This window comes from Streptomyces sp. NPDC048523 (assembly GCF_043199815.1).
Taxonomy (GTDB): domain Bacteria; phylum Actinomycetota; class Actinomycetes; order Streptomycetales; family Streptomycetaceae; genus Streptomyces.
In genome coordinates, this window is sequence record NZ_JBICWQ010000008.1 from 285,246 (window position 1) to 327,463 (window position 42,218).

General features: G+C 71.6%; 33 protein-coding genes and 1 pseudogene (1 of these 34 only partly in view). 15 read left to right on the forward strand and 19 right to left on the reverse strand.

The features are described 5' to 3' along the window. The 4 genes from ACGFWE_RS35355 to ACGFWE_RS35370 all read right to left on the reverse strand — a co-directional run. Positions 1-180: the 5' portion of an RNA polymerase-binding protein RbpA gene (locus ACGFWE_RS35355; protein ID WP_009187548.1), read on the reverse strand. 195 nt of this gene lie to the left of the window's left edge; 180 of the gene's 375 nt are visible here — the first part of the coding sequence; it begins with the start codon at positions 178-180; the stop codon falls past the left edge of the window. Between the two features lie 266 nt (positions 181-446). Continuing rightward, the gene (locus ACGFWE_RS35360) at positions 447-1,793 is read right to left on the reverse strand and encodes an MFS transporter (RefSeq protein WP_393604181.1); all 1,347 of its coding nucleotides are present in this window, start codon (positions 1,791-1,793) and stop codon (positions 447-449) included. A 66-nt stretch (positions 1,794-1,859) separates the two neighbouring features. Next, on the reverse strand, positions 1,860-2,627 hold the full coding sequence (locus tag ACGFWE_RS35365) for a glycerophosphodiester phosphodiesterase (RefSeq protein WP_352389911.1): 768 nt from the start codon (positions 2,625-2,627) through the stop codon (positions 1,860-1,862). Continuing rightward, the gene (locus ACGFWE_RS35370) at positions 2,624-3,313 is read right to left on the reverse strand and encodes a hypothetical protein (RefSeq protein ID WP_352389910.1); all 690 of its coding nucleotides are present in this window, start codon (positions 3,311-3,313) and stop codon (positions 2,624-2,626) included. The genes ACGFWE_RS35365 and ACGFWE_RS35370 overlap by 4 nt, the downstream gene beginning before the upstream one ends. 64 nt (positions 3,314-3,377) lie before the next feature. Here ACGFWE_RS35370 and ACGFWE_RS35375 point away from each other — a divergent pair, with 64 nt between their 5' ends. Beyond that, entirely contained in the window at positions 3,378-4,877 is a 1,500-nt protein-coding gene (locus ACGFWE_RS35375; protein ID WP_352389909.1) for a PLP-dependent aminotransferase family protein, read from the forward strand. A 64-nt stretch (positions 4,878-4,941) separates the two neighbouring features. On the opposite strand, the gene ACGFWE_RS35380 is transcribed toward ACGFWE_RS35375, so the two are convergent. Together ACGFWE_RS35380 and ACGFWE_RS35385 are read right to left on the reverse strand one after the other, a co-directional pair. Then, the gene (locus tag ACGFWE_RS35380) at positions 4,942-6,570 is read right to left on the reverse strand and encodes a hypothetical protein (protein WP_393604184.1); all 1,629 of its coding nucleotides are present in this window, start codon (positions 6,568-6,570) and stop codon (positions 4,942-4,944) included. Positions 6,571-6,610: 40 nt separating this feature from the next. Beyond that, entirely contained in the window at positions 6,611-6,805 is a 195-nt protein-coding gene (locus ACGFWE_RS35385) for a hypothetical protein (RefSeq protein ID WP_007380617.1), read from the reverse strand. A gap of 217 nt (positions 6,806-7,022) precedes the next feature. On the opposite strand from ACGFWE_RS35385, the gene ACGFWE_RS35390 reads away from it, so the two are divergent. The 3 genes and pseudogenes from ACGFWE_RS35390 to ACGFWE_RS35400 form a co-directional block, all read left to right on the forward strand. Then, positions 7,023-7,415 (forward strand): ankyrin repeat domain-containing protein, encoded by a 393-nt coding sequence (locus tag ACGFWE_RS35390; protein ID WP_352389907.1) that lies wholly within the window; start codon positions 7,023-7,025, stop codon positions 7,413-7,415. Between the two features lie 300 nt (positions 7,416-7,715). After that, positions 7,716-9,134: a HEAT repeat domain-containing protein gene (locus tag ACGFWE_RS35395; protein ID WP_352389906.1), complete on the forward strand. Its 1,419-nt coding sequence runs from the start codon at positions 7,716-7,718 to the stop codon at positions 9,132-9,134. 78 nt (positions 9,135-9,212) lie between these two features. Continuing rightward, a pseudogene (locus ACGFWE_RS35400) lies at positions 9,213-10,171 on the forward strand (glycosyltransferase); the annotation flags it as partial. A gap of 83 nt (positions 10,172-10,254) precedes the next feature. Here ACGFWE_RS35400 and ACGFWE_RS35405 read toward each other — a convergent pair. From ACGFWE_RS35405 to ACGFWE_RS35425, 5 genes are all read right to left on the reverse strand, one after another. After that, on the reverse strand, positions 10,255-11,124 hold the full coding sequence (locus ACGFWE_RS35405; RefSeq protein ID WP_352389905.1) for a biotin-dependent carboxyltransferase family protein: 870 nt from the start codon (positions 11,122-11,124) through the stop codon (positions 10,255-10,257). Further along, positions 11,121-11,738, reverse strand: a complete 618-nt coding sequence (locus ACGFWE_RS35410; protein WP_352389904.1) for an allophanate hydrolase subunit 1 — start codon at positions 11,736-11,738, stop codon at positions 11,121-11,123. The genes ACGFWE_RS35405 and ACGFWE_RS35410 overlap by 4 nt, the downstream gene beginning before the upstream one ends. Further along, a complete protein-coding gene (locus ACGFWE_RS35415) occupies positions 11,735-12,493 on the reverse strand; it encodes a 5-oxoprolinase subunit PxpA (protein ID WP_352389903.1) in 759 nt (252 codons plus the stop codon). The genes ACGFWE_RS35410 and ACGFWE_RS35415 overlap by 4 nt, the downstream gene beginning before the upstream one ends. A 62-nt stretch (positions 12,494-12,555) precedes the next feature. Further along, positions 12,556-13,377, reverse strand: a complete 822-nt coding sequence (locus tag ACGFWE_RS35420; protein WP_352389902.1) for a putative hydro-lyase — start codon at positions 13,375-13,377, stop codon at positions 12,556-12,558. After that, positions 13,374-14,675 (reverse strand): MFS transporter, encoded by a 1,302-nt coding sequence (locus ACGFWE_RS35425; RefSeq protein ID WP_393604187.1) that lies wholly within the window; start codon positions 14,673-14,675, stop codon positions 13,374-13,376. Before ACGFWE_RS35425 ends, ACGFWE_RS35420 begins: the two co-directional genes overlap by 4 nt. 130 nt (positions 14,676-14,805) lie before the next feature. Between ACGFWE_RS35425 and ACGFWE_RS35430 the strand changes: the two genes are divergently transcribed. From ACGFWE_RS35430 to ACGFWE_RS35445, 4 genes are all read left to right on the forward strand, one after another. After that, positions 14,806-15,498 carry a GntR family transcriptional regulator gene (locus ACGFWE_RS35430; protein ID WP_352389900.1) on the forward strand — a complete coding sequence of 231 codons (693 nt, stop codon included), beginning with the start codon at positions 14,806-14,808 and terminating at the stop codon, positions 15,496-15,498. Between the two features lie 132 nt (positions 15,499-15,630). Further along, positions 15,631-17,160, forward strand: a complete 1,530-nt coding sequence (locus ACGFWE_RS35435; protein WP_352389899.1) for a hypothetical protein — start codon at positions 15,631-15,633, stop codon at positions 17,158-17,160. Between the two features lie 31 nt (positions 17,161-17,191). Next, positions 17,192-18,070, forward strand: coding sequence for a hypothetical protein (locus ACGFWE_RS35440; RefSeq protein ID WP_352389898.1), 879 nt, complete (start codon positions 17,192-17,194; stop codon positions 18,068-18,070). 37 nt (positions 18,071-18,107) lie between these two features. After that, on the forward strand, positions 18,108-22,805 hold the full coding sequence (locus ACGFWE_RS35445; RefSeq protein ID WP_393604190.1) for a hypothetical protein: 4,698 nt from the start codon (positions 18,108-18,110) through the stop codon (positions 22,803-22,805). A 59-nt stretch (positions 22,806-22,864) separates the two neighbouring features. Here ACGFWE_RS35445 and ACGFWE_RS35450 read toward each other — a convergent pair whose 3' ends face one another. Beyond that, entirely contained in the window at positions 22,865-23,404 is a 540-nt protein-coding gene (locus ACGFWE_RS35450; protein WP_352389896.1) for a hypothetical protein, read from the reverse strand. Positions 23,405-23,833: 429 nt separating this feature from the next. Here ACGFWE_RS35450 and ACGFWE_RS35455 point away from each other — a divergent pair, with 429 nt between their 5' ends. From ACGFWE_RS35455 to ACGFWE_RS35470, 4 genes are all read left to right on the forward strand, one after another. Next, positions 23,834-26,872, forward strand: a complete 3,039-nt coding sequence (locus ACGFWE_RS35455; RefSeq protein WP_393604192.1) for a nitrate- and nitrite sensing domain-containing protein — start codon at positions 23,834-23,836, stop codon at positions 26,870-26,872. Next, positions 26,869-27,291: a roadblock/LC7 domain-containing protein gene (locus tag ACGFWE_RS35460; protein ID WP_352389894.1), complete on the forward strand. Its 423-nt coding sequence runs from the start codon at positions 26,869-26,871 to the stop codon at positions 27,289-27,291. The genes ACGFWE_RS35455 and ACGFWE_RS35460 overlap by 4 nt, the downstream gene beginning before the upstream one ends. Before the next feature lie 9 nt (positions 27,292-27,300). After that, positions 27,301-27,696 (forward strand): DUF742 domain-containing protein, encoded by a 396-nt coding sequence (locus tag ACGFWE_RS35465; RefSeq protein WP_352389893.1) that lies wholly within the window; start codon positions 27,301-27,303, stop codon positions 27,694-27,696. A gap of 258 nt (positions 27,697-27,954) precedes the next feature. After that, positions 27,955-28,560, forward strand: a complete 606-nt coding sequence (locus tag ACGFWE_RS35470; protein ID WP_352389892.1) for an ATP/GTP-binding protein — start codon at positions 27,955-27,957, stop codon at positions 28,558-28,560. 82 nt (positions 28,561-28,642) lie between these two features. On the opposite strand, the gene glpK is transcribed toward ACGFWE_RS35470, so the two are convergent. The 4 genes from glpK to ACGFWE_RS35490 all read right to left on the reverse strand — a co-directional run bounded on the left by glpK (position 28,643) and on the right by ACGFWE_RS35490 (position 33,171). Further along, positions 28,643-30,154 (reverse strand): glycerol kinase GlpK, encoded by a 1,512-nt coding sequence (gene glpK, locus ACGFWE_RS35475; RefSeq protein WP_352389891.1) that lies wholly within the window; start codon positions 30,152-30,154, stop codon positions 28,643-28,645. Positions 30,155-30,235: 81 nt separating this feature from the next. Further along, complete coding sequence (locus ACGFWE_RS35480) at positions 30,236-30,961, reverse strand: MIP/aquaporin family protein (RefSeq protein WP_352389890.1); 726 nt, start codon at positions 30,959-30,961, stop codon at positions 30,236-30,238. A gap of 597 nt (positions 30,962-31,558) precedes the next feature. Continuing rightward, on the reverse strand, positions 31,559-32,749 hold the full coding sequence (locus ACGFWE_RS35485) for a lipid-transfer protein (RefSeq protein ID WP_393604196.1): 1,191 nt from the start codon (positions 32,747-32,749) through the stop codon (positions 31,559-31,561). Further along, on the reverse strand, positions 32,746-33,171 hold the full coding sequence (locus tag ACGFWE_RS35490; RefSeq protein WP_352390133.1) for a zinc ribbon domain-containing protein: 426 nt from the start codon (positions 33,169-33,171) through the stop codon (positions 32,746-32,748). Before ACGFWE_RS35490 ends, ACGFWE_RS35485 begins: the two co-directional genes overlap by 4 nt. Positions 33,172-33,306: 135 nt before the next feature. On the opposite strand from ACGFWE_RS35490, the gene ACGFWE_RS35495 reads away from it, so the two are divergent. Then, on the forward strand, positions 33,307-33,843 hold the full coding sequence (locus tag ACGFWE_RS35495; RefSeq protein WP_352389888.1) for an NUDIX domain-containing protein: 537 nt from the start codon (positions 33,307-33,309) through the stop codon (positions 33,841-33,843). 2 nt (positions 33,844-33,845) lie between these two features. On the opposite strand, the gene ACGFWE_RS35500 is transcribed toward ACGFWE_RS35495, so the two are convergent. Next, positions 33,846-36,212: a TIM-barrel domain-containing protein gene (locus ACGFWE_RS35500; RefSeq protein ID WP_352389887.1), complete on the reverse strand. Its 2,367-nt coding sequence runs from the start codon at positions 36,210-36,212 to the stop codon at positions 33,846-33,848. 212 nt (positions 36,213-36,424) lie between these two features. On the opposite strand from ACGFWE_RS35500, the gene ACGFWE_RS35505 reads away from it, so the two are divergent. Further along, positions 36,425-38,392, forward strand: a complete 1,968-nt coding sequence (locus ACGFWE_RS35505; RefSeq protein WP_393604198.1) for an acetoacetate--CoA ligase — start codon at positions 36,425-36,427, stop codon at positions 38,390-38,392. Between the two features lie 243 nt (positions 38,393-38,635). After that, positions 38,636-39,529, forward strand: coding sequence for a hypothetical protein (locus ACGFWE_RS35510; protein ID WP_393604200.1), 894 nt, complete (start codon positions 38,636-38,638; stop codon positions 39,527-39,529). Between the two features lie 71 nt (positions 39,530-39,600). On the opposite strand, the gene ptsP is transcribed toward ACGFWE_RS35510, so the two are convergent. Together ptsP and ACGFWE_RS35520 are read right to left on the reverse strand one after the other, a co-directional pair. Continuing rightward, positions 39,601-41,271 carry a phosphoenolpyruvate--protein phosphotransferase gene (gene ptsP / locus ACGFWE_RS35515; protein WP_352389884.1) on the reverse strand — a complete coding sequence of 557 codons (1,671 nt, stop codon included), beginning with the start codon at positions 41,269-41,271 and terminating at the stop codon, positions 39,601-39,603. Positions 41,272-41,353: 82 nt separating this feature from the next. Beyond that, positions 41,354-41,803 carry a PTS glucose transporter subunit IIA gene (locus ACGFWE_RS35520; protein WP_352389883.1) on the reverse strand — a complete coding sequence of 150 codons (450 nt, stop codon included), beginning with the start codon at positions 41,801-41,803 and terminating at the stop codon, positions 41,354-41,356. Positions 41,804-42,218 lie beyond the last annotated feature (415 nt).

Below are 42,218 nucleotides of genomic sequence, written 5' to 3' on the forward strand. Positions count from 1 at the left end.
CCCGCAGACCTTGCACTCCCACTCCGGCGGGATCTCCGCCTCGACCGAGAAGGGCATCTCGAAGCGATGCCCCTTCTCGCATGCGTACTCCACGGCCTGGCGCGGGGCCAGGTCGATGCCGCGGTCCGTCTCGTAGCTGGTCACCACGAGGCGCGTGCCGCGAAGAGCTCGCTCACTCATGAATCGTGCCTCCCGGGCTTGTCGCCCACAGGACAGGTGTCGCTGTCGTCGTCATCCGGTCAACGTCCGGTCGGCGGTAAAGATTCCCGTTCCGGGTCCCGTCCCGGGCATTGCGTCGCCGTCGTAGCCGCCCCTTGTTGTACCCACCAGCGCCCGGTTTGTCACATCTGCTAGCAGATGTCACACACCGTTTGGCATCTTTGACGCGCAGTAACGGTACGCCTGGCAGGCCAAACGCGTACACTACAGCGCTTTCGTGTTGAACGCTAAATCCTTTCGGGTACGGGATTGCCCGCGTCGCTGATCGCCTGCCGCACCGGGACCCGTGCGAGCAGGGCGAATCCGATGACGAAGAAGGCCACCAGCGAGATGATCGCGTCCCGATAACTTCCTGTCAGCTGGTAGGTGATCCCGAAGAGCAGCGGGCCCAGCCAGCTCATCCCGCGGTCGCTCATCTCGTACGCCGAGAAGTATTCGGCCTCCTTGCCGGGCGGGACGAGGTGGGAGAACAAGGAGCGGGACAGGGCCTGGCTGCCGCCGAGGACGAGCCCGATGCCGGCGGCCAGGACGAAGAACCACCCGGGCGCGTCGGCGGGCAGGAAGAACCCGGCCCCCAGGACCACCGCCCAGGCCACCAGCGAGCCGAGGATCGTGCGTTTGGCCCCGTAGGCCGGGGCGAGCCGGCCGAGCGCCAGCGCCCCCGCCACCGCGAGTACCTGGACCAGGAGCACGGCCGTGATGAGCGTCGACTGCCCGAGCCCCAGTTCCTCGGAGCCGTAGACCGACGCCTGGGAGATCACGGTCTGGATGCCGTCGTTGTAGATCAGGTACGCCAGCAGGAAGGCGAGCGTGAGCGGGTGGCGGCGCATGTCGCGGACGGTGGCGGTGAGCTGCCGCAGGCCCGGGGCCGTCGACTCCTTCGCCGGGGAACTCCGGTCGCGCAGCCGTCGTAGCGGAATCAGCGCGAAGGCGCCCCACCACAGCCCGGCCGAGGCCAGACAGATGCGGACCGCGGCGCTCTCGGAGAGGCCGAAGGAGTCGTGGCCCGTGTACAGAACCAGGTTCGCCACCAGCACCAGGGCGCCCGCCGCGTAACCGAAGGCCCAGCCCTTGGAGGAGACCGCGTCGCGCTCCTCGGGCGGGGCGATCTGCGGGAGGTAGGAGTTGTAGAGCATCGTCCCCACGGCCTGCGCCGCGTTCGCGACGACCAGGAGGACACCGCCGAGCAGATAGCGGTCGCCGCCGAGGAAGAACATGCCGGTCGTGGCGGCGGCACCGGTGTAGGCGGCGGCCGCCAGGAAGGGCTTCTTGCGACCGCCGCGGTCGGCGGCGGCACCCACCAAGGGCATCACCAGCACGGCCACGATCACCGACAGGGACACGGAGTACGCGAAGAAGGAACCGGCACGCACCGGGATGCCCAGCGGGTGGACGTACCCGTCCGCGTCCGCCGCGTGCTTGGCGACCGAGGTCAGATAGGGGCCCAGGAACACGGTGAGCACGCTCGTCGAGTAGACGGAGCACGCCCAGTCGTAGAAGTACCAGCCGCGTTGTTCACGCCGCCGGTCGGCGGCCTCGTCCGCCGCGCCCGCCCGCACGGTGTCGGTGCCCACCCGTGCCCTCGCTTCCCCGTGAAAGGTGCCGTGCGCGGGCCGGGGAACGGGCGGGTCGGACAGGGGTCAGACCCAGACGCCGCGGTCCTCCATGACCTTGCGCAGTGTGTCGATGTGATCGGTCATGATGCCATCGACTCCCAGGTCCAGGAGCCGGTGCATGCGCTCGGGCTCGTTGATGGTCCACACGTGCACGTGGAGCCCGCGCGCGTGGGCGGCGCGCACGAAGCGGTGGTCGACCACCTGGATGCCGGACTGGGCCTCGGGCACCTGGGCGGCGACGGCGGAGCGGCGCAGTGCCGCCGGGACGCCCCACGAGCGCAGCCGCAGGTTGAGCACACCCCGGGTGCCGTAGGACGTCGCCAGGCGGGGTCCGGCGAGCCGCTGGGCGCGCATCACCCGCGCCTCGGAGAAGGAGCCGACGCAGATCCGGTCCCAGGTACCGGTGCGCTCGATGAGGTCCAGGAGGGGCTGGAGGGCCGGCTCGTCCTTGAGGTCGACGTTCCAGCGCGCCTCGGGGAAGGTCTCCAGGAGCTCCTCGAGGAGCGGCACCGGTTCCTTGCCCGCCACACGCGCGTGCCGTACCTCGGCCCAGCGCAGGTCCGCTATCCGGCCCGCCCCGTCGGTCACCCGGTCCAGCGTCGCGTCGTGGAAGGCGACCAGCTTGCCGTCCGCGGTCGCGTGGATGTCGGTCTCCAGGTACCGGTAGCCCGCCTCGACCGCCCGCCGGAACTGGAACGCGGTGTTCTCCAGGCCGTCCGCCGCCCCGCCCCGGTGGGCGAAGGGGATGGGGCCGGGATGGTCCAGGTAGGGGTGGCGTATCCGCGGGGTCACGGACGCAGTATCGCTCCCCGCGGTTGCCCGGTGGCAACGACCGTGCTGCCGTCGGATGCCCGGGGAACGGCGAACATGCGCAGGAAGACCTGGGCGAGCGGGCCGATGGACACCGCGTAGAGGACGGTCCCGACGCCGATGGTGCCGCCGAGCACGAATCCCGTGACCACGACGGCCACTTCGACGGCGGTCCGCATCAGCCGGATGGAGCGTCCGGTCCGCCGGTGCAGTCCGGTCATCAGGCCGTCCCTCGGGCCCGGGCCGAAGCTGGCGGCGATATACAGACCGGTGGCCACACCGTTGAGCACGATCGCGACCAGCATGAGCGGGATCCGTACGGCGAGACCGTGCACGTCGGGGACCGCGGTGAGGGTCGCGTCCATGGCGATGCCGACCACGAAGACGTTGGAGACCGTGCCGAGACCCGGCCGCTGGCGCAGCGGGATCCACAGGAGCAGCACCGCCGCGCCCACGAAGATCGACACGACACCGATCGACACCCCGGTGAGTTCGGCGAGTCCCTGGTGCAGCACGCCCCAGGGCTCCAGGCCCAGGCCCGCCTCGACGAGCAGCGCGGAGCTGGCCCCGTAGAGGGCGAGTCCGACGTACAGCTGGATCAACCGTCGTACCGGACGGCTCTGCGTGGACAAGGTGGGTCCCCCTGTGGTGGTAGTGGCCTGATGCATGACACCCTGTGGCTTGGGATGACCCGTCATCCATGGCCAATTCGGGGAAGGTGGACTGATTTCAGTGGCGCAGTGGACCTCGGCGGTGGGCGCGGCGCAGCTCGCCCGGCTGCTCAACTCCCAGCAGGACCGTCCCGCGGGCCCCGGCACGCGCCGCCCGCCGGCCTACCGCGCACTCGCCGACGGTATCCGCCTGCTGGTCCTGGAGGGCCGGGTCCCGGTGGCCGCACGCCTGCCCGCGGAACGTGAGCTGGCCCTCTCCCTGTCCGTCAGCCGTACCACCGTGGCGGCGGCCTACGAGGCGCTGCGGGCCGAGGGATTCCTGGAGTCCCGGCGCGGCGCGGGCAGCTGGACGGCCGTACCGGCCGGGAACCCGCTCCCCGCCCGCGGTCTCGAACCCCTCCCGCCCGAAGCCCTCGGTTCGATGATCGACCTGGGCTGCGCGGCACTGCCGGCGCCCGAGCCGTGGCTGACCCGTGCGGTGCAGGGCGCCCTGGAGGAGCTGCCGCCGTACGCCCATACGCACGGGGACTACCCGGCGGGTCTGCCGGCTCTGCGCGCGATGATCGCCGAGCGGTACACCGCGCGCGGGATCCCCACGATGCCCGAGCAGATCATGGTCACGACCGGCGCGATGGGCGCGATCGACGCGATCTGTCATCTGTTCGGGGGCCGGGGGGAGCGGATCGCGGTCGAGTCGCCGTCGTACGCGAACATCCTTCAGCTGATGCGGGAGGCGGGCGCCCGGCTCGTCCCCGTCGCGATGGCGGAGGGGCTGACCGGCTGGGACATCGACCGCTGGCGACAGGTCCTGCGGGACGCGGCGCCGCGGATCGCCTATGTCGTGGCCGATTTCCACAACCCGACCGGTGCGCTGGCCGGCGAGGACCAGCGGCGGCAGCTGGTGGACGCGGCGCGGTCCGCGGGGACCGTGCTGGTGGCGGACGAGACGATGACCGAGCTCTGGCTGGACGACGACGTCTCGATGCCACGGCAGGTGTGCGCCTTCGACCCGGCCGGCTCCACCGTGGTCACCGTCGGCTCCGCCAGCAAGGCGTTCTGGGCGGGAATGCGGATCGGGTGGGTCCGGGGGGCACCGGACGTGATCCGCAGTCTGGTCGCCGCGCGGGCCTACGCCGACCTCGGGACGCCGGTCCTCGAACAGCTGGCCGTGAACTGGCTGTTCAGCACCGGGGGATGGGAGCAGGCGGTCGAGCTGCGGCGAGGTCAGGCCCGGGAGAACCGGGACGCGCTGGTGGCCGCGATGCGCAGGGAACTGCCGTCCTGGGAGTTCGAGGTGCCGCAGGGCGGCCTGACGCTGTGGGTGAAGGCCGGGGGGTTGTCCGGCTCCCGGCTGGCGGAGGTCGGCGAGCGGGTGGGTGTACGGGTGCCGTCCGGGCCGCGTTTCGGGGTCGACGGGGCCTTCGAGGGCTATGTGCGACTGCCGTTCACCGTCGGAGGAGCGGTGGCCGACGAGGCCGCGGCGCGGCTGGCCGCGGCGGCGCGGGTGGTGGAGAGCGGAGGGTCCGGGGGCGGGGAGGCGCCGCGTACGTTCGTGGCCTGACAGCGCTGTGCGAGCAGCCCTCGCGCACCCGCAGCCGCAGCAGCCGCACGAGCATCGCTGAGGGCTACGGCGCTTCCGCGGCCACCGCTTCCGGCTCCGCTCCCGCGGCGACTGCCTCTGTTCCCGAGGGGACCGCCTCCGCTTCCGTTTCCGTTTCCGAGGGGATCGTCTCCGCGTCCGCCGGAGTCGTCCTTGCCGGCAGCAACGCCAGCACCGCCTGCCGGTCCGCCTCGCTCGTCGCGTCGTCGTAGGGATCCGGAGTCGCCGGCACCTGGAGGCGATGGACCGGGCCCGACCCCAGGCGGGCGTACCCGCGGCCCGGCGGAACGTCGATCACCGGGGTTGTGTGCGGAGGCGCTCCGAGGAAGGCCTCCAACTGGTCCGGCGTCGCAGGGCCCAGCACGACACGCGCGCGCGTGTGCTGCCGTACCGGCTCGCTCAGCGCCTCCGCGCTGTCGAACTGGTCGGCAACCACCACCGTGACGTTCGCCGCGCGCCCGTGCCGCAGGGGGACCTGGAGCAGGGACTGCGGATCCTTGCGGCCGTCCGCGGCGGCCAGGTGGGTGAAGGCGCTCGGGCGGTCGAGGAGGATCCACAGGGGACGCTTGGTGTCCTCGGGCGGCGGATGGCCCGCCTGCCGGGCGCGGTTGGCCGCGATCAGGCGGCGCTCCGTCTCGGTCGCCGCCCACTCCAGGCTCGCCAGCGCCCCCGCGAGCCCGCACTCGACCGCGAGGACGCCGTCCCGCCCGGTCAGGCACGCGTACTCGCCGGTGGCGCCGCCCTCGATGATGACGACATCGCCGTACTGGAGGGCCTGGAGCGCGATGGAACGCAGCAGGGTGGAGGTGCCGCTGCCCGGCTGGCCCATGGCCAGCAGGTGCGGCTCCGTGGAGCGGATGCCGGTGCGCCAGACCACCGGCGGGACGTCGCGCTGCCCGTCGCCGTAGCCGAGCGGAAGTGTGCGCTGGACCTGGGTGGGGTCGGTGAAGCCGAGGACCGTCTCGCCCGGGGCGGTGACGAAACGCTGGGCGGCGATGTCGGTGGGCAGCGGGGCGAGGACGGTGACCGTGAGTTCGTTGCCCTCCTCGTCCCAGGTGAAGTGGTACTCGCGGCCGCGGCCCGACTTGGCGTGCAGCAACTGCTCGATGCGGGCCCGGGACTCGGCCTCGCCGTCGGTGAAGTACGCCGGGTAGCGGATCAGCAGGTGGGTGATGCGGCCGGTGCCGTCGAAGTCGTACGCGGGGAAGGCCTTCTCCCACTCGCCGCCGTGCGTGTAGAGCGGGGCCGGGTCCTCGGCCGCCGAGAAGTACGGGACGAGCGCTTCGTACAGCGATTGCAGCCGCTGTGTCTGCGTCTCGTCCGGCCCTTCCGGCTCCGGCGGCCTGCGGTCCCGGCCCTGCCAGGCTGCCGCCGCCATCAGGCTGATGACGGCGAGCAGCGGACCGTACGGAACGAGCGCCACGACCAGGACCACCGACGCCACCAGGAACAGCAGCGCTCCGCGCCTGTCCTTGGGGGTGTCGGCCCACCTGCGCCGCCCGGCCGAGGCCAGCCGGCGCAGCCCGCGGGTGATCGTGATCAGCGGGTGGAGGACGTCGGTGGCGCTGTCGGCCGCCGTCCGGGCCAGCTCCCGGCTCCGGGCGATCTGGGCGCTGCCTGTGCTCAGGATGCGGGGGAGGGGGCGGCGGGCCACTGCTGTCTCCTGGAGGTGCGTACGGACGGGAGGGGCGGCGTCAGAACTTGATGCCGCCGAGGAGGCTCGCCAGGCTCTCGCCGCCGGCCTTGATGCTCGGGGCGATGGCCGTGCTTGCCAGGTAGAAGCCGAACAACGCCGAGATCAGGGCGTGCGACGCCTTGAGTCCGTCCTTGCGGAAGAAGATGAAGACGACGATGCCGAGCAGTACGACACCGGAGATGGAGAGGATCATTGCGGTGCTCCTGGTTCGTGGGGACAGTCACCATGAGTACTTCCAGCATCACAGCATGTATCCATACGACAAAAGGTGCAAATGAATGAATTTTTCGCGATTTCACTGAGTTGGCGGAGCTGTGGTGATCTTTACCTCCGGCACTTCGGGTCATCTGCCGCGTGAGCCAGTACCCTTGCGATTCACCTGAACGGTTGTATGAGAGGCGGTCCGGCCGATGACTGAAGCCCCCGACCCGGAGGTCGTGGAGCTGGCGACCAAGATCTTCGATCTGGCCCGGCAGGGGCAGACCGAGGCGCTGGTGGCGTACGTCGACGCGGGTGTTCCGGTGGGCCTCACCAACGACCGCGGGGACTCGCTCGTGATGCTCGCCGCCTACCACGGTCACGCGGACGCGGTGCGCGCGCTCGTCGCCCGCGGGGCGGCGGCCGGCGGCGTCAACGACCGGGGGCAGACGCCGCTCGCCGGAGCCGTCTTCAAGGGCTCCACGGACGTCATCGAGGCCCTGCTGGAGGGCGGCGCCGATCCGGCCGAGGGCACCCCCTCGGCCCTCGACACCGCCCGGATGTTCGGCCGGACCGAACTGCTCGAACTGTTCGCCGCACACTGATCCGCATGCTCTGACCAGCGAAAACACTCACAACGGGGGAGGCGGTACAAGGCCGCCGAAATTTCGGTCGCGGCAGATGGAAGTGCCGAGTCATCATGACCTCGTGGTTCACGGACGTGATGGCCGGGCAGCTGATGCCGCACCGCGCGGACCGTGACACGGTCCGTATGGGCCACCGACGAGAGGCAGAGGAAGATGGCTTACAGCAAGCAGGAAACGGCGGGCGCCCCGACGTGTTGTCACGCGGCCAGGTAATGCACGTCCCCGGTTGCGTCGACGCTTGATGTGAGGCTGTTTCCCATGTTCGATCCGGTCATAGCGCCCAGCGGCACGCTGCTCGGCCTGCTCCAGCGGGGCCGCGGCGACGGCACACTGCACGCGCTCACCGCCCCGCGCGCCGAGGCGCTCGCGGCCCTGAACCACTGCGTGCTGCGCGATCCCCGCCACGACTGGCAGGTGGAGAACCGCTCGCTGTACTACGCCCGTCTCTTCCTCGACCTGGGCGGCGAGCTGGACGAGATCGAGGCGCACCTCTTCGAGGTGGACGACGTCTTCGACACCGAGGAGTCACGCACGGGCCTCGCCCTGGCCGTCCTCGGTCACCTCGCCTCCTACGGCAGGCGCGACGCGCTCGAACTGCTGCGCAGGTACGCCGCCTCGGGCTCCAACTGGGCCTGGGCGCTGGACGAACTCGCGCTGCGTGACGACGACGCCGGCCTGCGGGCCCTCGCCGCGCCCGTGCTCGCCCGCTTCGGGACCGATCCCGAGGGCGAGGCCGAACTGGCCGCCGCCGTCCGGGACGCCTTCGAACCGAGGCCATGGCGGCTGTGGGCCGACGATCCCCGCGCATCCGTCTCCACGCGTGTGCGTGCCGCTCAGGAGTCCGGCTGTTTCGACCGCTGGCAACGCCAGATGCGACCCGCAGGGCCCCGCCCGGGGTGGAGCGTGCAGGCCGTCTTCGAGTGGGCCCAGCAGGGCGTCGAGCGCGGGGCCGCCCTCCATGTGCCCGCCGCCCGCTGCCTGGCCGCCGTCGCCGGACCCGAGGACCGGCCCGAGATCATCGCGGTCGCCAAGGACGGCACCGACGGGGCCCGGGCCACCGCTCTGCGCTATCTCTCCGACAGCAACGACCCCGACGTCTTCGATCTGATCGAGTTGGCCGCCGTCACCGGCTCACCGGCCGTCGTGGAAGCCGCCCTCGACTCGTTCGAACGCATGCGCAGTATCGCCGCCGTCGACCGCGCGCGTGGCTGGGCTCGCAGGCCCGATCCGCTGGGCGCCGCCGCCGGACGCATGCTCGCCTGCCTGGGCGGAGCCCAGGACCGGGACCTCGTACTGGCGGCCCTCCGGGAGGCCGTACGGGGCGAGGGACCCGACGCGGCCACCCTGTGGACCCTCGTCGACGGCACCGGACGCCTCGGCATCGCCTGCGCCGCCCCCGTGCTGCGCCACATCTACCGGGAGACGGCCTCCTCCCACCTCCGCGGCCGCGCCGCCCGCGCGCTCGCCGCCACAGATCCGTCCTTCGCCACCGGCTTCGCCGTCGAATGCCTCTGGGACTGCGAGGAGACCACCCGCGAGATCGCCGCCCGGCACGCCGAGACCGGCGACGCCCGGGTCGTGGAGCGACTGCGCAGGCTGGCCGCCGATCCGGCCGAGGAGGCCGAGGTCCAGACGGCCGTCCGCAGCCGTATCGGACCGGACACCGCGGCCATGTGACACCGCCTTCGGGTGTGCGCATCAGGGCCCTGTCACACCCGTCCGGTGAACTCCGGACGACCCGTGGGTCGGGTGCGCATGGACGTCGCCCGACCTGCTCGGGTGCGCAGCGGAACGCTCATGGGACGTTCCTCGTCGGGACACGAGCCCGTGCTCATCGTGCCGGGCGACCACGCGAGCGACCGTCTGCCCGAGCAGGGACGCATCGTCACCCTGCCGGGCCCGCTTCCCGGCACCGGCGGGTGCCGCGTCCTCGTCGACAAGCGGCGCGTGACCCGGGTGGGCCCGGCGCGCCCGGGTTCCCGCCGTGGTGTCTCCCACGGGACCGCCGACGGCGTGCTGTGCACCTGGGGCCAGGCGGAGGGCGCGGCCCGGCGTGCCGCCGACGCCCCCAACGTCCGTACGGCGCACACGTACGCGCGCGTGGTGTGCACCACCGAGTTCGCCGAGCGGGAGTTCGTGCGGATCGGCGCCCGCAACGTCGTACGGGCCCCACTCGGCGTCGACCTCGTCGAGCGGCGCCCGGCGCTGCGCAACGCGGGACTGCGGGACCGCTGCGCGCGCGAGGACGAGACACTCCTCGTGACCTGCACCCGGCTGTCCGTGGAGAAACGGCCCCCGCACCGCGCTGGACACCCTGGAGGCGCTGGTACGGCGCGGGCGGCGGGTGGCGCTCGTGGTGGCCGGGGACGGGCCGCTGCGGCCGCGTCTGGAGCAGCGGGCACGGGAGCGCGGGCTGCCGATCACCTTCCTCGGGCACCTCTCCGACAGCGGGCTGCTCGGCGCCCTCCAGGCTTCCGCCGACGTGTGCCTGGCCCCTGGACCGGCCGAGATCTTCGGGGCCGACCGCGCTGGAGGCCATGGCGTGCGGCACGCGGGCAGTGGCCGCCGACAGGGGGGAGGCCTTCGCGGACGCCGTGGACATGTTGCTCGGACGGCCCGAGGCCGAGCGCCGCGAGACCGTACGCGCGCGTGCGGAGTGCTTCGGGTGGGACACGGCGGTCCGGGCGTTCCTCGCCGCGCACGACACGGAGGTCGTCGGGCTCGTTATGAGCCGGGGGTATGTCATGAGGCCCCGCGCTGCCTCACCCTGGGTCGGATATGCGTTGCTTTGGGCCGGTTACCGGCGACCTACTTTCACAAAGCGCACCGGCGTTCCCGGTACCGCCTGGGCCGCCGCCGGGAGGTCCGTCTCTCGGACCACTCCGATCACCGGGTAGCCGCCGGTGGTCGGGTGGTCGGCGAGGAAGATCACCGGCCTGCCGTTCGGCGGGACCTGGACCGCGCCCAGGACCATGCCCTCGCTGGGGAGTTCGCCCGGCCGGGCCCGCTCCAGGGCCGGCCCCTCCGTGCGCAGGCCGATGCGGTTGCTCGCCGAGGACACCTGGAAGGCGCGGGAGGTGAAGGTCTGTACCGCTTCCGGGGTGAACCAGTCGTCTCGGGGGCCCAGCGTGACGCGGAGGACGAGTTCTGCCGGGGGTGCCGGCTGGGGTGCCGTGTCCACGCGTGTGTGGAGCGGGCCAGGCGTGCCCAGTTGGAGCACCGCGCCGTCCGTGAGGGGGGTCGGGCCCAGGCCGGACAGCAGGTCCGTGGAGCGACTGCCCAGAACCGGCTCCACGGCGATTCCGCCCGAGACGGCCACGTAACTGCGCAGTCCCGAAACGGCCGTTCCGACGGTCAGCAGTGCTCCGGCCGGCACGCGCACCGGCGCGCCCCAGGCCGCAGGACGGCCGTCCACCGCGATCGGGCACGGTGCGCCCGTGACGGCCACGGTGACCGTCGAACGGGGGCGCAGCGCACAGCCGTTGAGCGTGGTCTCCAGGACGGCCGCCTCGGGGCGGTTGCCGACCAGACGGTTGGCGAGGTCGGCCGCCGGACCGTCCAGGGCGCCCGAGCGGGGGACGCCGAGGTGGGCGTGGCCCGGGCGGCCCCGGTCCTGGACGGTGGTCAGCGCTCCGGCCCGGACGACGGAGAGGGCGCGGTCGGTCATGCCGCCCCCATCGGTACGAAGCGCACCCGTGCGCCCGGCGAGAGCAGCGCGGCCGGCACGCGTGTGTGGTCCCACAGAACGGCGTCCGTGGTGCCGATGAGGTGCCAGCCGCCCGGCGACGAGCGCGGGTAGACGCCGGTGTACGGGCCCGCGAGCGCCACCGAACCCGCCGGGACGGCCGTGCGCGGGGTGGCCCGGCGCGGGACGTCGTAGCGGGCGGGCAGGCCGGTGAGGTAGCCGAAGCCGGGAGCGAATCCGCAGAAGGCGACCGTGAACTCGGTGCCGGCGTGGACGCGGGCCACCTCCTCGGGGGAGACGTTCCAGTGCGCGGCCACGTCGGTCAGGTCCGGGCCGTCGTAGCGCACCCGGAGTTCGATCACCTCACGCGCGCGTGGGGGAGCGGGCGGCACCTCCGCGTCGGTGAGTTCGGCGGTCAGACGGGCCGGGTCGGCAAGACCGTCGAGGAGGACCGTGCGGGCCGCGGGCACGATCTCGCGGACCGACAGCGAGCCCTCCGCGCGGCGACGCACCAGCTCGGCGTGGAGGGCCTGGGCCTCCTCGCCCGAGGACACCTCGACGAGCAGAGCGTCGTCCCCGACGCGCAGCGCCCTCATACGAAGGCCTCCACCCGGACGCCCGAGGACTCCAGGCGCTGTCTCACCCGTCGGGCCAGTTCCACCGCGCCCGGGGTGTCGCCGTGCAGGCACAGGGAGCGGGCCTCGACCTCGATGCGGGTCCCGGAGCGGGCGGTGACCGCGTGGTCCCGGGCCAGGCCCAGCGAGCGTTCCACGACCGCCTCGGGATCGGTGACCACGGCACCCTCCTGGCCGCGTGGCACCAGAGTGCCCTCCTCGGTGTAGGCGCGGTCCGCGAAGGCCTCGGTGACGGCCTCCAGGCCCGCCTTCCCGGCCGCCTCCAGCAGACGCGAGCCGGGCAGGCCCAGCACGGGCAGCGTGGCGTCGGCGAGGAGCACGCCGGCGACGACCGCGGCGGCCTGCTCCTCGTCGTGGACGACACGGTTGTAGAGGGCGCCGTGCGGCTTGACGTAGGACACGCGTGTGCCCGCCGCCCGGGCGAAGACCTCCAGGGCGCCGATCTGGTAGGCCACCTCGGCCGTCAGCTCGGCGGACGGCACGTCCATCGCGCGCCGCCCGAACCCCGCGAGGTCGCGGTAGGAGACCTGGGCGCCGATCCGGACCCCGCGCGCGGCGGCCAGCTCGCACACCCGGCGCATGGTGACCGCGTCACCGGCGTGGAACCCGCAGGCCACGTTGGCGCTGGTGACGACGGACAGCAGTTGCTCGTCGTCGGTCAGCTGCCAGCGGCCGAAGCCCTCGCCGAGGTCGGCGTTCAGATCGATCGAGGTCATGGAGGTCTCGTATCTCCTTCCAGGGTTCTCAACAGGTTCTCAAGGGACTCCAGTGGGGGTCTTCAGGCCACTCTGTACTGCTCGTCGCGGGCGTCCGTCAGGAACATCTGCCCAGGTGCGTGGGTGATGGCGAACGGCGGGCGCGAGGCCATCACCGCGGCCTGCGGGGTCACTCCGCAGGCCCAGAACACCGGGATGTCGTCGGGCTCGGCGTCCACCGGATCACCGAAGTCGGGGCGGCCGAGGTCGTCGATGCCGAGCCCGGAGGGATCGCCGCAGTGCACCGGGCTGCCGTGCACGGCCGGGAGCAGACTGCTCTCCCTCAGGGCGGCGGCCAGGTGCTGCGGTGGCACCGGGCGCATGGACACCACCATGGGTCCGTGCAGCCGCCCCGCGGAACGGCACTGTCGACTGGTCACGTACATGGGAACGTTCCGGCCCTGCTGGATGTGCCGGATCGGGACGCCCGCCTCCGAAAGTGCCCACTCGAAGGTGAAACTGCACCCGATCAGGAACGAAACGAGGTCGTCACGCCAGTGTGCGCGCACGTCCGTCGGCTCGTCCACCAGCCGGCCGTCCTCCCACACCCGGTAGCGCGGGAGGTCGGTGCGCAGATCGGCGCCCTCGGCGAGGACGGTGGTCGGGTCGCCGGCGTCCGTGACGTCGAGGACCGGACAGGGCTTCGGGTTGCGCTGGCAGAACAGCAGCATGTCGTACGCCCAGTCGGCGGGCACCGAGATCAGGTTGGCCTGGGTGTGGCCGGCCGCGACCCCGGCGGTGGGGCCGGCCAGGCCCGCGCGGAAGCGGGCGCGTGCCTCGGCCGGGCTCCACGCGTGCGCGTGCTCGTCGGCGAGGGTCAGAGGGCGGTCCTCCGTGCGGTTCATGCGAGTTCCTTCCCACGGGTCTCCGGCAGTCCGAGCAGGGCCAGGGCGGCGATGCCGTAGCCGATGGCACCGAAGACCAGCGCCCCGCCCACACCCCAGCTGTCGGCCAGGAAGCCGACGGTGGTCGGGAAGACCGCGCCGACCGCGCGGCCCGCGTTGTACGTGAAGCCCTGGCCCGAGCCGCGCACCGCCGTCGGGTACAGCTCGCTCAGATAGGACCCGAAGCCGCTGAAGATCGCCGACATGCAGAACCCGAGCGGGAAGCCGAGGATCAGGAGCCAGGTGTTGGCTCCGCTGGGGATGTTGCCGTAGGCCACGATGCAGACGGCCGACAGCAGGGCGAAGAGCCAGATGTTGCGCCGCCGGCCCAGCCGGTCGGTGAGGTAACCACCGGTCAGATAGCCGAGGAAGGCCCCGGAGATCAGGAAGGTCAGATAGCCGCCGGTGCCCACGACCGACAGCCCGCGGTCGCTCTTCAGATACGTCGGCACCCAGGTGGCGAGCGTGTAATAGCCGCCCTGGACGCCGGTGGACAGCAGCCCCGCGAAGATCGTCGTTCGCAGCAGGTCCGGTTTGAAGATCGCCGCGAAGGAGCCCTTGCCGGCGCTCTTCTCGCGCACCGCGACCGCCTCCGGGGCGTCCTGGACCCGGCGTCGCATCCAGACGACGAGCAGCGCGGGCAGCGCACCGGTCCAGAACATCACGCGCCAGGCCGTGCCGTCGTCGAAGACCGAGAACACCAGCGTGTACATGATCGCGGCCAGGGCCCAGCCCACGGCCCACGAGCTCTGGATCGCACCCAGCGTGCGGCCCCGGTGCTTGGCGCTCGCGTACTCGGCGACCAGGATCGCGCCGACCGCCCATTCCCCGCCGAAACCGAGGCCCTGCAGGGCGCGGAATACCAGCAGCGACTCGAAGTTGGGGGCGAAGCCGCAGGCCACGGTGAAGATCGCGTAGGTCACCACCGTGATCATCAGCGCCCTGACCCGGCCGGCCCGGTCGGCCAGCACTCCCGCCAGGGCCCCGCCGATGCCGGAGGCCAGCAGGGTGACGGTGGTGAAGAGGCCGGTCTGGCCGCTGTTCAGGCCGAAGGAGGCGGCCAGCGCGACCATGCTCAGCGGGAGCGTGAAGTAGTCGTAGGAATCGAGGGCGTAGCCGCCGAACGCACCGGCGAAGGCACGCCGACCGCGTGGACCGAGGGCGCGGTACCAGCCCAACGCCCCGTCCTCGGCGGGATGTTCGGTCGCTGTGGGGTGATCGGTCAGGGGCTGTGGGGGCGGGGGCGGGGTCGTGCTCATGAGCACCTCGCAGAGGGAGGACGGAGGATGCGGAGCTGAGCCGTGCGGTGTAGAGCACCGTAGAGGATCGTTCAACGATCCTTCAATACCCCTGTTGTTTCGTTCTCGTGTCTGCGGTTGAATTCCGGGCATGGCAGAGCAGCTGAGCGGACTGGCAGACGACCGTGCCCTCCTGGGCCGTACCAGCACGGCCGAGCGGGTCTCGGACATCCTCAGGAGCCGTATCGCCGAGGGCTACTTCCCGCCGGGGACACGGCTGTCGGAGGACAGCATCGGAGGGGCGCTGGGGGTCTCCCGCAACACCTTGCGCGAGGCTTTCCGGCTGCTCACGCACGAGCGGCTGCTCGTCCACGAGCTGAACCGCGGCGTGTTCGTCCGGGTCCTGGCGGTCGAGGACGTGGAGGACATCTACCGCACCCGTGAGCTCGTGGAGTGCGCAGTCGTCCGCGGACTGGGTGAACCGCCGTACGCCCTGGACGCGCTCTCCGAAGCGGTCGGGGAGGGGCAGCGGGCGGTGCGCGAAGGTGACTGGAAAACGCTGGGCACGGCCAACATCCACTTCCACCGTGAACTCGTCGCCCTCGCGGGCAGCGACCGCACCGACGAACTGATGCGCAGCGTCTTCGCCGAACTCCGCCTGGCCTTCCACGTCGTGGACGATCCCAAGGCCCTCCACGAGCCGTACCTGGCCCGCAACCAGCAGATCCTGGGGGCGCTCGAGACCGGCGACAAGGGTGCGGCCGAAAAGTTGCTGGCGGTGTATCTGCGCGACTCGCTGGAACGAGTGGTCGATGTCTACCGGCGCAGGGTGAACGCCCCGTAGGGGCGCGGGGACCAGCGCGACCAGCCCCCACCGGCCTGCCGACGCACCACAACCGGTGGTCCCCCGTCCAACCGCCGGAGGCGATCCGCGCCGTTTGGGGAGTTGTCAGACCGAGGACCTAGTCTGTGCACCGTGACTTCGCCTGCGACGACGGACAGCGTTCCGCCCCAGTTCAGCGCGGGGCCGCGCCCCGCACCGGGCCCGGCCGCCGACGAGGGACTGGCGCGTCGGCTGCGCGCGCTCGCCTGCACCGCGCCGCTGCACGACCTCGACGCGCGCAAGGCCAATCTCGCCGGCGAGTACTCGGTCTACGGCATGGCGGAGGTGGCCCTCGCGGCCATCGACCTGGTCACCCTGAACATGGACTTCGACACCGGCGCCGACCACGACCAGATCGTCGCCCGCCTCATCCCGCGCATCGCCGCCCAGGCCCCGCAGCGACCCGTCGCCGAGCACGAGCGCGTGGCCCGCTGGGTCCTGGAGAACCTGATCAACGTCGGCAGCGTCGACCGCGGTTTCCGTGCGGTCTACGGCACTTTCGACCCCGACGGCACCTATGTCCGGCGCGACTACGACTTCAAGCTGATCGAGGAGGTGCCGGGCCCCGGCGGCTCGGTGTATCTCCGGACGACCGACGAGGCGGTCAACGTCCTCGTCGGAGCCCTCGACACCGACGTCACCAGCGCCCAGATCGCCGCCGAGGTCAAGCTCGAGGTGCTGATCAGCCGCGGCCGCCTGGCCGACGCCCAGCTCGCCGCGGAGCAGGCCCGCTACCGGACCGTGCAGTACTCCGAGACCCTGCGCAGGGCGCTGGACGCCACCCGGCGCAATGTCCGGGCCGTCGACTGGCTCAACTCCGTGCCCGACATGATCGCCGAGGCGCTCGACCACGTCGCCGACCGGTACCGCCACGAGAACGCGATCCTGACCAACATCCGCAAAGCGCGCGACGAGTCCGAGGACGCCGAGCAGAAGCGGCGCGCCGCCGAACTCGTCGACATCGTCAAGGACTGCATCCGGCGCCACACCCAGCTCCAGTCCCGACTTCTTGAGGCCGGCCCGCTGTTCCGCGCCGAACAGGACCGGCAGGCTTTCGCCACCCCCATGACGACTTCGGGGATAGACCTCTACGGCCACCTCGTCGCCCCGGTGCTGCCCCTGCCGTTGGAGCAGGCCACCCGGGTCACCGACGCGTTCTTCGCGCGCGGGACCGGCCTGCGCACCCCGGTGTCGGTCCGGGTGGGCGACCTCGTGGACATACTGCTGACCCCGCCCATGGAACGGGAGCACCTGGGCGCGGAGATGCCGGAGCCGGACCTCATCGCCACCCCCGACGACAGCCGGTTCAGCGAGGAGCAACTGGCCTCCGCGAAGCAGCTGCTCGACCTGCCGGCGGACGCGCCGCGACGGCTCTCCGGACTGCTCGCGGACGCCCGCCGGACCGGCGGGTTCGATCTCGCCTACCTGGTCGCCCTGTTGGCGATCCACGCCGCCAGCCCCGCCGTCGGCACCGCCTACCGCCAGGGCGAGCAGAAGCTCCTCTTCGCCGTGGACGACGGGACGGAACTGGACGATCCGGACTTCGGCGGCGCCGACCTCATCGTCGGCACAGCCCTGCTGGACGCCGCGGGGATGGCGGCGGACCGGACAGAGGCAGCATGAGTGAGAAGCAGCGTGACAAGGAGCCCAAGCCGTGAGTGAGCAAGTCGAGTGGAGCGACACGGAGGCCCCGACCCCGTCGGCGCCCGCCGCCGTCACCCCCGCCGACGCCGCCGACGCCGCTCGGCTCGTCGCCTTCGGGCTGCAGCCCAAACTGCAGCCCGCGCGGGACCAGGAGTACGCCGAACTGCTGCGGCGCTACCGGGAGGACCCCCCGTTCGCGCGGCTCGCCGACGCCGTCGCCGCCGGACTCGGCCTTGTCGTCCTCGAAGTGTCCCCGCGCGCGGGGATGGCCGTGACCGCCGCAGAGGACTCGGTGTTCGCCGTTCGGATGGGCGACTACGCGCGTCGTACGTCCGCCGACGGCGGCGACCGCTTCCTGCACGGCCTCGCCCATCTCGCCGTGGCCGCCATGGCGTTCCCGCGGCCCGAGGACCTCGCCGACGACGGCTACATCGGGCGGGTCTCGGTCAACGGCGTCGACGCCTTCGTACGGCAGGCCTGCCGGCGCCTCGAGGAGCGGGCCGAGGAGGTCGGCGAGAACACCGACCCGGCCACCGACGCTCCGGGCCTGGAGGCGGCCTGGCGGATCTGGGCCAGACGCAGCGCGGCCGGTGCGACCAAGGACGCGCGCCGTCTCGCCGGGTCCACGACCGGCATCGTCGGCAAGGCCGCCGCCTTCCTCACCGACTCCGGGTTCCTCCAGCGCACCGGGGACGACAACGGCGGTACCTACCGGACCACGGCTCGTTACCAGCTCCAGGTGCGGGACATGGCCGGAAGCGCCGCCATGGCCGAACTCCTCGAACTGGGAGTCGTCCCCGTCACCGACGGCACACCGACGCTGCTGCCGCCCGAGGACGGCGACGACGTGGAGCTGGTGGCCGATGCCGGGCTGCCGTTCCACTCCTGAACTTCCCTGACCTGCCGAAGACTTACGAGAGTCCGCCATGTACGAGCTGTCCCGGGTCCGCCTCTACTCCATCGGTCCTGCTGGTGCGCGCTACGCCGACACCGTGCTTGACCTGCGCGGCGTCGGCGCGGAAGTGCCCGACCCCGCGCCCACCCAGGCGGAGTTCTTCGAGGAGGAGCCCGTCGGCCCGCCGCGCCGGCCCGCGCCCGCAGGAGTGCTCTTCCTGGAGAACGGCGGCGGCAAGTCCGTCCTGCTCAAGCTGATCTTCTCGGTGATGCTGCCGGGTCACCGCAACACGCTCGGCGGCGCCAGCTCCGGTGTGCTGCGCAAGTTCCTGCTCGCGGACGACTGCGGGCACGTGGCCCTGGAGTGGCAGCACACCCTCACCGGCGAGTGCGTGGTCGTCGGCAAGGTCAGCGAGTGGCGGGGGCGCCAGGTCTCCAACGACCCGCGGAAGTTCGCCGAGGCCTGGTACTCGTTCAGGCCCGGACCGGGCCTCAGCCTCGACAACCTGCCCGTCGCCGAGTCCACCGCCGTACGGCCGCCCGCCGAGGGCCAGTCGGCCGCGCAGGGCCGTCGCCGCACCATGAAGGGCTTCCGGGACGCCCTCACCGAGGCGGGCAAGGCGTATCCGCACCTGGAGGTGCACTGGGAGGAGATCCACGACCGGTGGATCGAGCACCTCGGTGACCTGGGACTGGACCCCGAACTCTTCCGCTACCAGCGGGAGATGAACGCCGACGAGGGCGAGGCCGCCGGCCTCTTCGCGGTGAAGAAGGACTCCGACTTCACCGACCTGCTGCTGCGGGCCGTGACCGACACCCGCGACACCGACGGGCTCGCCGACTTGGTCAGCGGGTTCGGCAACAAGCTGGGGCGCCGCGCCGAGCTCATCGCCGAACGGGAGTTCACCGCGGGGTCGGTGGACCTGCTGGGCCGGATCGTCGAGGCCGCCGAGGCCCGCTCACGCGCGCGTGACATCCACACGAGCGCCGAGCGCCGTACCCGGACGCTGGCCCGTCGGCTGTCCGCGCGAGGCGTGCGGGAGCGGGTGCGCGCCGCCGACCTGGCCCAGCGGGTCACCGCGGCCGCCTACGCCGTCACACATGCCGAGGCGGGCCGGGAGCGCAGTGCGCTCATCGCCGCCGAACTCGCCTACCGGCACGCCTCCCTGGCGCTCGCCGCCGCCGAGAAGTCGGCCGCGGCCCAGAAGCGCGAACTCGCCGAAGCGCGCACGCTGCACTCCGCCTGGCAGGTCGCCGAGGCCGTACTGCGCCACCGGGCCGCCGCCGACCGGGGCGCACGCGTGGCCGCCGCCATCCAGGAGGCCGAGCGGGACGCGGCCCCCGCGCTCGCCGCCCGCTCCAAGGCCGCCGTCGACCTCGTCCGCGCCCTGCACGCGGCCGCAGAGAGCGCCGAGGCGCTCGCCAACGAGGAGGAGGAGCGGTCCGCCGCTCTCCAGGACGTCAGTCAGTCGGCCTACCAGGACTCCACGTCGGCCGCCACCGAGGCGCAGCGCGCCCGCAGCGAGATCGGCCATCTGCGCCAGCGGCTGAGCGAGGTCGAGCAGGAGACCGCCGAGGCCGTGCGCGCGGGCTGGCTCGACGACACCGCCCCCGACGCCGACCCTGCCCGCGCGGCCCTCGCCGCGAGCGACGCGGAGAAGTCTGCGGTCGCCGCCTGGGACACCGCCCGCGAGGCGTCGAACCGGGCCGCCGAGCACGCGCGCGAGGCGGCCGCCGCCGAATCCCGGGCGGAACTCACGGCCGCCCGCGCGGAGGATGCGGCCACGGCGGCCGCCCGGTCCTACGAGGCCGAGCGACGCCTGGCCGAGGGACTGGCGGGCGAGGAGCGGCTGGCGGAGCTGCTGAGCCTGACCGGGACCACCGGCGGGACCACCGGCGGCGTGCCGGGACCGCGTGCGGCAGAGGGCACGAAGGCGAACGGCACGACCGGGCGCGACAGTTCCGGAGCCGGGGCCGATCCGCACACCGGCTCCACGGGTGCTCACTCCGACGGCGGCCTGACCCCCGAGGACCTCGACCGGTTCGCCGACGAACTGCGCGAGCTGCTCGACGACTCCGTTTCCTCGGCCGAACGCCAGCTGTTCGAGCTGCGTACGGCCGCCGCCGACGACTCCCGGATCCTCGGCGCGCTCGGTGACGGCGGGCTTCTGCCGCCGGGCCCGGACGTGCTGGCCACGGTCGAGTTCCTCGGTGAGAACGGCATCCCCGCCCTGCCCGGCTGGCGCTACCTCGCCCAGGCCGTCGACCCCACCGACCACGCGCGCGTGCTGGCCGCCCGGCCCGAACTGGTCGACGGCGTGATCATCACCGACCCCGACACCCACGCGCGTGCCCGCGAGGTACTGAACGACGCGGCCCTGCTCCCGCGCTCCGCCGTGGCCGTCGGCACGGCCGCCGCCCTGCTGGCGCCGACCCCGGCCACCGACTCCCGGAGCGGCGACGTCTTCCTCGTACCGCCGAACCCGGCCATGCACGACGAACACGCCGCCGACGAGGAGCGCCAGGCACTGCGCGCCCGGGCCGGCGAGCGGGACGAGGAGATCCGGTCGCTCGCCGCCCGCCTGGGCAAGGACCGTGAACTCAATGCCCGGCTCGCCTCCTGGCGTACCGGCTGTCCGGCCGGCCGGCTCGTCGAACTGGCGCAGGCCGCCCGGGACACGCGCGTGTTCGCCGACGAGGCGGAAGCCGAACTGGCCGAGGCGCGCACGGTGCGGGCCGAGGCCGACGAAGCCGCCTCCGAGGCCGCGCGGACACGCGACGAGCGGCAGGAGGCCGCCCAGAAGGCCCGGCGCGCCGCCGACGCCCTCGCCGGACTGGCCTACCGGCTGCGTGAGCGGGCCGGCTGGCAGGCCAAGCTGCGTGAACTGGCCGACGAGGCCACCGAGTCGGAAGCCCGCGCCCAGACCTGTCTGGACCGCGCCCGGGCCGCCGACGAGGACCGGCGCGGGGCCCAGCGGGCCGCCGACGACGCCCGCCGCACCGCCCGCGCGCTGCGCGCCGAGCGTGCCGAGATCGCCGGCGCCCCCGACGACGTACCGGACAGTGCCCCCGATGCCTCCAAGGCGTCCCTGCCCGCACTCCGCGAGGCCTACCGGGCCGCCTCCCAGCTCTACGAGAAGGTGGGTGTCGGCGCCGACCTGCGGGCCGAGCAGGCCCGGGCGGAGAGCGACGAGAGCGCGGCCCTCGCCGAACTGGACCGGCTGAGCAACAAGGTCCGCACGCGCGCGGCGCAGTTGCTCCAGTCGCCCGACGGGTCCGACGGGCCCTCCCGGCAGGCCGCAGCCGCCCGTGCCGAGGAACTGGTGCAGCTCCTGGAGACCCGGGTGTCGACCGCGAGCGAGCAGCTCGGACGGTTGCGCGGCGAGGCCGAGCGGCACGCTCCCGAGGACGGCGAGGCGCACACCGAGCTGTCGCCGGAGCTGGAGCCGCGCGACGCCGAGCACGCGCAGGCGCTGCTGCGTACGGCCACCGCCGAACTCGCCTCCCGCACCGAGGCGTTGGCGCAGGCCAGGGACGCGCACGCGGAGCTGCTCGGCTCCCACCGGGCCGCCGAGGACGCGGCGGGCGGCTTCGACGAGATCGCCGCGATGCTCCGCGACCTGCTGCGCGAGCACGCCATGGAGGACGAGCAGGACGAGTCGGAGCCGTACCCGGGCAGCCCCGAGGAGGCCCGGCAGGCCGCTGCCGAGGCCCGACGGTCGGTGCGTGGTTGCGCCGCCGACCTGTCCGCCGCCGAGGGCGCCGTGCGCGAGGCGAGCGATGTGCTCGTCCGGCACGCCAACTCCACGCGCTACGAGCAGGTGCGTACCCCCGCGCGGCAGCAGATCCGGGAACTGCCCGCGTCCGCACTGCCCGAGCACGCGCAGAAGTGGGCGGACGCCTTCGCGCCCCGACTGCGGGTGCTGACCGACGAGTTGGCGCAGTTGGAGCGCAATCGTGACTCGATCGTGGACCGGCTGCGGGGGCTCGTGGAGTCCGCGCTCGCCACACTCAGGTCCGCCCAGCGGCTCTCCCGGCTGCCCGAGGGGCTCGGCGAGTGGTCCGGGCAGGAGTTCCTGCGGATCCGCTTCGAGGAACCCGACCAGGCGACGCTGACCGAGCGGCTGGGCGAGGTCATCGACGAGGCGACCAGGGCCGCGGTGAAGAAGAACTCCGACCTGCGGCGCGACGGAATGTCCCTGCTGCTGCGGGGAGTCGGGGCGGCGCTCCAGCCCAGGGGCGTGGCCGTGGAGATCCTCAAGCCGGACGCGGTGCTGCGCGCCGAGCGGGTGCCCGTCGGACAGATGGGTGACGTGTTCTCCGGTGGCCAGTTGCTGACGGCGGCCATCGCGCTGTACTGCACGATGGCCGCCCTGCGCTCCAACGACCGGGGCCGGGACAAGCACCGGCACGCCGGCACGCTGTTCCTGGACAACCCGATCGGCCGCGCCAACGCGACGTATCTGCTGGAGCTCCAGCGGGCGGTGTCGGATGCGCTCGGTGTCCAACTCCTTTACACCACGGGCTTGTTCGACACCACGGCACTCGCCGAGTTCCCCCTCGTCATCCGCCTGCGCAATGACGCGGACCTCAGGGCCGGCCTGAAGTACATCAGTGTGGAGGAACACCTCAGGCCGGGCCTGCCGCAGCAGCCGCAGGCGGACGAGGCGGGGCACAGCGAGATCACGGCGACGCGCATGTTCAAGCGTCCGGCGCCGGTGTCTCCGTAAGTCCGTAAGGGAGTCAGCCGCCCGGGAGACGGAGGCTCAGCCGCTCAGAAGGCCGGCGCTCAGGGGTGGGACAGCTGCCCCGCGCCGCCGCCCTGCCGCCGTATCCGCGCCTGCGCCCGTGCGGTGACCCGCGCGTGCCGCCGGGCCTTGCGCCGTTCGCGCCGCAGGGACCGCGCGGTGCTGCTCGGAGTCGACACCACGCCGTGGCGCTGGTTCCACACCTGGCGGGTCACCCAGACGTCCAGGGCGGCCCAGGTGGCCACCACGGTGCTCGCCACACTGCTGAGCACCATCGGGAACGCCAGCCAGGATCCGGCCATGGTGCACAGGAAGGCCACCATCGCCTGAAGCAGGGTCACCGCGATGATGAGCACCGCCCGCACCGCGGAGGTCCGCACCGGATCCGGCAGCCGACGCCTGCGCGCGGGTTCCTCGACCCACAATGGCCGGTACGGCTCCTCCCGGGCCGCGGCACGCCTCCTCGGCACCTCCGGCTCCGCCGGTATGCCGAGAACCCGCGGTTCGGGGCGCCGCGGCGCCGCCGGACTCGCTGTCTCCACGCCGCTTCCCGGCGCCTCCTGCCGTTCCGCCGTGCCCATCACGTGTCACTCCCCACCGCCGGCAGTTCCCTCGTCCCGGTGTTCGTCAACCGGACTTCAAGGTGGCTGCCCGGCTTGCGCTGCTTTACGCCGCCCAGTTGCAGATGCGGCTCCTGTGGCCGAATCCACCGCCATTTCCCGAAGAGAAGGACGAACAAGACTCCTTCAAGATTCCCCCGCGACGTCAAAGAAACGAAAAAATCCAGCCAACCACCTGCCCTGGCCGATCAGTTCCGGTCCGGCACGACTCGCCTGGTCGCAGGAGGTGATCTCCCGTAATGGAGGGACAACTCCCGATGTCTCGATGTCGGAGCAGAAGTTCGGGTGCCGGACGCAACTTCGAGTTACGCGTGCGTCGGTAGTAGGCTCGCGCCGTTTGTTGACGTACATGTGTACCCCCGGCCGGCGGGGGTCGAGCTGGGGGAGGCCATGCGCTTTCGCGGGAAGTCCATCCGCCGGAAGATCGTGGCGCTGCTTCTCGTGCCGCTGGTGTCCCTGATCGCGGTGTGGGGCTTCGCCACCGTGCTGACGGGACGTGAAGTCGCCCAGCTCTTCCAGGTGTCCACCGTCACGGAGAAGATCGGTTATCCCGCCGAGGACACCGTGCGCGTGCTCCAGCAGGAACGCCGCCAGACGCTCGTCTACCTGGCCGACCCGCGCGCGTCGGATGCCCTGTCCGCGCTGCGCAGCACAAGGACCGCCTCCGACGAGGCCATCGCCAAGTTCCGCCGCAACGCACGTGATCCCGATGTCCGCGACGGTATGGACCAGGACGACGACGACCGCCTCACCGCCGTCCTGGACGCGTTCGACGGCATCGACTCGCTGCGCCGCGGTGTCGAGGACGGCACCGTCTCCCGGCTCCAGGCCCTCGACCAGTACAACCGCCTGGTCGACCCCGCCTACGCCCTCCTCGCCACCCTCGACGGCATCGACAACGTGGAACTGGACAAGCAGGCAAGGGCGTTGGTCAACATCAGCCGGGCCCGCGAACTGCTCTCCCGCGAGGACGCCCTTCTCGGTTCCGCCCTCGTGGTGGGCAAGCTCACCCGCGACGAGATCCGTGACGTCTCCGACCTCGTCGCCCAGCGGAACCTGATGTACGAGATCAGCCTGGGAGTGCTGCCGGCCTCGGAGCGCGACCGCTACGAGGATTTCTGGAAGAACGCCGCCACCGCTCCGCTGCGCTCCGCCGAACAGTCCGTCGCCAAGGCGGAGCCCGGCACGGCCCGCAGCGTCAGCGCCAAGAGCTGGGACGCCGCCGCGGGCACCGCACTCGACGAACTCGCCAAGCTCGACGACCAGGCGGGCGACCGCCTCCAGGACCGCGTCCGGCCGGACGCGATGGGCGTCATCATCAAGGCGGCCGCCGTCGGCGTCCTCGGCCTGATCGCCCTGCTCTTCTCGCTCGTCCTTTCCGTGCGCGTCGGCCGCGGCCTCATCCGCGACCTGAGGCAACTGCGTCTGGAAGCCCATGAGGCCTCCGGCGTACGGCTGCCCAGCGTGATGCGCCGCCTCTCCGTGGGCGAACAGGTCGACATCGAGACCGAGGTCCCGCGCCTGGAGTACGACAAGAACGAGATGGGTGAGGTCGGCCAGGCCCTCAACACCCTCCAGCGCGCCGCCGTCGAAGCCGCCGTGAAACAGGCCGAGTTGCGCGCCGGTGTCTCCGAGGTCTTCGTCAACCTCGCCCGTCGCAGTCAGGTCCTGCTGCACAAGCAGCTCACCCTGCTCGACACCATGGAGCGCCGCACCGAGGACACCGACGAACTCGCCGACCTGTTCCGCCTCGACCACCTGACGACCCGTATGCGCCGGCACGCCGAGGGCCTGGTGATCCTCTCCGGCGCGGCCCCCTCCCGGCAGTGGCGCAAACCCGTCCAGCTCATGGACGTCGTCCGCGCCGCCGTCGCGGAGGTCGAGGACTACGAGCGCATCGAGGTCCGAAGGCTGCCCCGGGTCGCCGTGACCGGCCCCGCCGTCGCGGACCTCACGCACCTCGTGGCCGAACTCCTGGAGAACGCCACGGTGTTCTCCCCGCCGCACACCGCCGTGCAGGTCCTGGGCGAGCGCGTCGCCAACGGCTTCACCCTGGAGATCCACGACCGCGGACTCGGCATGGCAGCCGACGCGTTGCTGGACGCCAACCTCCGGCTCGCCGAGACCCCGGAGTTCGAGCTCTCCGACACCGACCGGCTGGGGCTCTTCGTGGTCAGCCGGCTCGCCCAGCGGCAGAACGTCAGGGTCTCGCTGCAGCCTTCGCCGTACGGCGGCACGACCGCGGTCGTCTTCATCCCCGAAGCGCTGCTGACGGACGACGTCCCCGACACCAACGGCATCGGCTTCCGCCTCGACCGCCCCCGGCCGCCGAAGGAGGCCGAACTGGAGCAGTCCCGGCGCGTCGCGCTCACCCGGGGACCGGCCCAGCTGCCGGGCATGCCGCCCGCGATCCTGGACGGCCCGGTCGAGCTGGAGGCCCCCGTCGACCTGGACACCCTGAGCGATCTCCCGGGCGTGCTCGAGTCCGAGGACAGCGAGCGCGGCGGACTGTTCCGACCGCGCCGCTCCCTGGCCCAGGTCGACGACGAGGCCTCTGGAACCGGCGGGGCGGACATCGGCGACGACGGACCGGACGCCCCGGTGTCCCTGTCCCGCCGCCGTACCCCCAAGCTGGTCAGCTCTCACGGACGCCCGGTCACCGACGAGCGGACGGGACGCGAGGAGACGGGCCGGCCACCGGTGACCGGTCCGGGCGCGTCCCGGGCGCAGACCACCCCCTCGGTGGGGCCGGGACCCGCACGCTCCGAACCGCCGACCCTGCCCAGCCGCCGCCGTGCCGCGGCCCTGCGGCGCAGCACCGGCGTGGCCGACCGCCTCGACGAGCTGACGCAGACACCGGGCTCCTCGGCATTCCCGGGCCGTGAAACCGGCGAGGCCCCCGGCGCTCCCGCCCTGCCCCGGCGCACCCGGCGTGCCGAGATCGCGTCGAGCGGCCCGGTCGCGGACGATCCGGCCACCGGTGCCACCAGTGGGCCGAGCTCGGACACGTCCGCTCTCGGCGCCGTAGGTCCGGCCGTGGACGCCCTCGGGAGGAACGACGTGACCGACTCCGCCCCGGGCGGCGCCGTACGGCCCGGCTGGGGCGATTCCGCCCGCGGTGCCGCCGGTGCGTCCGGCTCGGGCAGGCCGCCCCTCGGCGCCGCCCGCGAGCCCGTCGACGCGGGCACCGGCAGCGCTCCGCTGCCCCGCCGCGTACGACAGGCCAACCTGGCCCCACAGCTCAAGCAGGCTCCCGAGCGGCGCCCCCAGAACAAGGCGGAGCCCGCCGATAGGGACGCCGACGAGGTACGCAGCCGCATGGCCTCGCTCCAGCGCGGCTGGCAGCGCGGCCGTGAGGAGAACGCCGAGGGCGACGACACGTCCGGCGGCACAGCACCACAACGAACGACTAAGGGGGACGGTCGATGACCGCACCGAAGGCGACCGACAAGTCCGGCGAGCTCAACTGGCTCCTCGACGACCTGGTGGATCGCGTCGCGAGCATCCGCAAGGCCCTCGTGCTCTCCAGCGACGGCCTCCCGACCGGCGTGTCCAGGGACCTGACCCGCGAGGACAGTGAGCACCTCGCCGCCGTGGCGTCCGGGTTCCACAGCCTGGCCAAGGGCGTGGGCCGGCACTTCGAGGCGGGCAATGTCCGGCAGACGGTCGTGGAACTGGACGACGCGTTCCTGTTCGTGACGGCCGCGGGTGACGGCAGTTGCCTCGCCGTCCTCTCGGACGCCGACTCGGACGTGGGTCTCGTCGCGTACGAGATGACGCTCCTGGTCAAGCGGGTCGGTGCGCATCTCGGTGCCGCTCCACGCACCGATCTGCCTCAGGGCGGGTAGTGAGATGACATGAGCACAGACGGTCAGGGAAGAAGCCACTGGTTCGACGACGAGGCCGGACCGGTGGTCCGTCCGTACGCCATGACGCGTGGCCGCACCACAAGTGCCGGTCAGCACCGTCTCGACCTGATCGCGGTCGTCGTGGCCGAATCCCACGCGGCCGACCCCGAGGGGGACCACTCGCTGTCCCCCGAGCACGTGGACATCGTCGACCTGTGCCGCGACACCCCGCAGTCGGTCGCCGAGCTGTCCTCCGAACTCGACCTGCCCATCGGGGTCGTACGGGTCCTCATAGGCGACCTCGTCGCCTCGGAGTGGGTCCATGTGAACCGGCCGGTGCCGCCCGCCGAGCTTCCGGACGAGAGCATCCTGCGCGACGTGATCGACGGACTCCGGGCCCTGTGACCGGTCGCACCGCCCACCCGGACCGCTCCGTGAGCGCAGCGCGCGCTCACGGAACGTCCCGGATGGGCGCGGCGAACGCAGGAACGCGCCTGCCGATATGATCTGACCGATCGTCGACGACCCTCCGCTGAGGCGGACGTGACGACACGCTGGCACACCTGGGTAACCCGTGGACGCCGTCGCCACTGACGTCCTCCGCGAAAGCAAAGGCCATGGTCCGCCGTCGACCCGACCCCCAGCAAGCAGGAGAAGAGACCAATGATCTTCGGGCGTTCTGAGCGCGGCAAGCCGCCGGTCGAGCCCGTCACGCTCAAGATCCTGGTGGCCGGCGGCTTCGGCGTGGGCAAGACCACGTTCGTGGGCGCGGTCAGCGAGATCAGGCCGCTGCGCACCGAGGAACTGCTCACCGAGGCAGGACGCCCGATCGACGACACGAGCGGTGTCGAGGGCAAGCGGACCACCACCGTCGCCATGGACTTCGGGCGCATCACCCTGCGCGAAGACCTGGTGCTGTACCTGTTCGGCACACCCGGGCAGGAACGGTTCTGGTTCATGTGGGACGAACTGTCCGAGGGCGCGCTGGGAGCCGTCGTGCTCGCCGACACGCGCCGCCTGGAGGACTGCTTCGCCGCCATCGACTACTTCGAGCGGCGTTCCATACCGTTCCTCGTCGGCGTCAACTGCTTCGAGGGCGCCGTCCGTTATCCCGAGGAGGACGTACGGCAGGCCCTCGACCTCGACGAGGACGTACCCATCGTGCTGTGCGACGCCCGGGACAAGCAATCGGTCAAGAACGTCCTCGTAGGCGTCGTCCAGCACGCGATGGCGTACTCGGCGCGCCACCGTCAGACCGTCACCACCTGAGGCGGAGGAGCGGCGGGGGAGCGGCCCCTACCCCCGCCGACCGGGGTACGAGCCGCCGCTGGACGGCACCACGCGCGCGTGCCTAGTTCTCGCCGTCCTCCTCCCAGCCGAAGCTCTTCTCCACGGCCTTGTGCCAGTTGTGGTACTGGCGGTCCCGCACGGACGCCTCCATGTTCGGTGTCCACTCGACGTCCTTCTGCCAGTGCGACTTCAGCTCGTCCAGGTCGTTCCACACGCCCGTGGCCAGCCCGGCCGCGTACGCGGCGCCGAGACACGTGGTCTCGGACACCTTCGGCCGGACCACCGGCACGTCGAGCACATCCGCCTGGTGCTGCATCAGCAGGTTGTTCTTGGTCATGCCGCCGTCCACCTTCAGGGTGGTGATCTGCACCCCGGAGTCCTGGTACATGGCGTCCACGACCTCGCGCGTCTGCCAGCTCGTCGCCTCCAGTACGGCCCGCGCGAGGTGCGCCTTGGTGACGTATCGCGTCAGGCCCGTGACGACCCCGCGCGCGTCCGAACGCCAATAGGGCGCGAACAGACCCGAGAAGGCGGGCACGATGTACGCACCGCCGTTGTCCTCGACACTGGCCGCGAGAGGTTCGATCTCGTCGGCGGTACGGATGATGCCGAGCTGGTCGCGGAACCACTGGACCAGGGCACCCGTGATGGCGATGGACCCCTCCAGGCAGTAGACCGGCGCCTCACCGCCGATCTTGTAGCCCATCGTCGTCAGCAGCCCGTTCTTCGACGGCACCGGCCGGTTGCCGGTGTTGAGCAGCAGGAAGGACCCCGTGCCGTACGTGTTCTTCGCCGTGCCCACGTCGTAGCAGGCCTGCCCGAACACCGCGGCCTGCTGGTCGCCCAGCGCCGATGCCACGGGCACGCCCGCGAGTTGGCCGACCGCGGTGCCGTAGACCTCGGCGGACGACCTGATCTCGGGCAGGACGGCGTCGGGCACGTTCATCGCGGACAGGATGGACTGGTCCCACTGGAGCGTCTCCAGGTTCATCAGCATGGTCCGTCCGGCGTTGGTCACGTCCGTGACGTGCCGACCGCCGTCCGTGCCGCCGGTGAGGTTCCAGATCAGCCAGGAGTCGATGGTGCCGAAGGCGATCTCGCCGTTCTCGGCACGCGCGCGCAGCCCCGGCACGTTGTCGAGCAGCCAGGCCGCCTTCGGCCCCGAGAAGTAGGTGGCCAGCGGCAGCCCGGTCTGCTCGCGGAAACGGTCCTGGCCGTCCGAGCCGCCGAGCTGGTGGGTCAGGGCCGCGGTGCGGGTGTCCTGCCACACGATCGCGTTGTGCACCGGCTTGCCCGTGGCTCGGTCCCACAGGACGGTCGTCTCGCGCTGGTTGGTGATGCCCAGCGCGCTGAGCTGGTCCGCGCGCAGCCCGGCTTTGGCGATCGCCCCGGCGACCACGGCCTGCACCTTGGACCAGATCTCGGTGGCGTCGTGCTCCACCCAGCCGGGCTTGGGGAAGATCTGGCGGTGCTCGCGCTGGTCGACGGCCACGATCGCGCCGTCCTGGTTGAAGATGATGCAGCGGCTCGAGGTGGTGCCCTGGTCGATAGCGGCGACGAACTTGTCCGTCATGACGTCCCCTTCGTCGATTCCTGCACAGGCTGCGTTTCGCAAAGGCTGCGATTCAAAGAGCTGCGTTGCACAAAGGCGTGTTCAGAAGGCTGCGTTGAAGATCACCCCGGACAACGCCCCGCCGATCAGGGGGCCTACCACCGGGATCCACGCGTAACCCCAGTCCGAGGTGCCCTTGTTGGGGATCGGCAGCAGGGTGTGGACGATGCGCGGGCCCAGGTCACGGGCCGGGTTGATGGCGTATCCGGTGGGCCCGCCGAGCGACAGACCGATGCCGACCACCAGGAAGGCGACGACGAGGACCGCGGTACCGGACTCGCCGAGGCCCTTGGTCAGGCCGAAGGCGAGGACCGGCAGGACCAGGCCGACGGTCGCGATGATCTCCGTGACCAGGTTCGCCACGGGATTGCGGATCGCGGGCCCGGTGGAGAAGATCCCGAGCGTGGGCTGGGCGAGCTCCTCCTCGGCGTTGGCCCGGAACTGCGCGTAGTAGACCAGCCAGCACAGGACCGCCCCGAGCATGGCGCCGACCATCTGTCCGGCGATGTAGACGGGAACCTGATCCCAGTCCCCGGTGTCGACGGCGATCCCGAGGGTCACGGCGGGGTTGAGATGCCCGCCGGACAGCGGGGCGGCGGTGTACGCCCCGGCGAGCACGCCGAAGCCCCAGCCGAACGCGATGACGACCCAGCCGGCGTCCTTCGCCTTGGAGTGGTTGAGTACGACGGCGGCGACCACGCCGGCGCCGAAGAGGATCAGAATCGCCGTACCGATGACCTCACCGAGGAATACGTCTCCGTTGCTCATGCCGGCTCCTAGGCCCTGCGTGCAGGTGCGGTTCCCTTGGCGAACTGCCGAGGGCAGGAGGATCCCGCGCCCCGCCCGGCGTCCGCGACGAGCGTGCCGTCGCAGCCGAATCGCCCGTGGGGGTATGGGCCTTGGCTCGTGGGGGCCCGCGCGGCGTGGTGCCTGGAACGCCGAGAATGTACGGCGATGTCGACCGACACCGGAAGTGTTCACCGGCCCCCGAGGGGCGTCAAGGTCGCCGACGACAACGGTTGGCACGGCCTACGGAACCGCCTCGGGCAACGGGGCGCAGGCCCGACCGAGCCTTGTGTCGAAACCGCCTGTGTCCCCGTCCCGCGGTGGATCTCATGCCCCGGCAGGTGACCCAGGGTGCGTCCGGCATAGAGGCGGTCGGCAGGACACCAGTTCCTCCGGTCCGGTCAGCATCAGGAAGTCGTCCCCGCCAAGGTGCCTCCACGCGCGCGGTGCCGATCGCGGCGCCCCACGGCGCCCGCCCCACCACGCGGATGAACTCGTCGCCGCTGAACCCTGCCGCCCACTGACCTGTCGGCATCAGAACCAGGGAAACCGCGTCAGCGGGTCGAGCCCGGCTGCCCGTCACCGCACGGCGATCACCGCCGAGCCGTGCCCGAACAACCCCTGGTTCGCGGTCATCCCCACACACGCGTGCTCGACCTGCCGGTCACCCGCGTCACCCCGGAGCTGCCAGGTGAGCTCGCACACCTGGGCGATCGCCTGGGCCGGCACCGCCTCGCCGAAGGAGGCGAGACCGCCGCTCATGTTGACGGGTATGCGCCCACCCGGCCCCGTCGCGCCCTCGCGCAGGAGCTTCGCGCCCTCGCCCTCCCCGCACAGCCCGAGATCCTCGTACCACTGCAACTCCAGAGCGGTGGACAGGTCATAGACCTCGGCGAGAGAGAGATCCTCCGGCCCGACACCCGTCTCCTCGTAGGCCGCGCGCGCGATCGACGCACGGAACGTCTCGGCGGCGGGCTCGACCACGGCGGCGGAGTCCGTCGCGATGTCCGGCAGATCCAGCACCGTGTTCGGATACGTCGGCGTCACCGTCGACACCGCCCTGATCCGCACCGGCTCGGCCACACCCCTGCGACGCGCGAACTCCATGCTGGAGAGCACCAGCGCCGCCCCGCCGTCCGAGGTGGCACAGATGTCGAGCAGCCGCAGCGGATCGGCCACCACGGCGGAGGCCGCGACCTCTTCCGCGCTGACCCGCTTCCGGTACCGCGCGTACGGATTCAGCGCGCCCAGTGCCGAGTTCTTCACCTTGACCTGCGCGAAGTCCTCCACCGTGTCCCCGTGCACGGCCATGCGCCGGCGTGCGTACAGCCCGAAGTAGGTCGGGTTGGTCGCGCCGAGGACCCGGAACCGCAGCCAGTCCGGATCGTCGGGCCGGTCACCGCCCGCGGGCCGGAAAAACCCCTTGGGAGCGGCGTCGGCCCCCACCACGAGCACCACGTCGGCCAGCCCCGCCAGGATCTGCGCCCGCGCGGCGGCCACCGCCTGCGCCCCGGACGCGCACGCCGCGTACACGCTGGCGACACGGGCCCCCTGCCAGCCCAGCGCCTTGGCGAAGGTCGCCCCCGCCACATGGCCCGGATAACCGCCCCGCACGGTGTCCGCGCCGACGATCGATCCGATGTCCCGCCACTCCAGGCCGGCGTCGGCCAGCGCCGCGCGCGCCGCCGCCACGCCGTACTCGACGAAACTCCGCCCCCACTTGCCCCACGGGTGCATCCCCGCGCCGAGCACCGCCACCTCGCCCGTCATGCCCTCACCCCCGTCGGCCGCCACTGCCACGTCGTCCAGACCGTCTCCCCGTCCTCATGGAGCACACCGGGGACGACCTCCACCTCCGCGCCCACGGTCAGATCGGCGACCGTGACCCCGGGAACCGCCTGCCCCAGCACCACGATCCGCTCGGCGGCCAGCTCCACAGCGATCAACGTGTACGGCTCCCACGGAAGTTCCGGATCGGTCACGTACGGTGACGGCGGCCGGTACCGGCTGTCCGTGTACGACCAGACGCGACCGCGCCGCGAAAGGGGAATCTCCGCCAGCTCGCCACCGGAGCATCCGGGGTTGCGGCACCAGCCGTCCTCGCGCGGGAAGAAGACCGAGGCGCAGGCGGAGCAGCGGGTACCGACAAGCGTGAAGTCGTCTCCGTCACCGGCGAACCACCCGGCGACCACAGGTGTACGTGTACGCGGCAAAGCCCCTCCCCAGGACGGGATCTGACGGAACGTCAGAAGTGTTGCACGGGCGGCCGCAAACAGGCAGAGGGCCCGACGAACCGGAATACCTGATGATCGGATACAGTCCGCGGCGTGTCCGAAACTCAGCACTCCGCCCCCAACTCCGCGCCCGGCTCCCACTGTTCGAGCTGCGGAGCGCCCTACGGAGAGGGTGTCGCGGGCTGGCCCCGCACCTGTCCCGTCTGCAACACCGTCGCGTACCGCAACCCCCTGCCGGTCGCCGTCGCACTCCAGCCCGTGTACGACACCCAGGGAACCGCCCTGGTCGTCATCACCCGGACCATCGCTCCCGCGCGCGGAGGCATCGCGCTGCCCGGCGGTTACATCGACGACCGCGAGGACTGGCGGCACGCCCTGGTCCGCGAACTCAAGGAAGAGACCGGCATCGACGCGGCCACCCGTGACGTACGGCTCGTCGACGCCCTGAGCTCGTCCGACGGCCACCTGCTGCTGTTCGGGGCGTTGCCGGAACGTCCCGCCGACGGTCTCCCGCAGTCCGCCGCCACCGACGAGACGGAGGGCTGGCATCTCCTGCGCCGGCCCGAGGAGCTCGCCTTCCCGCTGCACACGCTGGCCGTACGGGCCTGGTTCGAGGGCCGCTACCTCTAACCTCAGCGCGCTCCCAGCCCGCGCAGCCGCACCGGGTGGGACGGCTCGCCCAAGCCGTCCTCGCCCTCCCGCTGTACGACCACCTTCCGGCCCTCCCAGCGGGCGACGTAACGTTCGATCTCCGGCTCGGCCCACCCGTCGCCCGCATCCTCGACGACCAGCCCACCCCCGCTCCGTCCCCGGGCGGGCGCCCACACCTCCAGTTCGATTCCGCCGTCCTCCGCCCGCACCGGAATGACGGCACCCGCGCGCGCGAGCACCGGGATCCGCGACAGCGGAGCGTCGACAAGGACCTGCCCCGGCCCCTCGTAGACCTGCTCCGTGGTCGTGTCGTACCAGCGCCCCCGCGGCAGCTGCACCGCGCGCCGGTCGCTGCCCGGATCGAGCACCGGTGCCACCAGCAAGCAGTCACCGAGCAGGAAGGCGTCCTCGCAGTCCCGCAGGGCACGGTCCTCGGGCGCGGACCACCACAAGGGCCGTACATAAGGCGCGCCGGTACGCCGGGCCAGCTGTGCGAGCGTCATGAAGTACGGCAGCAGCCGCCGGCGTTCCACGAGCGCCACGCGCGCGTGCTCCAGCACCTCGGCTCCGAACTCCCACGGCTCCCTGCGCCCCGCCCGCAGACTCGCGTGGGTACGGAACAGCGGTAGACAGGCGCCGAGCTGGAACCAGCGCAGATACAGCTCGGGCGACGGGTGCCCGTCGTAACCGCCCACGTCGGGCCCCGAGTACGGCACCCCGCACAGCCCCAGCCCCATCACGAGCGACAGCGAAGCCCGCAGGCCCGGCCAGCCGGTGGCCACGTCGCCGGACCAGGTGCCGCCGTATCGCTGTATGCCGGCCCATCCCGAGCGCGAGAACAGGAAGGGCCGCTCGTCCGGCACGAGTTCGCGCAGACCCTCGTACCCCGCCTGGGCCATGCACAGCGCGTAGACGTTGTGCGCCTCCCGGTGGTCACCGCCGCGGCCCTCCAGGGCGTGCCTGGCCGACCGCGGCAGGGTGGACTCCCCGAACGCGGTGAAGGACGTGGGCTCGTTCATGTCGTGCCAGAAGCCCGTGAACCCCGCTGTGAGCCTCTCCTGGTAGAGGCGACCCCACCAGGCACGCACACGCGCGTGCGTGAAGTCCGGATAGACCACCTCACCGGGCCACCCGACCCCCTCCACGAGCCGCCCCGACGCGTCCCGCACGAAGACGTCCTCGGCCGTACCGCTGTCATGGACGGCGTTGCCGGGCGCCGCCTTGACCGCCGGGTTGACGATCGACACGAGCCGTATCCCGTCCCGCCGCAGTTCGTCGGCCAGTTGGGGCAGCTTGGGGAAGCGCTCCTGGTCGACCGTGAACACCTGGTGCTCCTCGTAGTGGTCGATGTCCAGGTGCACGGCGTCGAGCGGCAGACCGCGCTCCTGGTAGCCGGCGACGATCCGCCGCACCTCCTGCTCACTGCCGAAGCCCCAGCGGGCGTGTTGATGGCCGAGCGCCCAGGACGGCGGCAGTGCGGGCGCACCGGTCAGCGAGGCCCAGGCGAGCAGCACGCGCGCGGGAGTGCCCACCACCACCCAGCAGCGCAGTGGCCCGCCGCCCATCCGCAGCTCGGACACCCCCACCCGGTCGTGCCCGGAACCGGCGCCCTCCTCGCCCTCCCGCAAGGTCACGGTGCCGTCCCACGAGTTGTCGTGGAACACGAGATGGGTGGCGGCGTCGGCCACCACCAGCTGCACCGGCATCGTCACGTACAGCGGATCGTCCGCCCGCCCGAACGGCCGCCCGGGGTCGGTGTTCCACAGCCGATACTTCCCGTCCCGCAGCCGAGGCCCCGAGGCCCGTCCACCCAGCCCGAAGAACCGGGCATCGGCGGCCACCTCCGACCGTTGCACCCAGCGCGCCTCGCCTCCGCCCACCGGCTCCCACCAGCGGGGCGGCAGATCCCGGCGCAGCGTCACCCCGCCGGGCGTGAGCACCTCGACGGCCCCGTGCCGCGACACCACGACCGTTGCGCGCTCGGCCACGACCCGCCAGCCGCCGTCCTTGTCAGGTTCCAGAACCGCCCGGGGATCCGGCTCCGGACAGCGGCCCGCCAGCGCGTACGACGGCTCGGGCTCGGCGCCGTCCCACCCCCAGAAGACCGCCCCGTTCACCGCGACGACGATCCGCAGCTCGGAGCGGCTGAACCGGACGACACCCCCGCCGGGACCCGGCTCCGCGTCCTGCACCGGCCCCGGCACCCGCGCCCGCTCGGCCCCCCGCGCCGACAGCCCGACAGCATCGGTGCGCCTCCTGCGCCACGCGGCACGCACGGTACGCAACCCCTGGGGCGCCCCCATCGAAACGACCGCCTTCACCGAACGCACCAGGTCACGACCGTTCATGCTGCTCACCCTGCCACTCACTGCCCCACCCGCGTGTGCCGTTCAGCTGCCGTTCACCCATGCCGGGGCCACATCTTCACGACACGGACTATGTGGGCCGCACCCTGGCGTAGAAGTTGATCACATGGCATCGTCCCTGTCAGCCGCGTCACGCGCACACCCCTGGCCCGTGCGCGGGAGACGCACACGACGCGCACAGTCCGGGAGCCCCCATGTCGACCGTGAATCCCCAGCCGCTCTGGCAGCCAGACCCGCAGCGCATCGCCCGGTCCCAGGTCACCAGGTTCCAGGCATGGGCGGCCGAGCACCACGGCGCCCCGGCCGACGGAGGCTACGAAGCCCTCCACCGCTGGTCCGTGGACGCCCTGGAGCCGTTCTGGGAAGCCGTCACCCAATGGTTCGACCTACGGTTCTCGACGCCCTATGCGCGCGTGCTCGGCGACCGCTCCATGCCCGGCGCCGAATGGTTCCCCGGCGCCACCCTCAACTACGCCGAACACGCCCTGCGCGCGGCCGAGACCCGCGCGGACGAACCCGCCCTCCTGTACGTCGACGAGACCCATGAGCCGACCCCGGTGACCTGGTCCGAGCTGCGCCGCCAGGTGGGCTCCCTGGCCGCCGAGCTGCGCGCCCTCGGCGTCCGGCCCGGAGACCGCGTGAGCGGCTACCTCCCGAACATCCCGCAGGCCGTCGTCGCCCTCCTCGCAACGGCCGCCGTGGGCGCCGTCTGGACCTCCTGCGCCCCCGACTTCGGCGCCCGCAGCGTCCTGGACCGCTTCCAGCAGGTCGAACCGGTCGTCCTGTTCACCGTCGACGGCTACCGCTACGGCGGCAAGGAGCACGACCGCCGCGAGACGGTCACCGAACTCCGCCGCGAACTGCCCACCCTGCGCGCCGTCGTCCACATCCCCCTCCTCGGCACCGAGGCTCCCGAAGGCGCCCTGGAGTGGGCTGCCCTCACACGCGCGGACACGGAACCGGTCTTCGAGCAGGTGCCCTTCGCGCACCCCTTGTGGGTGCTCTACTCCTCGGGCACGACGGGCCTGCCCAAAGCGATCGTCCAGTCCCAGGGCGGCATCCTCGTCGAGCACCTCAAGCAGCTCGGCCTGCACTGCGACCTCGGCCCCGAGGACCGTTTCTTCTGGTACACCTCCACGGGCTGGATGATGTGGAACTTCCTCGTCTCCGGCCTCCTCACGGGCACGACCGTCGTCCTGTACGACGGCAGCCCCGGCTATCCCGACACGGGCGCCCAGTGGCGGATCGCCGAACGCACGGGCGCCACGTTCTACGGCACCTCGGCCGCGTATGTCATGGCCTGCCGCAAGGCCGACGTGCACCCAGGACGCGACTCCGACCTCTCCCAGGTGCAGTGCGTGGCCACCACCGGCTCTCCGCTCCCGCCCGACGGCTTCCGCTGGCTGCACGACGAGGTCCGCGAAGACCTCTGGATCGCCTCCGTCAGCGGCGGCACGGACGTGTGCTCGTGCTTCGCGGGCGCCGTACCGACCCTGCCCGTCCACATCGGCGAGCTCCAGGCGCCGAGCCTGGGCACCGACCTGCAGTCCTGGGACCCGAGCGGCAAGCCCCTGATCGACGAGGTGGGCGAGCTCGTCGTCACCAACCCCATGCCGTCGATGCCGATCCACTTCTGGAACGACCCCGACGGAAGCCGCTATCACGACAGCTACTTCGACACCTATCCCGGGGTGTGGCGGCACGGTGACTGGATCACCCTCACCTCGCGCGGCTCGGTCGTCATCCACGGCCGCTCCGACTCGACGCTCAACCGCCAGGGCGTCCGCATGGGCTCGGCCGACATCTACGAGGCCGTGGAGCGGCTCCCCGAGATCAAGGAATCCCTGGTCATCGGCATCGAGCAGCCCGACGGCGGCTACTGGATGCCACTGTTCGTGCACCTGGCTCCGGGAGCCGTCCTCGACCAGGCGCTCCTGGACCGCATCAAGCAGACCATCCGCGAAAACCTCTCTCCCCGCCATATTCCGGACGAGGTCATCGAGGTCCCCGGCATCCCGCACACCCTCACCGGCAAGCGCATCGAGGTCCCCGTCAAGCGCCTCCTCCAGGGCACCCCGCTGGAGAAGGCGGTCAACCCGGGCTCCATCGACAACCTCGACCTGCTCCACTTCTACGAGGACCTGGCCCGCAAACGCGCCTGACGGGGCCGGTCCACCACCGTAGGCACGGCTCGGAGATTCCCTGGCCCAGGGCAGCACCAGCCTACTCACGGTCACCGCGACTATCGCCGCCCGACCGGGAAGCTAGGCCTGTTTTGGCATCTTCATCGCTCTGACCTGCACAATCCATCACCGACTGGTTCGAGGATGCTTCACTCGACCCCTCATTGTCAGTGTCGCCGGTTACCGTGAGTGAGCAATGATCGACTGCGCACAGGGGGAAAGATGGCGCACACCGACCACCAGACGATGCGACGCGTTCTGCGCCGCGAAATCGCCGGCACCATCGGCCTGCTCACCGACGAACACGACTTCCGCGCCATGCGGCGCTACCGCAGCTTCACCTTCGACGACCATGCGACCTACCTTCAGCGGGTCGAAGACCTCCTGAGGACCCGCGCCGCACAGGGCAGCCATACCACCGTGGCCCTCTTCGACCCTCAGGAATACGCCGAGTTCTGCGAGGAGACGGGCCTCAACCCGGACATCCCGTCCAGCCGCACACGCTTCACCGCCGAACTCGGCAACACCGGTCCGGCGCTCCCGTACGAGGGCCAGCCCCTCACCGACCTCGTACCCGCCCTCGTGGACGAGGCCGTTCGCCAGGCCACCTGGGAGTACGCGACCACCCTCCTCGCCCGCCTCGGCACCTGCGGTTCCTGCCGAGAGGACATCGGCCGCGCGGCCTTCACCCGCGCCTCGGACCTCCTCGTCCGGATCCTCGACACAGCCCGGCCGGGCGAACACCACCTCGTCTGCAGCATCACCGGCACCCCGGGAACCCTCGTCGCCGTCCTCCACTCCGACGAGGACACCGATGGAGCCGTACAACTCGACGAGGCCGAGGCCCTCGAATTCACCACGGTCCTAGCACTAGGCATCGCCACCCAGTGCCCCGGCGGACTTGTCATGCGTACGAGCGCCCCCGGAACCACCGACCGCATCTACGGCTGGCGCCTACGCGGCGACGGCCTCGAACCCCTCACCGCCGGAGAGGTCTTCGACGCCTACTGCACCGACATCGAATCCGGCGATCTGATCTCCCCGGAATCGGACGTCGACTACTGCGTGCCCCCCGACCTCGGACCGGAAGGACAGACGCCGCGCCACAGCCACTGAACACAAGGAGGGCGCCCCACCCACAGGTGGAGCGCCCTCCGGAAGCCGTCAGCCGGCCGATCCGATTCCGACTACTCGCCCGACAGCACCGCCTGAGCCGCGGCACGTGCCTCTTCGGCACTGTCCGCGGCCCGCGCGGCGGCGGCGGCACGTTCGCACTGAGCCAGCGTGTACTTGGCCAACGCTGCTCGGACATAAGGAAGAGACGCCGCACCCATGGAAAGGGAGGTGACGCCGAGACCGGTCAGCACACAGGCGAGCAGCGGGTCGGACGCGGCCTCACCACAGACACCACAGCTCTTGCCCTCGGCCTTCGCCGCCTCGGCGGACAGCGCGACCAGGTCGAGCAGCGCGGGCTGCCACGGATCCTGCAGCCGGGACACCGCACCCACCTGACGGTCGGCGGCAAAGGTGTACTGCGCGAGGTCGTTGGTCCCCAGCGACAGGAACTCGACCTCCTGCAGAATCGACCGCGCCCGCAGCGCGGCCGAGGGAATCTCCACCATCGCGCCGAACTTCGCCCGCAGCCCGGCCGCACGGCAGGCGTCGGCGAATGCCTTGGCGTCGGCACGGTCCGCCACCATCGGGGCCATGACCTCGAGGTAGACCGGCAGCCCCTCGGCGGCCTTCGCGAGCGCCGTCAGCTGGGTGCGCAACACGTCAGGGTGGTCCAGCAGTGTCCGCAGACCACGCACGCCCAGCGCCGGGTTCGGCTCGTCGGACGGCGTCAGGAAGTCCAGCGGCTTGTCCGCGCCCGCGTCCAGCACACGGACGACCACACGCCCCTCGGGGAACGCCTCGAGGACCTGGCGATACGCCTCGACCTGCTTCTCCTCGGACGGAGCGTTCTTGCTGTCGTCGAGGAAGAGGAACTCGGTACGGAAGAGTCCGACACCCTCGGCCCCCGCCTCGACCGCGGCGGGTACGTCCGCCGGACCCCCCACGTTGGCCAGCAGCGGCACCTTGTGACCGTCGGCAGTGGCACCCGGACCCGTCGACGCGGCGAGCGCGGCCTTGCGCTCGGCGGCAGCGGCCTCCAGCTCGGCCTTCTTCTCGTCACTCGGATTCACGAAGATGTCACCGGTGCTGCCGTCGACAGCGATGACCGTGCCCTCGGCCAGCTCACCGGCACCCGGCAGCGCCACGACGGCCGGCACACCGAGCGCCCGCGCCAGAATCGCGCTGTGGCTGGTCGGTCCACCCTCCTCGGTGACGAAACCCAGAACGAGCGTCGGATCCAGCAGAGCGGTGTCGGCGGGCGCGAGATCACGCGCCACCAGTACATAGGGCTCGTCACTGTCCGGGACACCCGGCATGGGCACCCCGAGCAGACGGGCGACGATACGATTCCGCACGTCGTCGAGGTCCGCGACGCGGCCGGCCAGGTACTCACCTGCGCCCGCCAGGAGCTCGCGGTAGGCGGCGAACGCGTCGTACACGGCACGCTCGGCCGTGCTGCCGACGGCGATACGCCGGTCCACATCGGCCATCAGCTCGGGGTCCTGGGCCATCATGGCCTGCGCTTCGAGCACGGCCTGGGCTTCGCCCCCCGCCAGATTGCCGCGCGCCATCAGGTCGGCCGCCACAGCCTCCACAGCCTTGCGGGCACGCCCCTGTGCGCGCTCCGCGTCCTCCGCCGGTATCTGCTTGGCAGGCGGCTCAAGCACCGCCGTCCCCATGTGCCGAACCTCGCCGATCGCCACACCGTGGCTCACGCCGACGCCTCGCAGCGTTGTCTCCATTTCACCCGTCTCCGGTAGTGCGGCAGGTCCCGCCGCCGCGGTGGTTGTCATCCCTACGTGCCGTCCTAGGACGGCTCCGACGTCACTTCCAGAGGAAGAGACTGTCGCCGGCCTTCACATCGCCGTTGTCACGGAGTTCGGAGAGGGCCTCGGCCGTGGCCTCCAGCGCCACAACCGGGCAGACCGCGGACTTGCCAGCGGCCTCGACGGCGGCCGGGTTCCAGCGCACGATCGCCTGACCGCGCGTGACGGTGTCGCCCTTGTTCACCAGCAGCTCGAAACCCTCCCCGTTGAGCTGCACGGTGTCGATGCCGAGGTGGACGAGCACGCCGTGTCCCTGCTCGTCCACGACGACGAACGCGTGCGGGTGGAGCGAGACGATCACACCGTCGACGGGTGCGACGGCCTCGGACGGTTCGCGCACGGGATCGATCGCTGTACCCGGGCCGACCATGGCCCCGGAGAAGACCGGATCCGGCACGGCGGCCAGTCCGATGGCGCGTCCTGCAAGAGGGGACGTCACGGTGGTCATGGGAAGCCTCCCAGGGGTGGAGCTGCGTATATGGGCCGTCACTGCCGCTCTCGGACGACTCTGTCCAGCAGCGTATGTCAGATGAACTGAGGGTTCCGCACGGAAGATACCGCCTGGTGGTCTAGACCACCAGCCCAGTCGATTTGCACCGTCTCCGAGGCCCCGTGTACAGTCGTACTCCTGCTTGAGGCTGAGCGGCGCGACCATGTGCCCTCGCCCGGCGGCATCCAACTTGTCAGATCCTCACTTCGGATCATCTTCTGCATGCCTGCAGGAGGGTGGTCAGAGGGCCGGAAAAACACTGATAGAGTTTGGAACAGCGAAGGGAAACTGCCCGGAGGAAAGCCCGAGAGGGTGAGTACAAAGGAAGCGTCCGTTCCTTGAGAACTCAACAGCGTGCCAAAAATCAACGCCA

What these genes read in the sequence shown, in the direction of transcription:
- ACGFWE_RS35370 (WP_352389910.1), bottom strand. Translation starts at nt 3,313, where the DNA reads ATGCATCAGGCCACTACCACCACAGGGGGACCCACCTTGTCCACGCAG.
- ACGFWE_RS35385 (WP_007380617.1), bottom strand. Translation starts at nt 6,805, where the DNA reads ATGATCCTCTCCATCTCCGGTGTCGTACTGCTCGGCATCGTCGTCTTC.
- ACGFWE_RS35390 (WP_352389907.1), top strand. Translation starts at nt 7,023, where the DNA reads ATGACTGAAGCCCCCGACCCGGAGGTCGTGGAGCTGGCGACCAAGATC.
- ACGFWE_RS35395 (WP_352389906.1), top strand. Translation starts at nt 7,716, where the DNA reads ATGTTCGATCCGGTCATAGCGCCCAGCGGCACGCTGCTCGGCCTGCTC.
- ACGFWE_RS35405 (WP_352389905.1), bottom strand. Translation starts at nt 11,124, where the DNA reads ATGACCGACCGCGCCCTCTCCGTCGTCCGGGCCGGAGCGCTGACCACC.
- ACGFWE_RS35410 (WP_352389904.1), bottom strand. Translation starts at nt 11,738, where the DNA reads ATGAGGGCGCTGCGCGTCGGGGACGACGCTCTGCTCGTCGAGGTGTCC.
- ACGFWE_RS35415 (WP_352389903.1), bottom strand. Translation starts at nt 12,493, where the DNA reads ATGACCTCGATCGATCTGAACGCCGACCTCGGCGAGGGCTTCGGCCGC.
- ACGFWE_RS35420 (WP_352389902.1), bottom strand. Translation starts at nt 13,377, where the DNA reads ATGAACCGCACGGAGGACCGCCCTCTGACCCTCGCCGACGAGCACGCG.
- ACGFWE_RS35425 (WP_393604187.1), bottom strand. Translation starts at nt 14,675, where the DNA reads ATGAGCACGACCCCGCCCCCGCCCCCACAGCCCCTGACCGATCACCCC.
- ACGFWE_RS35430 (WP_352389900.1), top strand. Translation starts at nt 14,806, where the DNA reads ATGGCAGAGCAGCTGAGCGGACTGGCAGACGACCGTGCCCTCCTGGGC.
- ACGFWE_RS35445 (WP_393604190.1), top strand. Translation starts at nt 18,108, where the DNA reads ATGTACGAGCTGTCCCGGGTCCGCCTCTACTCCATCGGTCCTGCTGGT.
- ACGFWE_RS35450 (WP_352389896.1), bottom strand. Translation starts at nt 23,404, where the DNA reads ATGGGCACGGCGGAACGGCAGGAGGCGCCGGGAAGCGGCGTGGAGACA.
- ACGFWE_RS35455 (WP_393604192.1), top strand. Translation starts at nt 23,834, where the DNA reads ATGCGCTTTCGCGGGAAGTCCATCCGCCGGAAGATCGTGGCGCTGCTT.
- ACGFWE_RS35460 (WP_352389894.1), top strand. Translation starts at nt 26,869, where the DNA reads ATGACCGCACCGAAGGCGACCGACAAGTCCGGCGAGCTCAACTGGCTC.
- ACGFWE_RS35465 (WP_352389893.1), top strand. Translation starts at nt 27,301, where the DNA reads ATGAGCACAGACGGTCAGGGAAGAAGCCACTGGTTCGACGACGAGGCC.
- ACGFWE_RS35470 (WP_352389892.1), top strand. Translation starts at nt 27,955, where the DNA reads ATGATCTTCGGGCGTTCTGAGCGCGGCAAGCCGCCGGTCGAGCCCGTC.
- glpK (WP_352389891.1), bottom strand. Translation starts at nt 30,154, where the DNA reads ATGACGGACAAGTTCGTCGCCGCTATCGACCAGGGCACCACCTCGAGC.
- ACGFWE_RS35480 (WP_352389890.1), bottom strand. Translation starts at nt 30,961, where the DNA reads ATGAGCAACGGAGACGTATTCCTCGGTGAGGTCATCGGTACGGCGATT.
- ACGFWE_RS35485 (WP_393604196.1), bottom strand. Translation starts at nt 32,749, where the DNA reads ATGACGGGCGAGGTGGCGGTGCTCGGCGCGGGGATGCACCCGTGGGGC.
- ACGFWE_RS35500 (WP_352389887.1), bottom strand. Translation starts at nt 36,212, where the DNA reads ATGAACGGTCGTGACCTGGTGCGTTCGGTGAAGGCGGTCGTTTCGATG.
- ACGFWE_RS35505 (WP_393604198.1), top strand. Translation starts at nt 36,425, where the DNA reads ATGTCGACCGTGAATCCCCAGCCGCTCTGGCAGCCAGACCCGCAGCGC.
- ACGFWE_RS35510 (WP_393604200.1), top strand. Translation starts at nt 38,636, where the DNA reads ATGGCGCACACCGACCACCAGACGATGCGACGCGTTCTGCGCCGCGAA.
- ptsP (WP_352389884.1), bottom strand. Translation starts at nt 41,271, where the DNA reads ATGGAGACAACGCTGCGAGGCGTCGGCGTGAGCCACGGTGTGGCGATC.
- ACGFWE_RS35520 (WP_352389883.1), bottom strand. Translation starts at nt 41,803, where the DNA reads ATGACCACCGTGACGTCCCCTCTTGCAGGACGCGCCATCGGACTGGCC.